Origin of the sequence: uncultured Olsenella sp., assembly GCF_959602185.1 — a bacterium.
GTDB lineage: Bacteria > Actinomycetota > Coriobacteriia > Coriobacteriales > Atopobiaceae > Olsenella_I > Olsenella_I phocaeensis.
Genome location: NZ_CAUGRZ010000003.1, coordinates 57,299 through 112,125 on the forward strand (window position 1 = coordinate 57,299; position 54,827 = coordinate 112,125).

Here is a 54,827-nt window from a genome sequence, read left to right on the forward strand (position 1 = left end):
TGGTGAACTCGTGCTGGACGCCGTCGATCTGGATGGCCTCGACTGCCGCACCCTCGAGGGAGGAGAGCAGCACGCGACGAAGGGAGTTACCGAGGGTGTTGCCGTAGCCACGCTCCAGCGGCTCAGCGCTGACGCGGGCGACGTTCTCGGAAATCTCCTCGACAGACACCTGCGGTCGGATGAATTCTGACATGAATACCTCCTACCGGTGTGGGCTTACTTGGAGTAGAGCTCGACGATGAGCTGGGCGTCGATGTCCAGGTCGATCTGGTCGCGGACGGGAGTCTGCAGGACGGTGCCGCGCAGCTTCTCGATGTCGACCTCGAGCCAGGCGGGAACGGCCATGTGCTCGGAGGAGACGATGGCCTCCTTGATGGGGAGAAGGTCCTTGGCCTTGGGGGCCACGGCGACGACGTCGCCAGCCTTCACCTGGTAGGAGGGGATGTCCACGCGGTGACCGTTCACGGTGATGTGGCCGTGGTCGACGGTCTGGCGGGCCTCCTTGCGGGTGCGGGCGAAGCCGAGGCGGAAGACGACGTTGTCGAGACGGCTCTCGAGCAGGCTCATCAGGTTGTCGCCGGTGACGCCCTCGCCCTTTATGGCCTTCTCGTAGTAGCCGCGGAACTGCTTCTCCAGGACGCCATAGATGAACTTGGCCTTCTGCTTCTCGCGCAGCTGCTCGCCGTACTCGCTCTTCTGGCGACGGGTGCGCCTGGGCTGGCGGTTGGACTTCTTGTTGATGCCCATGACGATGGGGTCGATTTCAAGCTGGCGGCACCGCTTGAGGACAGGGGTCCTATCAATTGCCATTGCTACTGTCCTTCCTTACTACACGCGACGGCGCTTGCACGGACGGCAGCCGTTGTGCGGGATGGGGGTCTTGTCCTGGATGCCCGAAACCTCGAGGCCGGCGGCCTGGAGGGAACGGATTGCGGTCTCGCGGCCGGAGCCGGGACCCTTCACGAACACAGCCACCCTGTGCAGGCCGTGCTCCATGGCCGCCTTCGCGCAGGCCTCGGCCGCGACCTGGGCCGCGAACGGGGTGCTCTTGCGGGAGCCCTTGAAGCCGACGGTGCCACCGGACTGCCAGGCGATGACGTTACCCTGGGGGTCGGTGATCGAGATGATCGTGTTGTTGAACGTGCTCTTGATGTGGGCCTGGCCCACGGCGATGTTCTTGCGCTCGGCGCGGCGGATGTGCTGCGTGCGCTGGTTCTTCTTCTGCGGCATTGTCTCTCCCCTACGCCTTCTTCTTTGCACCGATCTGGCGACGCTTGCCCTTGCGGGTGCGCGCGTTGGTGTGGGTGCGCTGGCCATGGACAGGGAGGCCCTTGCGGTGACGGAGGCCGCGGTAGCAGCCAATCTCCATCAGGCGGGCGGTGTTCTGCCTGACGGCGCGGCGCAGGTCGCCCTCGATGGTGAAGTTCGCGTCGATGTAGTCGCGGATCTTGGTCACCTCGTCCTCGGTGAGATCCTTGACGCGCGTGGAGGGGTCGACGCCGGTCTCGGCGCAGATCTTCTTCGCGCTGGTGGCGCCGATGCCGTACAGATACGTAAGACCGACCTCAGTGCGCTTCTCGCGCGGGAGGTCGACACCGTTGATACGTGCCAACTTCGAGCTCCTCTCTTAGCCCTGACGCTGCTTGTGGCGAGGGTTCTCGCAGATCACGTAAACCTTGCCATGGCGACGGACGATCTTGCACTTGTCGCACATCTTCTTGACCGAAGGACGCACCTTCATAGTCTCTTCCTTCCGGTAGTGCTTGTACGAACTGGTACTGCCGAGGCAAGTCAGGTGGAAGCTGGCCTGCCCTATCTCCTCGCCCAGCCGCAGGCGTGAATATCTGGAGTCTTGGGGTTACTTGTAGCGGTAGGTGATGCGACCCCTGGTGAGGTCGTACGGGGAAATCTCGACCACCACGCGGTCACCGGGAAGGATGCGGATGTAGTTCATCCTGATCTTGCCCGAGATGGTGCAGAGGATGGTCTTGCCGTTTTCGAGCTCCACGTTGAACATGGCGTTGGGAAGTGGCTCCACTACCTTGCCCTCAAGCTCGATGCCGTCCTGTTTGCTCACCGTGCCTACTTTCTCCCTGTGAATCACAGCGACTGATAATCATACGGAATGCAGGGAAATCGGTCAAATTCACACGCCCTTCGCACACGCCAGGACCACAGTCGGCAAAAAGGGGCCGATCGCGGCTGCGACCGGCCCCGAAGGCCTCTCCCACAAGGCGGGTGCGAGGCGTTTGCCTACTCGCCACCCTGCATGCTGCACCAGGGCCCGACCTCGTCCTGGGTCAGGATGACGGGACCGTCCTCGGTAATCGCCACGGTGTTCTCGTAGTGGGCAGCCTGCAGGCCGTCGTCGGTCACCACGGTCCAGCCGTTCGAGAGGGTGTGGTTCTCGTAGGTTCCCAGGGTGATCATGGGCTCGATGGCGATGACCATGCCCGCCTGCAGCCTCACGCCGCGGCCCTTCTTGCCATAGTTGGGCACGTTGGGGTCCTCGTGCATGACGCGACCCACGCCGTGGCCCACGTACTCGCGCACGACCCCGTAGCCGTTCTTCTCGGCCAGGCTCTGCACGGCATAGCCGATGTCACCCAGATGGTTGCCGGGGACCGCCTGCTCGATGCCCGCCTTGAGACAGTCGCGAGTCACCTCGCAGAGGCCCTTGACGGCGTCGGAGGGGGTACCCACGTAGAAGGTCCAGGCGTTGTCTCCCACCCAGCCGCCGAAGGTTGCCCCCGTGTCGACGGAGATGATGTCGCCGTCGTTGAGGAATACCTCGGGCGAGGGGATGCCATGGACGATCTGCTCGTTGACGGAGGCGCAGATGCTCCCGGGGAAGCCGCCATAGCCCTTGAAGGTGGGGATGGCGGAGTGCAGGCGGATGAAGCCCTCGACCGCGCTGTCTATCTCCTTGGTCGAGACGCCGGGCCTGACCATGCTGCCCGCGAGGCGAAGGGCCTGCTTGGAGAGCGAGCCCGCCATCTTCATCTGCTCGATGTCCGCTTCAGACTTGATCTTGATCATAGGCTCAGGAGGGCCTTGACGTCGGCATACACCTCGTCCACAGGCCTGTCTCCATCGACCTCCTTCAGGATTCCGTGGCCGCCGTAGTACTCGATGAGCGGGGCGGTCTGCTGTTGGTAGGTGTCGAGGCGCTTCTTGATCGTCTCTGGCTTGTCGTCGTCACGCTGGTACATCTCGCCACCGCAGCGTGGGCAGACGTCCACGCCGGCGGGCGCGGTGTAGCCGCAGGAGCGGCAGGTGCGCCTCTGGCTCAGGCGCTCCACGATGACCTCGGGCTTGACGTCCACGAGGAGCGCCGCGTCGAGGTCGACTCCCATCTCCTTGAGCTCGGAGTCGAGGACGACGGCTTGCTGGGTGTTGCGGGGGAACCCGTCCAGGATGAAGCCCCTCTTGGCGTCGTCCTCCTGGAGACGTTCCTTGACCAGGTCGACGACGAGCTGGTCCGGCACGAGCTGCCCCGCGTCCATGTAGCCCTTGGCCTCGATGCCAAGCTTGCTCTGGGCCTTGACCGCGGCACGCAGGAGGTCTCCAGTGGAGATGTGCGCCACGCCGTAGTCGGCGACGAGCCTCTGGGCCTGGGTGCCCTTGCCCGCGCCGGGCGCGCCGAGCAGAACGATGTTCATGCGGGTTCCCTTCTTCCTCTGGGTGAGCGATGGAAGCGCGACTTCGCGGCGGGCGCGTTCGCCGCCGCATGACAATCCACAGTTTACCCACCTAGGGGCATGTGGTCTCATGCGATCCAAAAGACCATCCACCGCCACCCGTGCCCGCCGCCGCACATGGAAGAGGGGCGGCCACCGGAGTGACCGCCCCTCTCGCCTGAAGCTGCCCACGAATGGCCTACTTGAAGAAGCCCTCGTAGTTGTGCATCTTGAGCTGCGACTCCAGCTGCGAGATGGTGTCCATCGCCACGCCGACCATGATCAGCACCGAGGTGCCGCCGAAGGCCTGCATGAGGGTGTTGCCCGTCACGGCGAAGAGGATCGACGGCACCACCGCCAGGGCGGCCATGAAGAGGGCGCCAGGAAGCGTGATGTGGTCGAGCACGCTCTTGATGTACGCGGCGGTGGCGCTTCCGGGACGGACGCCCGGGATGAAGCCACCCGCCTTGCGGAGCTGGTCTGCCGTCTCGTCCGGATTGAACACCATGGCGGTGTAGAAGTACGCGAAGAAGACGATCAGCACCACCGAGAGGACCCAGTTGACGACGCCGGAGCTCAGCATGTTGGCGAAGCCCTGGATCCAGCGCACGTTGGGGAAGAACACGGCAAGCTGCGCCGGGAGGTACAGGAGCGCGGAGGCGAAGATGATGGGCACGACGCCTGCGGTGTTCACCTTGATGGGCAGGTAGGTTGCCTGTCCGCCCATGACCCTGCGCCCCACGACGCGCTTGGCGTACTGCACCGGGATGCGGCGCTGGCCGCGCTCGATGTAGACGATCACGGGAATGATCGCGATGATCACCAGCAAGGTGACCACCGTTGCGATGATGCCCGTGGTGGAGGTGCTCACCGAGGCGGTGAGCGAGTGGGGCAGGCCTGCCATGATGTTGGCGAAGATAATCAGGGACATGCCGTTGCCGATGCCCCTCTGGGTGATGACCTCGCCGAGCCACATGATGATGATGGCACCGGTGAGGAGCACGCCCACGATGATCAGGTTCTCGATCATCTCGGGGAAGCCCATGGCCGAGAAGTCGATGCCGTAGCTCTTGAAGAGGAACAGGTAGCCGACGGCATTGATAAGGGCCAGGACGATGGTGAGGTAGCGGGTGTACTGGGTGATCTTGCGCTGTCCGCTCTCGCCTTCCTTAGCGAGCTCCCCAAGGGAGGGAATCACCGCCTGGAACATCTGGAGGATGATCTGGGCGGTGATGTAAGGCATGATGCCGAGGCTGAACACGGAGACGCGCGAGAGCGCGCCTCCGGAGAACAGGTTCAGCACGGCAATGGCACCGCTGCTGGACGCGGCCGCCTGGAAGGCGGCAAGCATGCTGGCAAAGGGCACGCCGGGGGCCGGCAGGTAGGCGCCAAACCTATATAGGAGAAGGATCCCGGCCGTGACCAGGATCTTCTTCCTGAGCTCAGGAATGCGGAACGCGTTTGCGATTCCGTTTAGCACGCCTGCTCAACCTTTCCGCCAGCCGCCTCGATCTTGGACTGAGCAGAGGCGGAAACCTTGTCGACCTTGACGGTGAGCTTCTTGGTGAGCTCTCCGTCGCCGAGGACCTTGACGGGGATGTAGTCGTGCTTGATGACGCCCTTGGCGACGAGGGCCTCGCCGTCGACGGTCTCGCCATCGGCGAAGAGGGCTTCGAGGCGCGCGACGTTGACGGGGGCGTACTCGACGCGGTTGCGGTTGGTGAAGCCGGGGAGCTTGGGCAGGCGCATGGCCAGGGGCTGCTGGCCGCCCTCGAAGCCGGCGCCCTTGCCGCCGCCAGAGCGGGACAGCTGGCCGTTCATGCCGCGGCCAGAGAAGGTGCCGTGCCCGGAGGAGTTGCCGCGGCCGACGCGCTTGCGCGCCTTCTTTGCACCCTCAGCGGGACGAAGATCATTGAGCTGCATTGGATGACTCCTAGTTCTCTTCAACCTCAACAAGGTGCTTGACCTTGAAGATCATTCCACGAACGCTCGGGTTGTCGGGAAGCACCGAGGTGTCGCCGATCTTGCGAAGGCCCATGGCGCGGCAGGTGAGCGTCTGGTCCTTCTTGACGGAGGCGACCGCGCTGCGAACGAGCCTGACGGTGACGGTCTTGTCTGCCATGGTTACTCCTCCTTGCCGGCGAACAGCTCCTTGACCGTGAGGCCGCGACGAGACGCCGCCTCCTCGGGGCTGGAGAGGTTCATGAGGCCGTCGGCTGCGGCCTTGATGATGTTCAGGGCGTTGTCGGTGCCAAGGGACTTGGCGGTGACGTTGGTGATGCCGGCGAGCTCGAAGAGAGGACGCACGGGACCACCGGCGATGACGCCGGTGCCCTCGACAGCAGGCTTGATCAGGACGCGGCCGGCGCCGAAGTGGCCCTCGATCGCGTGGGGGACCGAGCCGCCCTTGGTGACGGGGACCTTGAACATGTTCTTCTTGGCGTTGTCGACGCCCTTCTGGATGGCCAGGGGCACCTCGGTGGAGCGACCCATGCCGAGGCCGACGTTGCCCTTGCCGTCGCCAACGACCACGAGGGCGACGAGGGTCATGCGGTGACCGCCCTTGGTGGTCTTTGAGACACGGTGGATGTAGACTACGCGCTCCTGAAGATCGGAGTCATTCTGGCGCTTACGATCACGTGGCATCTAAATTCCTCCTAGAACTTCAGGCCCGCGGAACGGGCTCCGTCGGCCAGGGCCTTGACGCGGCCGTGGTAGATGTGGCCGCCGCGGTCGAACTTGACCTCGGTGACGCCCTTCTCGGCGGCACGCTCGGCGACGAGCTTGCCCACGAACTCGGCAGCCTCCTTGTTGGAGCCCAGCTTGCCGGTTGCCCTGAACTCCTCGCTCAGGGTAGAGGCGGAGCAGATGGTCCTGCCGTCGACGTCGTCGACGACCTGGGCGTAGATGTTCGCGTTGGTGCGGTGAACGGTCAGGCGCGGACGCTCGGCAGTTCCGAAGATCTTGGAGCGGACGCGGCGCTGGCGGCGCTTGAGGCCCACACGCTTTGCCTGGTTCTTGTTCATTCCTTCTCCTTAGGCACGCCACCACCTGACGGGGTGGTGGTCTTTCTATATCGCCAGCAGGGCCTTACTTGGCAGCCTTGCCGAGCTTCCTGCGGATGTGCTCGCCCTCGTAGTGAATGCCCTTGCCCTTGTAGGGCTCGGGGGGACGCTTGGCGCGAATCTCGGCGGCAACCTGGCCGACCTGCTCCTTGGAGATGCCCTTGACCACGATGTGGGTGTTGTCGGGCACCTCGAAGCTGATGTTCTCGGGAGCGGCGTACACCACGGGGTGGGAGTAGCCGAGCGAGAGGTCGAGGTCCTTGCCCTTGAGCACGGCACGGTAGCCGACGCCGGTGAGCTCGAGCTTCTTCTCGAAGCCGGCGGAGACGCCGACGACCATGTTGTTGATAAGGGTGCGGACCAGGCCCTGCTGGGCGTTGGACTCGGTGGAGTCGTCGTTGCGGGTGACGAGGATCTCCTCGCCCTCCTGCGCGACGGTCACGAGCTCGGAGAAGTGGCGGTCGAGCTCGCCCTTGCTGCCCTTGACCGCAACGTGCGTGCCGTCGATGGTCACGGTAACCCCAGCGGGAACCTCGACAGGCTTCTTACCAATACGAGACATAGTCTCCTCCTATCTATTCCTGTCGCGGGTTACCAGATGTAGGCGATGACCTCGCCGCCGATGCCCATCTTGCGGGCGTCGCGGTCGCACATCATGCCCCCGGAGGTCGAGATGACGGCCGTGCCGAGGCCGCCGCGGACGCGGGGCAGGTCGGCAGCGGTGGAGTAGATGCGAAGGCCCAGCTTGGAGATGCGGCGGATGCCCTGGATGACGCGGGCGCGCTTGGGGCCGTACTTGAGGGTGATGTGCAGGGTCTTCTGGGGGGTGGTGTCCTCCACCTCATAGGACTCGATGTAGCCCTCCTCGCAGATGACGCGGGCGATCTCGGCCAGGACCTTGCTCGAGGGCATGGACACCTCGGACTTGCCGGCGGAGTTCGCGTTGCGGATGCGCGTCAGCATGTCCGCGATGGGATCAGTAACCTTCATTGATTCCTTCTCCTTCGTTAGTGATGAAACTGCGCATGCGGTTCATTTGGGCCCGTGGCCCGCACGCCTGCATGCCAGAGCCCTGGCCTACCAGCTAGCCTTGCGGACGCCAGGAAGCTCGCCCTTGCTCGCCAGCTCGCGGAAGCAGACGCGGCACAGCCCGAACTTGCGATAGACGGAGTGGGGGCGCCCACAGCGCTGGCAACGGTTCTGGGTGCGCGTCGAGAACTTCGGCTCGCGGTTCGCCTTGACGATCATCGAAGTCTTAGCCACAAATCCTCCTTCAGGAAGAGGCCCCGGGACCCTTCCCGGGGCAACTTACAAGCGATTAGTTAGTCCCTCTTGAACGGGAAGTGGAAGGCGTCGAGAAGCGCCTTGCCCTCCTCGTTGGTGGGGGCGGTGGTGACGATGGTGATGTCCATGCCACGGGTGTGGTCGATCTTGTCGTAGTCGATCTCGGGGAAGATCAGCTGCTCGGTGACGCCCATGGAGAAGTTGCCGTGGCCATCGAAGCTCTTGGCGCTGATGCCGCGGAAGTCGCGAATGCGGGGGATGGCGATGGCGATCAGGCGGTCGAGGAACTCGTACATGCGGTCGCCGCGCAGGGTCACCTTGGCGCCGATGGGCATGCCCGCACGCAGGCGGAAGGTGGCGATGGACTTGCGGGCGCGGGTCACCATGGGCTGCTGGCCGGTGATGGCGCGCAGGTCGGCGACGGCGCCGTCGATGGCCTTGCTGTCGGTAGCGGCCTCGCCGACGCCCATGTTGACGACGATCTTCTCGATCTTGGGGATCTGGTTGACGTTCTTGTACTCGAACTGCTTCTGCAGCTGGTCGCGGACCTCGGAGTAGTAGTGCTCCTTGAGGCGGGGAACGTACTTGTCTGCCATGTGCTCTCCTAACTCATGGGGTTTTACGTGCGGGGATGGGCCTCGCACCTCCCGGATGGCACCCGGGAGCCGTCTGCGTCGCAGGCCGTAGGGGCAGAACTCTCCCTAGCAAGAGACGCGAAAGAAGATGATACGAGTTCGCAGGTCCTAATGCCACCGGCGCAGGGGCTGGCGGGGCCCGACAGCGAAATTTCACATTTCGGGAGGCACGGCAACCCGGCAGACGCGCCACTCTCGCCCGCACGACGCCCTCGCCCCCGACCGCATGACCGCCTCGGTCGCCCGCGCGGCGTCCCCCGACCGTCCGACGCCCCTCGGACGCACGATGCCCATCGGCCGTCTGTCGTTCTCTATGCCGTTTCCTGACTGCCATGCCGTTCTCTATGCCGTTCTCTGAAATTTAGGCCCTCTAGACCCCCCAAAATTCATGAGAAGGCATAGAGAACGACGGGGGATGTGGTGAATGGCGTGGCGGATGGGGGCACCTGGTATGAGGCGACGGGCGAGAGGGGCCTGCCACGGAGCTGCACGTCCCCGCGCGTGCGGGACTAGACCAGCTTGCCCGCGCAGTGGTCGGCGATGTGCTGGATCATCTGGGCCTCCCAGCCCACGAAGTCGCGCTTGCGACGAACCAGCTCCCCGTCCACCAGCTCGTCGAAGCTGAGCTTGATCTTGGCGTAGCGGGTGACCTTGGAGGGCTCGTCGCGCGTGAGACAGCCCTCCTCGACGCGGGCGGCACCCAGGCCGAAGATGACCTTGGGGTTGTACAGCACGTGGGCCTTCCGCTCGTCATCCAGGTAGGCACCCACGGCCACGGCCTGGCCTATCTGGTTCGCCGCCAGGCAGGCCGCGTCTTCGAGGGAGGCCAGGGTGTCCACGACATCCTGGGCGATGGCAGCATCCTCGGCCGTGGCGATGGCGCAGCGCTTGGAGAGGACGGCTTCGTCCTTGACGAGTTCCTTGATCATGCTCTTCCCTTCCTGGTGGGACTCCGACCCCTGGCGGGACTCCGGCCCCGCGTCCTTCCCGTCCGCGCCCATGCGAGTCGCGTCGTGCAAGAGAGTATAGGCGAAGGCCGCCGCACGGCTGGCCTCGTGCAGCCCAGCGCGGAGGGCCCCTCTCCCCCGCCCGTCCCGGCTAGAAGTCGTTGCCATCCCAGTCGACCAGGCAGGCGTCCAGTCCCGCCTCGATGTCGTCGCGGTCCATGTGCCGCCCGATGACCACGATGCGGGTCATGCGGTCGCCCAGCTCCTCGTCCCAGTCCCGCAGCATCTCGGAGTTCTGGGCCAGGATGCGCTCGCGCTCCTCGTCGGGCGCCGTGGCCAGGAAGAGGCCGTTCTCGCTCAGGCTCACCTGGTGGCCCGCCTGCTCGAAGAGGTAGCGCATGGCCGGGTCCTGCGCCACCCACACGCTGCCCTTGGCGCGGATGACGCTCTGGGGCCAGCCGCGCACGTAGTCAGAGAGCGCCTCGACGTCGAAGGGACGGCGGCGCTGGTAGAGGAAGGTCTGGATGCCATATTCCAGCACCTCGGGGTCCTCGTGCTCCTCGGGATGCTCCATGGCGTCCACCCAGGCGGCAGAGCGATAGGCCTCCTCGAAGCTGAAGCGACCGGTGTCGAGGAGCTCGGAGAGGGGCAGCTCCCCGTTTGTCGCCTCGACGACCACGGCGTCACGCTGCAGGCTGCGCACCACGGCACGCAGCTCGTCCAGCTGCTCCGGGCTCACCAGGTCGCACTTGTTGAGCACGAGGGTGCTGCAGAACTCGACCTGCTGCACCAGCAGGGCCTCGACGTCGTCCTCGCCGATGCCGTCCGCCACGAGGGCGCGACCGCCATCGAACTCGTCGAGTATGCGGGCGCTATCCACCACGGCGACGATGTTGTCGAGCTCCATGGGAGCCTGGCCGCCGTCCTTGCCCCGGTCGCAGAAGGCGCTGATGGTGTAGGCGATGGGGATGGGCTCGCAGATGCCCGACGCCTCGATGATTACGTAGTCGAACTTGCCCGAGTCGGCGATGGCGCGGAGCTGGCGCGCGAGGTCGTCCGAGAGCGTGCAGCAGATGCAGCCGTTGGTGAGGGGTATGAGGTCATTCGCCTGGCAGAGGCCTCCGTCACGGATGAGGCTGGCGTCCACGTTGACCGAGCCGATGTCGTTGACGATGACGGCGGCGCGGATGCCCTCGCCGTTGGCGAGGATGTGGTTGAGCAGGGTGGTCTTGCCCGCACCCAGGTAGCCGGTGAGGAGGACGATCCCCACCGGCTTGCGGGCGGTGGCGCTGGGGTCGACGGGGCTTGCGACGGTGACGTCGGAGCCGGCGCTGGCGTTTGCTGCTTGCATGTTGCCTGCCTTCCTGCCTGCCGCAGGCGCTGCCGCGGCGGTGGCCTTTCTCCGCGCCATTATGACCAAGTCGGCAGCCCGGGCGGCCACGGGAGGACGATTCCCAGCACGCCACGGGCAAAGGAGCACAGAAGGGCGAGAAGCGCCAGCCCCAGCACGAGACCATCCGCCATGCCAGCAGACCTGAGCAACCCCAGGCAGACACCGCGACGCAGGGGCCAGAGGAGCCTGAGCGGCGTCTTGTTGAGCAGGTCGAGGGCAAGGTGAGAGGCGTATCCCAGCGCCAGGGGGACGGCGAGGGCGGGAAGGGCCAGGCGCAGCGCCGCATAGGTCGCAACCAGCGCCACGAGCGAGTGGGAGAAGCCCCGGTGCCCCGACGCGCGGCCCACGGCGCAGACGGCGACGAGCGTCATGCACCCCGCGAGCTGGTCGGGACCCAGCCGTCCCGCGTGTTCCCGCAGCCATGCGAGCGGATCCTGCCCCGCAGGGAGCGCGCCCGCCGCGGCGAGGGCCAAGGCCAGGGCGAGAAGTGCCACCAGCGCCGCCCAGGCCCGCCTGAGCTCGCGCGATGCCTCGCTGGTGGCGACGTCCGTGTCGGGCAGCATGCCGCCCGCGGCGCCTGCTGCGGCGAGGGAGAGGAACGCCGCGGGAGAGAGACTCATGTCACCCATGGATGCCAGCGAGGCCGACGCGGCTGCCGGGTCGGCGAGCCGCGCCGCGACGAGCCCCGCAGCCACGGCGACCGCCGCGCCAACCGCCATGTGCGTTCGTCCCGTCACGAGGCTCCTCTCGCCCTGATGCCCTGCGTCCCTCTCGCCGCCTTGCCTTCTTGCCAGCCGTGCCGCTGTCCCCCCGCACGTCGACGTCTTGTGTCGCATCCCATTCTGGCCCCAGCCGTCGCGCCGCGCATGCTACATTCTCTCCAGATACGCGCCGTTACTGACGGATGTTCGTGGGTCACCACGGTGGAGCGGCGCGCAAGCCATAGTGCCGACCGTCTGGGCAAGCAGCCTTCGCCGAGGGCCGCTTGCCCTTTGCCTTTGGGCCCGGGGCCATTCGGGGGACGAGGTCCCAGACGGAAGGACGTGCGCATGCAGGAACTCGTGGAGCTGCTTCGGGCAAACCCGTATCCCGGTCGCGGCATCGTGGTGGGCAGGGACTGCGTCTACTACTGGATCATGGGGCGCAGCTCCAACAGCCGAAACCGCGTCTTCTCCCTCACCGAGGACGGAATCCGCACCGAGGCGCATGACCCGGCCCTGCTCGAGGACCCGAGCCTGATCATCTACCACCCCGTGCGCCGGATGGGCGAGAACCTCGTGGTGACCAACGGCGACCAGACCGACACCATCGTGGAGAGGGGCGACTTCCGTACCGGCTGCATGACCCGCGAGTTCGAGCCCGACGCCCCCAACTACACGCCCCGCATCAGCGCCGTCGTGCGTCCCGACGGCAGCTTCGAGATGTCGGTCCTCAAGCGCCAGGCGAGCGACTCCGGCCGCTGCCTGCGCCAGTTCTTCTGCTACGAGGGGGCCGACGAGGGGGTGGGCTACCTCATCAGCACCTACCAGGGGGACGGCAGCCCGCTGCCCAGCTTTTCCGGCGAGCCCGTCGAGGTCGCGCTGCCCGCGACGGCGCGGGAGGTCTGGGACGCGCTGAACGATGACAACAAGGTCTCCCTCTATGCCCGCATCGGCGCGAAGGTGACCCTCTTCAACAAGAACCTCGGCGACTAGCGGCGCCTGTCGCGCTGGCAGCGATAGCGCGCTGGTAGCAATGCCTCGCTGCGACGTGCGCGCGACACTCTCGCCTGGAAGATGACCCATGGAAGGAAGACCATGAACGAGCTCGAGCTCAAGTACGGCTGCAACCCCAACCAGAAGCCCGCCCGCATCTTCATGAAGGATGGCTCGGACCTGCCCGTCACCGTGCTCTGCGGCAAGCCGGGATACATCAATTTCCTGGACGCCCTGAACTCCTGGCAGCTCGTGCGCGAGCTGGCCAAGGCCACGGGCATGCCGGCGGCCGCGTCGTTCAAGCACGTCTCGCCTGCCGGCGCCGCCGTGGGCAAGCCACTGAGCGAGGTAGAGCGGCAGATCTACTTCGTCGAGGACGAGGGGGAGCCCTCCCCCATCGCCTGCGCCTACATCCGCGCGCGCGGCGCCGACCGCATGAGCTCCTACGGCGACTGGGCCGCGCTGAGCGAGACCTGCGACGCCGACGTGGCGCGCTACCTCAAGCGCGAGGTGTCCGACGGCATCATCGCACCCGGCTACACCGAGGAGGCCCTGCAGATCCTGGGCGCCAAGAAGGGCGGACGCTACAACGTGGTGCAGGTCGACCCCAGCTACCGTCCCGCCCCCACCGAGGTCAAGGACGTCTTCGGCATCAGCTTCGAGCAGGGGCACAACGACTTCAGGATCGACCGCGAGGTCCTGGGCAACGTGGTGACCCGGAACCGCAACGTTCCCGAGACGGCGCAGATCGACATGATCGTGAGCCTGATCACGCTGAAGTACACGCAGTCCAACTCGGTCTGCTACGTGAAGGACGGGCAGGCCATCGGCGTGGGCGCGGGCCAGCAGAGCCGCATCCACTGCACCAGGCTCGCGGGCGGCAAGGCCGACACCTGGTACCTGCGCCAGCATCCCAAGGTCCTGGGGCTGCGCTTCGTCGAGGGGATCCGCCGCGCCAACCGCGACAACGCGATCGACGTGTACGTCTCGGACGAGCACGACGACGTGCTAGCCGAGGGCGAATGGCAGAAGTGGTTCGCGGAGAGGCCCGAGGTGCTGACCCGCGAGGAGAGGGCGGCGTGGATAGCCGCCCAGACCGGCGTCACGCTGGGATCGGACGCCTTCTTCCCGTTTGGCGACAACGTCGAGCGCGCGCACAAGAGCGGCGCGAGCTACATCGTGGAGCCGGGCGGGTCGATCCGCGACGACAACGTGATCGAGACCGCCGACAAGTACGGCATCGCGATGTGCTTCACGGGGATGAGGCTGTTCCACCACTAGGAACACAAGGGGCGGAGCCGCATCCTCGTGTGCGCGCTGCTGTGAGGGCCCCGCCCCCGTACGCGCCACGCCTGCCTCTCTCCACGCATCCATCTTGTCTTTCGCTACAGAAATGCCTCAAAATGACGAGAAAAGCGTGGCAAACGACAAGATGGAGCTATCGAGATGACGCGTTCGACGTAGTCGCGGCAGCAGGTGCTGGGCCGTCATCGGATGGCGCAGGCAAGCCATTCTCGCTCGCTGTCGCGTCACCGTCGGCGTCGGCGCCCGTACTCGACAGCTCGAAGCTCACCTCGTCGAGGTCCTTCACGTGCACGCGGAGCAGTGCCTCGAGCTCCGACTTGCGCGCGTCGTCCAGCGGCGCCGACGTCACCACCCGCGCCACCACCTTGCGCGAGAGCGAGCCCGCCCCGGAGTCGTACGAGTCGAGCGCCCCAACGCGGTACGACACGAAGCCGGGGCACACCGCCTCGAGCTCCTGCGTCGTCGTCCGCGCGTCGTAGCTGTCCTGGATGGCAAAGGTCTCCCCGTCGTTCTTCGCCATGGCGTCCTGCACCAGCCGCGCGGTCATCACGGCGCAGGGAATCGCGAAGACCAGCGTCCCCACCAACAGCCTGCGACGAAGCCGACGGCTCCTCTCCCGCGCCTCCTCGTCCTCCTGCACCGTGACCACGCCGTCCCCGTCGACGTCGCGCTTGAGGGGCGTGCGCAGCATGACCAGCACGAACTCGGCCGCGAACGCGATGAACACCACGTTGAGCGAGAACTCGTAGAACGCCCCCGCGAAGTACGCGAGGTCGCCCCGGGCCACGCCGTAGCCCGCCGCGCAGAGCGGCGGCATGAGCGCGGTCGCGACGGCGACGCCCGAGAGCAGGGTCGCCGGCTCCTGGTTGCGCGAGATGCCAATGCCACCGGCGAAGCCTCCCGCGAGCGCGATGAGGACGTCCCACACCGTGGGACTGGAGTTGGTGAGCAGCTCGGAGGTCTCGCGCGAGATGGGCGAGACGACGAAGTAGAGGGTCGAGGTGACCAGGCAGATCGCGACCTGCACCACGAGGCCGAGCAGGACCTCGCGCAGCAGGCGCAGGTCGGCGGTGGCGATGGCATAGGCGAGCGCCATGACGGACCCCATGAGCGGGCAGACCAGCATGGCGCCGACCACGGCCTCGGTGGAGTCGACGTTGAGGCCGACCGACGCGATGAGCATGGCGACGATGAGGATGCAGAGGTGGGTGCCATCTATGCGCGCGCCGGCAAGGATACGGCGGCGGATGGTCTGGTGGCTCGCCCGGCCGTCGCGCACGTTTGCCAGCCGTCGTGCCACGCGCAGCAGGTCCTCCTTGGCCATGCCGTCGCCCCTCCCCTTGCCCCGCCCGTCGCGGACGCCTTGGATTGTAGGCCGAGGAAGGGGCGGCAGGCGAGAGGGGCGCGCCACCGCTGGCCAGTCAGTCCCTCTCCTCCAAGGCGAGCGCGACGTTTCCTCCCAGGAGGAGGACGACGCCCACCCACGTGAGCGCGGACGTCGCGGCGGGTCCCAGCAGCTCGCCGGGAAGGTACAGCCCGCCCATGATCAGGAACAGGCTCAGCATGACGCAGAGGAGCGCCAGCATCTTGCGCGCGGTCTCGCTCATCGGCCGACCCCCGTCCTGCCCGCCTCAAGCAGGCGCACGTACGCCCCGTCCTGGGCGAGGAGCTCCTCGTGGGTGCCCTGCTCGACGATGCGGCCGGATTCGAGCACCACAATCTTGTCGGCGTCGCACACGGTGTTCAGCCCGTGCGCTATGACCAGCGTCGTCTTGTCGCGGCAGAGCTCGCTCATCGCGAGCTGGATGTGGCGCTCGTTGTCTGCGTCCACGCTCGCCGTCGCCTCGTCCAGGATGACTATGGGCGCGTCCTTCAGGATGGCGCGGGCGATGGAGACGCGCTGCGCCTCCCCGCCCCTGACCGTCCAGTCGTCCGTGCGCGCGGACAGCGACCACAGGGCCCGGTACTCCTCGCACGAGGAGGGTTCGTGGTAAGAGACTGCAAACGCACCCCCCTGACGCGGAGTCCTTCGACGTCGTCATCTGCTCCATGAGCTTCCACCACTACCCCACGCCGCAGGACTTCTTCGACAGCGTGTTCCGCGTGCTGCGCCCGGGTGGCAGGCTCGTGCTCAACGACAGCACGGGAAACGCGCTCCTGCTGTGGGTGGTGAACCACATCGAGCTGCCCCTCGCGAACCTCACCCACAAGGGCGACGTGCGCATCTACTCGCGCAAGGAGCTCGAGTCGATGTGCTCGAAGGCCGGCCTCGGCATCGAGACCTTCGTGAACGACAAGGTCTGGCACCTGCACATGGTGGCCCGCAAGCCGAGATAGGAAGTTTGCGAGGGCGCCGGCTCGCCCAAGGGGGCGCCGGCTCGCCCGATCTTGTGGTGCGGGACGCCAGCTCGCCCGATCTTGCAACTGTGGACAGAATTGCCCCCGAACGGCGAGAAATGCGTCCACGTCTGCAAGATCGGGCGCCGGGGCCCGTCGCGGGCCCCGTTGTGGCGCCGAAACCCCGTCGCGGCGCGAGGCCATGGCGCCAATCGCGAAGCGCCGGGGCCTCGTCGTGGGGCCCCGGCGTGGCAACGTCACACGAACAGCACCGCCACGTGATACACCACGAACGCGATGGCGAGCGCCAGCGCGAAGTAGGTCGCCCCGATGATCGCGGTCCACTTCGCGGAGTGGGTCTCGGAGTACGTGGTGGAGAGCGCCATGGCGCACGGGACGTTGAAGGTAACCGCGAACATGTAGGCGAGCGCCTCCGCCGGCTGGATTCCCGCCGCGAGGCCCGACGCGCTGACAGCGCCCGACGCCTTGGCCGCCGACGCGGCGGCATACAGGCTGCCCGCAGAATCGGCCTGACACAGCGCCGAGAGGACGCCCAGCGAAGCCTCCTTGGCGAACATCGATGCCAGGAACGAGACGAAGGTCTTCCATCCCATCCCGAACACGCGGGTCACGGGCTCTATAGCGTGGCCCATGGCATAGAGCGCCGAGCCCGACACGTCTCCCGTAGGCGACCACGACAGGACCCAGAACAGGGTGGACGAGAGGAACACGATCGTGAGCGCGCGCCTGAACACCCCGACGCCGTGCCTGAGCGACGAGACCAGCAGGGCGCCGATCTTGGGGCGGTGATACGGAGGCAGCTCCATGACCAGGCCGGAGCGCTCGCCCTCGGGGTTGAGGCGATGTCCGTAGGCCTTCGATATGACCAGCATCACCAGCATCATGACGACGAAGATGCCCACCATGACGAGGGCCATGCCCCCCGGCCCGAAGAAGACCATGGCGATGGTGGGGATGATGGAGAAGGTCGCGCCGCAGGGAACGGCCCAGGTGAGCATGGTCGCCAAGAGGCGTTGGCCCCAGGAGTCGACCACGCGGGTGCCCGTGACCCCCGCCATGGTGCAGCCCAGGCTCATCATGAAGGGCATGATGACCTTGCCCTGCAGCCCGAGGGCTCCCATCCAGTCGTCGAAGGCGTAGCTCACCCGGGCAACGACGCCCGCCTCCTCCAGGAGGCCGAAGGCGAAGGTCGCCCCGAAGCAGAAACCCGCCATGGCGATGGAGTAGCCGACGGCGGTGATGAGCCCCTGGGACACGTAGGCGGCTATGAACTCGCTGGCGCCGGCGGAGGTGAGCCCGACGTAGGCCGGGAGCTCCAACGAGCTGACGACAGCCATTCCCGCCAGCATGATGGGCGAGGAGACCAGCATGGCACCCACGAGGCCCAGGAGGATGATGCCCGTAGAGGCGAGCTTTCCCCAACGACGCGAGAGGAGCGCCGCATCGAGGCGCGGGAGTCGTCTGACGGAAGCGCCGTCCGAGGACTGCACGCCCTCCAGCATCGCGTCGACCCAGGCGAAGCGCGCCGTGGCGCACGACACGGCACCAGACTCGCTCGCAGAGGCGGCGCGGGCGGCGAGCCACACGGGGCCGAAGCCCAGGGACTCACGCGAGCCAGACGCACGGTCCTCTCCCCCGCTCGCCGTCACGTCCTGGAACGCGCGTACCCACTCGGGAGAATGCCGCCTGTAGAGGTCCTCCATGGCGTCGGGGTCAAGAACCAGGCGGTCCCTGTCCGCGCGGTCGATGGCGTTAATGAGGTCGTCATGGCCTTCCCCGCCGTTGGCCACAAGGGGGACGACGGGAATGCCGAGCCTGCCCTGGAGCAGCGACGCGTCGACCTGCTTCCCCTGGGCGCGGGCCACGTCCATCATGTTGAGCGCAAGCACGCAGGGCAGGGTCGTGCCTACGACGTCCGCCAGCATGTAGAGGCTGCGCGAGAGCTGCGACGCGTCGGCCATGACCACGATGACGTCCGCCGCGGCGGACTCTATGTAGTCCTGGGTCACGCGCTCCTCGTCCGACTGGGCCGAAAGGCTATAGCTGCCAGGAAGGTCGCAGACCTCATAGCTGCGGCCCTTGCGCTCGAAGCTACCAAGCTTCTTCTCTACCGTCTTGCCCGGCCAGTTGCCCACGTGCTGGTGCGATCCCGTCAGGCGATTGAAGAGGGTCGACTTGCCCGAGTTGGGCTGCCCGAGCAGCGCCAGGCGCAGCCTGCGGGCGCTCATGCGGACACCTCCTCGACCTGGATGTCCTCGCAGCCGCTGCGTCCCAGGGCAAGGAGGGTGTCGCGGGAGAAGACCAGGAGGGGCCTGCGCCGGTCGTTCCTGCGAACCTGCAGGACGCTCCCCGGTATGACGCCCACCGACGCGAGCCTGCTCAGCTGCCGCATGTCGCCGCCCAGCCTCGTGACGCGAACCTGCGAGCCCGCGGCAGCCGTTGATAGGTTCATCATCTGCCTCCTCCGTGATCACAATTGTTTGCCTTTGCTAACAATTTAGTTCACAGTAGCTTACTTTTTGCGAGAGGGAAGCTCCGTGCGGACGCGGCGGGCGCACGCCGCTGCCGCCGCCGTCGTCGGCCCGCCTGGGTCGGTGCTTCTCTATGCCGAGGTGTCTGGCCCCGCGCCTCTCCGCCGGCCCAATCTTGTGACTATGGACAGAATTGCCCCCGCAAGACAAGAAAAGTGTCCACGTCTGCAAGATTGGGATCCACGCGTCTGCAAGATTGGAATCCACGCGTTTGCAAGATTGGGCGTCGCGACGGCGGGCAGCTGCGGGCCGGCAGACGCACGTCGGGCTGGCATGGGCGTCGCGACGGCGGGCAGCTGCGGGCCGGCAGACGCACGTCGGGCTGGCATGGGCATAACGGCCGCCATCCGGTAGTCACGGTCTCGCTGACCAACGGCGCGGCAACCGCAGCCTCAGCTACGCCAGTAGCGTCATGGCCACGGTCCCGGCCACCATGAGCGCCAGCCCCAGTGCCGAGCGACGCGTGAGCGGCTCACGCAGCACTAGCCAGGCAAACGCGATCGAAACCAGGATGGACAGCTTGTCTATCTGGACCACCACGCTCACCACACCGGTCTGGATCGCACGGTAGTAGCAGAGCCACGATGCCCCGGTCGCGACGCCCGAAAGCAGCAAGAAGCCCAGTTCGTGCCGGTCGATCGCGCGCAGTTCGACCAGCTTGCCGCGGAAGAGCACGATGCCCCAGGACATCGGCAGCACCACGCAGGTGCGAAGCGCGGTGCCGAGGTTCGACTCCACGCCCTCGATCCCTATGCGGCCCAGAATCGAGGTGAGGGCCGCAAAGACCGCCGCCAGGATGGCATAGGGCAGCCAGCCCAGCGCACGGGATTTCTCTGACGCGGCGGCGTCCGCGCGACTGCCATCCGAGTCTCCCACGCCTTCCATGCGACGCTCGATCATGAGCAGCGTGCCCACCAGGATGACGGCAGTGCAGGCCAGCTTCGCCGCAAGGTGGTCCGTCTCCCCCAAGAGCACGATGGCCAGCAACGTCGCGAGCACGGCGCTGCCCTTGTCGATGGGCACCACGCGGTTGACGTCCCCCAGCGCGAGCGCGCGGAAGTAGCAGAGCCACGACGCCCCGGTGGCCAGACCCGAAAGCCCCAGGAACGCCCATGAGCGGACGGAGAGCGAGCCCATCGTCGACGCCGAGCCCACGACGGCGACCACAAGCCAGGCGAAGGCCAGCACGACCGTGGTACGGACGGCAGTGACGACGTCGGAATCCGTCTTCTGGATGCCGAGCTTTGCCAGAATCGACACCACGCCCGCAAAGAACGCCGAAAGCGCCGCCATGGCGATCCAACCCATGAGAAGCCCCCTCCCCCTCGCGCCGTGACTTGCGGCTCACACCCACCCTAGTGCTTCGACATGGTCGCAACGGGTAGAAACGAAGACGGAAACGCATGTCGATGACGCGGGGGCAAGGCGATGGACGGCAGCCTGACAAGCGATCGGCCCACGGGCGGCGAGTGCGCAAGTAGTGGCCATACAGGCACGGTGCGCACAAGCGACGGTCGGGCAGGCGCAGAACGCGCAAGGTCCGAGCTCGCGGGAGACGTACCCTCTGGCAAGAGTGGCGCCGCATCCATCGTCCGCCAGGTCGAGCTCATACGCCAGCAGATTCGCGACGACCCGCAGAACGCAAGCTACACGAAACGTGGAATCGACCCGCTCTTCGTAGTGGGACCCGAGGCACGCATCGTAATCGTGGGGCAGGCACCGGGCGTTCGCGCGCAGGACAGCGGCATCACCTGGAACGACCGCAGCGGCCAGCGACTGCGCGAGTGGATGGGCGTCGACGACGAGACCTTCTACGAGTCGGGCAAGGTCGCCATCATGAACATGGACTTCTACTTTCCCGGCACGGGGCGCTCGGGGGATCTGCCTCCGCGAGCCGGCTTCGCCCAGAAGTGGCACCCGCGCCTGCTTGGACTCATGCCAAGGGCGCAGCTCATGCTCCTAGTCGGCAGTTACGCGACGCGGAAGTACCTTGGCCTCGGCTCGTCCGTGCGCCTGGGAGACGTGGTGCGCGACTTCGACGGCTGCGTGTCCGGACGCTTTCCGCTGGTGCATCCCTCGCCGCGCAATCAGCTGTGGATGAGCAGGAACCCATGGTTCGAGGCGGAGGTCATCCCCGCTCTGCGCGAGCGCGTGGCGGAGGCGCTGCGGGACTAGCGCTCCAGCCCCGGAGGGACGACGGACAGGGATGGAACAGGACGAAGGCGAGAGGAGCGAAAGTGATCGAGGGGAGCTGCCTCTGCGGAGGCGTGCGCTACGAGGCGGAGGCACGAGGAGCAGGCCAGGAGGGGGCTGCGGCCCTACTCGGACGGATGGTGACACCGCTGCCCACGGGCTACAAGCGACCTACTGCCACTGCTCGTACTGCCGCAAGAACGGAGGCGGGGCCTTCTCCGCCAACCTGGGCGTCGCACGTGACGGCTTCCGCGTCACGCACGGGAAGGCACTGCTGGGATCCTATGATTCGTCGCCCGGCAAGACGCGCTACTTCTGCACGCGCTGCGGGAGCCCGCTCTTCCACACAAAGGCGGCGGACCCCAAGACGGTGACCATAAAGATGGGAAGCATCGACCGCTTCGACGAGTATGCCGGAAAACTGCCGACCCGGCACATCTTCGAGGAGTCAGCCGCAGACGCCCCCTGGCTTGAGGGGGCCTGCGAGCGGCAGTGACCCCGAGCGGGGACGGCGGCGGCCACAGAACCAGGGGCGGTGACACCCCGAGGTCATGTCAGGCCGGCGCGGACAGGCTAGCGCAGCAGGAACTCCTCCAGCACGTCCAGCGCGAGGCCCAGACGCTCCGCCTGGTGCTGCAGGTGGTTGCCGGGTCCCATGCGGAGGTCGACCTCGAAGCCCCACCCGCGCAGCAGCTCGGCGCTCTCTTCCATGCACTCCTGCACGCGTCGGACGGCGGGCGGCCCCCACCTGCGCTCCTTGCTCCCCAGCGAGAGGTAGGCCATTCTCCCCCGCCCCTCGGCCGCCTGCCCGCGCAGCCAGTCGACCCAGCCCTCGTACCAGAGGGAGCCCGAGACGCAGGCGCAGGCGCCAAGTGAGGCGCGGGCCGACACGCCGCCACCGGCATCGCCACCGGCACCAACGCCGACAAGCATCGCGTACAACGCGAAGAGCCCGCCCAGGGAGTATCCGCAAATCGCACGCTTGGTAGGCGAGAGGCTCGCACGCGCCTCGACCCCGGGCACGACCTCTCCCAGCAGCTCGCCCACGGTCGCGGGCCCTCCGCCACCAAAGCCGGCATCGCCCTCGCGCAGCCCCGGCGCAGGCCAGGGCGTGAGCGCGTCATCCCAGTTGGCGATGGGCACGCCCACCAGCGTGACGCGTCGCCCGGCAGCAAGCTCCGCCACCCCATGCGGGAACTCCGGGGCGTCCACCAGGTACACCACGGGCGCATCCGCGCCCAGCGAGCCAACGAAGGTCTCGCATGCCCTCGCGTCGATGGCCATTGCCACGCACCGTCCTCCCCGTCCTACTCCCCACCCGCCGTCCGTACCGCGAGTGACCTCAGCCCCAACGGCAGCACCACGCTGCTGGCGCACGCCAACCCAACCACCACGAGCGTGCTCCCGCCCGACACGAGGCTTGCCGCCAACCCCAACGGCATCGCCAGCGACACGCCCGCGACCAATCCGGCGGAGGGGCGCTGCGTCACGCTGTTGTAGCCACAGCCCAAGAGCACCCCCAGCTGGAACAGGGCCAGCCCCGCATACAGCAGGCAGACGGCGAACGGCCGACTCACCAGCCCCTCCGCAAGGTAGCTCAGTGCCACGGTCACGGAGCTGATGCCAAAGAGCACGGGATAGTGCAGGTAGATCATGCCGTTGCCCGTGATCCCGGCACGGTCGCGCCGCGCCAGCCCGTCGAACTCGACCACGTAGGTCACGAAGAGCGTCGCCACCAGGACAAAGACGAGGACGGACGCGAGCGAGAAGGACGCCGCCCCGAAGTATCCGCCGGCGACGTCCACGATCGTCTCTCCGAAGCTGATGATCACCAGGAGCGAGAGCCGCTCGGTCAGGTGCGGGAAGTTGATGGGCACGACACGCATCCTGGACGAGAGCAACCCCGGCAGCACCCAGCCCAGCACCACGCCGACGAGCAGCACCAGGAGGCCGAGCGGATACTCGAGCAGGGCGGCCACCGCGAGGCAGGCGACGCGCAGGCCAAGGACCAGGAAGAAGAGACGGATGTAGGGACGCTCCCCATCGTTCGCGGACTCACGGTAGCGCAGCGCGTACTGCACGAGGAGAAGCAGCGTCCACGCGCCGACCAAAAGTGAGAACGCGCGGATCGAGGTCACGAGGTCGGCGCTCAGGTTGGCCGAGAGCAGAAGCACCAGCACCATGCTCGCCAGCATGAACCCCACGTCGCGGCGAGAGTTGCTGCCAAAGCGGTTGGTGAAGACGGTCTCGACCATCCAGGAGTTGACCAGGACCACGATCACCGTGGCAAACGATAGGACCGCAGCCAGCCGGGGCAGCCCGGACTCGACCTGACGCAGGAGCGCCGTGGAGCACGAGATGGCGTACACGAACACGAGGTCGAAGAAGAGCTCGCTGAGCTCGACCCGCTTTGCCACGACCTTCTCGCCTGACACCACTGCCCCGCCCTCCCTGCCGCGAACCACGCCTGACGGCTATGCCTTGTGGTCGGCGACGAACTTCTCCATGTAGACCATGTCATACCAACGGTCGAACTTGCGTGCGCACTTGTTGAAGCGCCCCACAAGACGGTACCCCATGCGCTCGTGGAAGCGCACGCTCGCCTGGGTGAGGTATTCGTCCTCGGGTTCCACGTAGGCGATGCAGGCGTAGAGGTTGGTGATGCCGCGCGCGGCGCAGGTGGCCTCGAGGTCCTGGTAGAGCCTGCGGCCCACACCTTTGCCGCGCTGGTCGCGCCTCAGGTAGATGGCCGTCTCGGCGCTGCAGGCGTAGGCCTCGCGCGCATGGAACTCGCCCACGTAGGCATACCCCACGGGCTCGCCGTCCGCCTCGGCCACCAGATAGGGGTAGCGCGCGCCTATGTGCACGATGCGCTGGCGAAACTCGGCCAGGCTGGGCGGATCGAGCTCGAAGGTGATCGCCGTCTCGCTCACGTACGGCGCGTAGATGGCAAGCAGCGCCTCCGCGTCATCTGGCGTCGCACTGCGAATCGTAATGTCCATGCGCCTCTACCCCAGACGATTGCGTGCGCCCGGGCACGTCTGACGCACCAGATGCGCCCGGTACGTCCGACGCACCGGATTAGTGTACACAAACTCAGCATTTTGCCAGGATAAGCTCGATATGGGTGGTTTTTGAAGCTCTTCTACGAGTCCATGTACACTAATTTGCCGTGAGGAGCATGCGAACGCCGCCATGCAACCGGGAGCGAGGCCGTCGCTCGGGGTCTCGCCACCCAGGTCCCGTCACTCTGGCCAGAACAGCTCGTCCAGGCTCCGCCCCAACCTCTTGCAGATGGCGACGCAGAGCCTGATGGTGGGGTTGTAGTCCCCCCGCTCCACCGCGTTGATGGTCTGGCGCGAGACCCCCACGGCATCCGCGAGCTCCTGCTGCGACAGCCCCGCCTCGGCGCGCGCCTGCCTCATGGAAAGGTTGCTCATCCCTCCACGCCCTCCCGATGCCCCTCTTTCCGCAGGCACCAGACGCGAGCCAACGCGACCAGCGACTCAAACGCCCAGCTCGCGTTGATCAAGAGCGAGCCATCGCCGACGTCGGGCTTGCCCCCGCCGGCAAGCTTTGCCATGAAGTCCGGCAGCTCGATCGCCAGGGCGACTGTCCCCAGGACGAGCAGGAGCACGACCCCCGGCAGGTAGTTCCTACGCATCCCAAAGTAGGCGTCGTGCCAGATGGCATAGGTGGCAAACGCGCAGCAGTCCACGCACAGCACCAGCACCATGAGGAAGCCGGGGTCAAGACGGGCATCCCCCCAGAGCTCCACCGCAAACGCCGCAAGGAGGAGGAGCACGGAGTTGAGGATGAAGCCGACCTTGTATGCCTTCCCCATCACCGCGGTCTGGCGCTCGTCATAGCCCCTCTCGCCCCGCTCGTTGACGACGCACAGCATGACCGCGACCATCGAAACCACAAGAAGGATCATTCCCAGGACGAGCATGCGAGCCTCCCTACCTCAGCTGGAGGAAATGTCGTATATATTTGACTCGATTGTACGACAGCAAGCACATTTGTCAAATAAACACGACATCCCCGAGAAGGGCCAAGTGCCCTCCACGGCAGCTCGGCATGGCCCCGTACCCTACGCCGGAAGCTGGAGCCCGTCGTAATGGCAGCGCAGCCTGTGGCCCGGCGAGACCTCGCGCATCTTGGGGAACTCCTTGACGCAGCGCTCCGTGCAGTGCGGGCAGCGGGTGTGGAAGGGGCAGCCCGTTGGCGGGTTCATGGGGCTGGGCAGGTCTCCCTCGATGAGCACGTGGCGGCGCTTGGACTTGGGGTCGGGCACCGGCACGGCCGAGAGCAGCGCCTGCGTGTAGGGGTGGCACGGCCTCGCGTACAGCTCCTCGTTGGGCGCCATCTCCATGATGGTCCCCAGGTACATGACGGCGATGCGGTCAGAGATCATCTCGACCACCGACAGGTCATGCGAGATGAAGAGGTAGGTGAGCTCGTAGCGCTCCTGCAGGTCGCGCAGGAGGTTGAGCACCTGGGCCTGGATGGACACGTCGAGCGCCGAGACGGGCTCGTCAGCGATGATCAGCTTGGGCTGCACCGAGAGGGCGCGGGCGATGCCGATGCGCTGGCGCTGGCCGCCGCTGAACTCATGCGGGTAGCGCTCGCCATGGGCGGGCGAGAGGCCCACCGTGCCAAGGAGCTCGTGCACCCTCTTGAGCCGCTCGCCTGCGGACATCCTGGTGTGCACCAAGAGTGGCTCGCCGATGATGTCCTGCACCTTCATGCGGGGGTTGAGCGAGCCGTAGGGGTCCTGGAAGACCATCTGCATCTTGGCGCGCAGGGGGCGCATCTGGCGCTCGCTCAGCGCCGTCACCTCGTCGCCGTCGAAGAATATCCGCCCCTCGTCGGGCGTGATCAGGTGGTCTATCAGGCGGCTCGTGGTGGACTTGCCGCAACCGGATTCGCCCACGAGCGAGAAGGTCTCGCCCGGCATGACGTCGAACGAGACGTCGTTCACGGCATGGACGTAGCCGGTTGGGCGGCCGAGGAGGCTCTTGCCCACCGGGAAGCGCTTCGAGACGTCCTGCACGGAAAGCAGCGGCTTACTCATGCGTGGGAACCCCCTTCGCGTCTTGTGCCGACACATCACCGGTGGCCCCCGACGCAGCGGCGGTGGCATCGGCCGCGCCGGCGCCGTCAGCCAGACCGCCGATCCCGGCCGCGTACTCCACGCTGGCACCGGCCGCGGCGTATGGGCAGGCGCAGCGATGGCCCTCCCCCACCTGCACGAGCGCGGGCACCTTGGCCTCGCAGGCCGGGCGCGCCATGGGGCAGCGCGGGGCGAAGCGACAGCCCGCGGGCATGGCCGCGAGGTCGGGAACGCTGCCGGGAATGGACGGCAGGCGGTGCACGCGTCGGCCAAGCCGGGGCACGGAGGCGATGAGCCCCTTGGTGTAGGGGTGGCGCGGGCGCTCGAAGAGCTCCTCGACCGGTGCCTCCTCCACGATGCCGCCGGCGTACATCACGATGACGCGGCTGCAGGTCTCGGCCACGACACCCAGGTCGTGGGTGATCAAGAGGATGCCGGTGTTGCGCTCGGCGCGGATGCGCTCCATCAGCGCCAGGATCTGGGCCTGGATGGTCACGTCGAGCGCCGTGGTGGGCTCGTCGGCGATGAGCAGCTTGGGCTCGCAGGACATGGCCATGGCTATCATGACGCGCTGGCACATGCCGCCCGAGAGCTCGTGCGGGTAGTTGCGCAGCGTCACCTCGGGCTCGGGGATGCCCACCAGGCGCAACGCCTCGACCGAGCGCGCGTGGATCTCCTCGCGGCTCAGGTCGTTGTGCAGCCGCAGGGCCTCGGCGAGCTGGTCTCCCACGCGCATGATGGGGTTGAGCGAGCTCATGGGCTCCTGAAAGATCATCGAGAAGTCGTTGCCGCGTGCGTCTCGCATCTCCCGGTCGCTCAGCTCGAGGATGCTGCGGCCGTCCATGACCACCGAACCCGAGGTGCGGCTGGTGTCCTTGCTCAGGAGGCGCATCATGGCCAGCGAGGTGACCGACTTGCCGCAGCCGGACTCCCCCACCAGGCCCACGATCTCTCCGGCGTGGATGGAGAACGACACGCCGCTCACGGCGGTGATCCATGACTTTCGGTCGCGCTTGAACTCGACCTTGAGGTCCCTGACCTCAAGCAGGGCGTCTTGCATCTGCGCCTCCTAGTTGAGCTTGGGATCGAGGGTGTCGCGCAGGCCATCGCCGAAGAGGTTGAACGCGAGCACGGTGAGGAAGATCAGAAGGCCCGGGAACAGCACCAGGTGAGGCGCCGTGGCCAGGTAGTTGCGGCTCTGCGAGAGCATGGCGCCCCACTCGGGCTGGGTTACGCTGGCGCCGAAGCCCAGGAACGACAGGCTCGAGGCCGAGAGGATCGCGCCGCCCACGTTCATGGTGAAGTTGACGATGAGCGCCTGCATGGTGCCGGGCAGGATGTGGATGAACATGATGCGCCTGGACGAGCAGCCCACCGAACGCGCCGCCTCGACGTAGAGCTCGCTCCTCACCTCGAGCACGGCGCCACGGATGATGCGCGCGAACGACGGGACGGTGAACACGGCCACGCCGATCATCACGTTGGTGAGGCCGGGGCCGATTATCGCGACGACGGCGATGGCCAGCAGGATGCCGGGGAAGGCGAACATCACGTCGCAGACGCGCATGATGAAGGCGTCCACGAGCCCGCCGCAGAAGCCCGCGATGAGGCCGAAGACCACGCCGGCGGCGGTGCCGATCACCGATGCCGTGAGGGCGGTCCCAAGCGAGAGCTGCGTGCCTGCGACGAGGCGGCTGAACACGTCGCGCCCGAACTCGTCCGTGCCCCAGACGTGGGCGGCCGTGGGGCCCGAGAGCAGGGCCGAGTAGTCGTACTGGTTGGGGTCGTAGGGCACCACGGAGGGGCCGATGACGGCTATGACCAACATGAGCACGATGAAGACGAACCCCGCCACGGCGGTCTTGCGACGCAGGAACTTCTTGAGGAACTGCCTGGCCGGACTCTGCGCGCGGGGGAGCTCCTCACCGCGGGCGAACTCCGAAGCGCCCGCCCCTGCGGTCGCGGCGGTCGCGTCCCCTTCGCCCGGGGCCCCCTTCAGCTTGGTCTTTTCTGCCATGTCGCACGTCCTCCTAGTCGAAGCGGACGCGGGGGTTGATGACCCCGTACAGCACGTCCGCCAAGAGGTTGATGACCATGTACTCGAGCGAGAAGAACATGATGAGCGCCTGCACCACCTGGTAATCGCGGTAGTTGATCGAGTCGACCAGGAGACGCCCCATCCCCGGGATCGAGAAGACGGTCTCGATGACCACGGAGCCCGCGATGAGGGCGCCGATCTGCAGGGCGGCCACCGTGACCACGTCGATGGAGGAGTTCTTGAAGGCATGGCGCATGATGACCTTGGACTCGGGCAGGCCCTTGGCGCGGGCGGTACGGATGTAGTCCTTGCCCAGGTTCTCGATCATCGAGGAGCGGGTGACGCGCGCCAGGATTGCCATGATGCCGGCACCCATGGCAAGCGACGGCATGATGTAGCCGCGCCAATCGTCCACGCCGCCGGTAGGAAGCCATCCCAGGGCGACGGAGAAGAGCTGCATGAGCTCGAGGCCCAGCCAGAAGCTGGGGATGGAGAGGCCCGAGATGGCCACGACCATGCCCACGAGGTCCAGGGCCTTGCCGCGGTTGATGGCGGACACGACGCCCAGGAAGATGCCGATGAGCGCCGACCAGGTGATCGAGCAGATGGTGAGGTAGATGGTTATGGGGAAGCGCGGGACGAGCAGCGACCAGACGGTCTGGCTGTTCTTGTACGACATCCCCAGGTTTCCGGTGAAGAGGCCACCCATGTAGTCCAGGTACTGCCGGAGCAGGGGCTTGTCCAGGCCGAGCTGCTGGCGGATGAGCTCTATGTCCCCGCCCGTCGCGTTCTTGCCGGCGATCATGCGTGCCGCGTCACCCGGGATCAGGTGGATGAACAGGAACACGACGATCGAGATGACGAAGAACAGGGGGATCATCGAAAGCATGCGCTTCAGGAAGTAGCGCCCCATCTTCCGCCTCCTCATTTGCTCCAAAAGGGCTTGCCGGCCTTCGGGGGCCGGCAAGCCCAATCCGTTTCCTGACGTGTGAGCCGGGACGCGCCCGGCCCCGCGCCCGCGCTAACGCTCGAGCGTCGCGTGGGTGGCGTCGATGCCCATGGGGATCATGCGGACGCCCTTGAGGTACTCCTTGTACGAGAAGAGCGAGTCGTCCGTGGCAAGGAAGAGCCAGGGGCAGTTCTCCCAGGCAATCTTCTGGCACTCGCGATAGTACTTGTCCTGCTCGTCCTGGGTCGGTGCGGCGTTGCCCTTCTCCAGGTTGGCGTCGAACTCGTCGTCCTTCCAGAAGGCGGTGTTGTAGCCCGTGGGGGGCACCATGCCGCTGGAGAGCAGCGAGCGCAGGAAGCCGTCGGCGTCGTTCTGGGACCAGTTGACGTACCACATCTGGAGCTCGGTCTCGTCGGCGGGGAGGGCCGTCTTGTCGGCCACGGTGGCGGGCTCCATGGGCTGGACGTCCACGGTGATGCCAATCTGGGCCATCTGCTGCATGACGAAGGTCATGCCCTTGGTCTCCTGCGTGGAGTTGTCGCCCCAGAGGGTGAGCTTGAAGCCGTCGGGGTAGCCGGCCTCCTTGAGGAGGGACTTGGCCTTGTCGAGGTCCACGTCGTAGGGCGTCTGCGCCTCGTAGGAGTGGAGCTTCTCGGGCAGGACGGAGGTCGCGGGGTTCGCGAAGCCGGAATAGAGGACCTCGGCGTACGCCTTCTGGTCGAAGGCGTAGTTCATGGCCTGGCGCACGCGCACGTCAGAGAGCTCCTTCACGTTGGTGTTGAGCGTGACGTAGCGCATGGTGGTTGACTTCTGCGCCTTGAGGTTGATGTCGCCCGCGCCCTTGATGGTGGCAATCTGGTCGGACGGGGTGGGATACACGAAGTCGGCCTCGCCGGTCTGGAGCATGGCGATGCGCGCGCCCGCCTCGGGCACCTCGCGGAAGGTCACGGAGTCGACCGTGGGCTTCTCTCCCCAATAGCTGGGGTTGGGCACCATGGTGGTGTGGTCGCCGTTGACCCACTCCTTGAGCGTGAAGGCACCGGTGCCGGCAGACTGTGCCAGGTAGTTGTAGTTGGGGTCCACGGCGGCGCTGGGGTTGATGAGGTAGAACTGCGAGATGCTGTTCATGAACGGCGAGTAAGGCGCGGACAGGGTGAAGACCACGGTGTTGGCGTCGGGCGCCTCGACCTTGGCCACGCGGTAGTTCTCGCTCCCGTCGTCCAGGGTCTGCACGAAGGTACGGCGACGACGCCAGCCGTTCTCCTTCTTGACCGCCTCGTTGTAGTTGGTGACGACGACCGAGGAGTCGAAGGGGGTGCCGTCACTGAAGGTGACGCCGCTGCGCAGGCGGAAGGTGTAGGTGAGGGCGTCATCCGAGACGTCCCAGCTCTCGGCCAGCATGGGGACGAAGTTGTAGTCCTCGTCGTGGGCGACCATGGTCTCGTACATGTAGTAGCAGACGTTGCCGGAGTTGCCGTCCGACCAGTTCATGGGGTGCAGGTTCTGGATGGTGCCCTCGATGGCGATCACGAGGTCGTTGTCCGCGGACTTGCCGTCGGTCTTGGTGGCCTTGACAACGAAGCCGTCAGCGTCGACCTCCGCGGCGGCAGTATCGGAGCCGGACTCGACGGGCGTGGTGGCATCGCTCCCCTTCTTGCCGCAGCCGGCAAGGGAAGCGCCCAGCAGGCCGGCGCCGATGGCGCCATAGCCCAGGAACGAACGACGGCTCATTCCCTTCTCCGAAGCGGAAACCTCGTGATTCTGAAGCATGCGACTTCCTCCTTGTGGACGACGCGCCCGGCCCACCCCGACGGGACGGGCCCCTCCTGACCTGTCCCCGTCCGCGGTCGCGAGGCGGGGCCGTGCAAGATGACCGAGGGGGGACGAACCTCTGCGCGCTCTCCGGGAACTTTCGCCTTCTGGGCGACGGACCCATGCGGCACTGCCCCCTCATGACTCATATAGATTCATACTCGGAACCTGCTTCGCTTGGCAACAGTTCGCCCAACGGCAACCCGCCGGAGGGGAGAGGTTTTTGCCAAGCGTGATGATGCGCGCGACGAGGGGAGCACGGTTGTACGAGTTCGACAGGGAGCGCTACGACAGGCGCATGGCATGGTGGCTCCACGACCGATTCGGCATGTTCATACACTGGGGCCTCTACGCCATCCCCGCGCGCGGCGAGTGGGTGCGCAGCACGGAGGAGATGGACGACGCCTCCTACCGGCCCTACTTCGACGAGTTTGACCCTCGCGAGCTCGACGCGCGCGCCTGGGCCCGCGCCGCGCGCGAGGCGGGCATGCGCTACGTGGTCATGACCGCAAAACACCACGACGGCTTCTGCCTCTTCGACACGGCACAGACCGACTACAGCTCCGTGCACGCACCGCTCGGCCGCGACGTCGTGGCCGAGTTCGTCGAGGCCGTGCGCGCCGAGGGCCTGAGGGTGGGGCTGTACTTCTCGCTCATAGACTGGCACCACCCGGACTTCCCGCAGTACGACGACCGCCAGGCACCGCTGCGCAACCATCCCGAATGCGGCAACGAGGGTCGCGACTGGGGGCGCTACCTGCGCTTCATGCACGCCCAGGTGAGGGAGCTCTGCAGCAACTACGGCAGGCTCGACCTGCTGTGGTTCGACTTCTCGTACGACGACATGCGCGGCGAGCGCTGGGGCGCCACCGAGCTCATGCGCATGGTGCGCGAGCTCCAGCCCGACGTGATCGTGAACAACCGCCTCGAGGTGAGCGGCGAGGGCATGGGCTCCCTTGCCGAATGCGCGCCCACCCCCTACCACGGCGACTTCGTGACGCCGGAGCGCATCATCCCGCCCTGGCGGCTCACGGACGCCGAGGGTCGCCCCCTGGCCTGGGAGTCCTGCCTGACCATGAACGACAGCTGGGGCTACACCGCCCGCGACGACAACTGGAAGTCACCGCGCACGCTGGTGCGCTCGCTCGTGGAGTGTGTGTCGAAGGGCGGCAACCTCATACTCAACGTGGGTCCCGACGCGCGCGGACGCATCCCCCGCGCGTCGATGGAGCGTCTGCGCGAGCTGGGCCGCTGGATGGGAGAGAACGGCGCGAGCGTCTATGGCTGCGGCAGCGCCGAAGGAGGTGGCGTCGACCTTGCTCGCTTCGACCAGGGACGCATGACGCGCAGGGGCAACCACTACTACCTGCACCTGCACGAGCCCCACGTGGGCCCCGTGCCGCTTTTGGGCGTGCCCAAGGCGAGCATCCGCAGTGTGAGGATACTCGCGGACGGCAGCGAGGTGCCCCTCTCGTCCAGCTGGACCCACAGCGACTACGCCGACGTCGCGTTTGCGGACCTCGGTGCGGCGACGGAGCTTCCCGACCCGCTGGACACCGTGCTGGAGCTCGTTTTGGACGAGTAGGGCGCGGGATGTCCGCCCACGCAAGGGACGAAGGCGCGTGGGCCGCGTCCACCCAAGGCCTCGCAACCACAAGCCGAACCACAAGCCACCGACACACCCAGGCGAGAGGAGCCTCATGCTCGGCAAGGAACTCCAGGACTACGCGCGCGACCGCTTCGAGGGGCGTCTCGCCCTGCTCGACGACGTCACCCGCGCCCGTGCCACCGCGACCGTGGACGCCAGCGCCGACGAGGACGAGGCCTGCCTCCTGCGCTACCTCTTCGGCACGCTGCCCCTCTCCGACGTCCTCGACGTCGAGCCGGGAGTCCTCGTCTCCTACGTGCGTCACTCCCTCATGCTGCGGCGCGGCCTGGGCTGGACCCGCGAGCTGCCCGAGCCCCTCTTCGTGCACTTCGTGCTCTGTCCCCGCGTCAGCAACGAGCCCCTCACCGACTGCCGCCCCCCGCTCTGGAGTGAGCTGCACGAGCGCGTCACGGGGCTCAACGAGCGTGAGGCCGTGCTCGAGATCAACTACTGGTGTGCCCAGATGGCCACCTACCAGGCGTCGGACGGCCGTACCCTGGGGCCGCTCGCCATGCTGGCAAGCGGGGACGGCCGCTGCGGGGAGGAGTCGACCTTCCTGGTGAGCGCCCTGCGCAGCGTGGGCATCCCCGCGCGCCAGATCTACACCCCCTGGTGGGCGCACTGTGACGACAACCATGCATGGGTCGAGGCCTACGCCGACGGCGGTTGGCACTACCTGGGCGCCTGCGAGCCCGAGGAGGTGCTCGACCGCGGGTGGTTCACCAACGCGGCGGGACGCGCCCTCATGATGGGCACGACGGTCTATTCCGACTATGCCCTCGACCAGCTGGGCGGCGAGGACGCCGGGCGCAACGGCTGCACCCACCTGATCGGCGTGACCCCCTCCTACACGAGGACGGTGCGACTCGCGGTGCACGTCGCGGACGAGGGCGGCAATCCGGTCGAGGGGGCGACCGTCTGCCTCGAGATCCTGAACTCCGCCCAGTGGGCCCCGGCGACCTGCCTGGTCACCGACGCCTCGGGCGAGGCTGGCGTGAGCGTGGGGCTGGGGGGCCTGCGCGTGCGCGTGACGAGCGGCGGGCGCATGGCGTGGCGTACCATCGACACGGCGGAGCTCCACGAGCTCGACTTCATCCTGGGCGAGAGGGGCGCCGGCGACGAGCCCGTTGGGGCGGGCCAGGCCGGGGCGGATCCTACGCCCGGACGCGAGGCCGGCAGCTGGCAGTGGACCTCGCCCGTAGGCAGCGCGGAGGTCTTGACCTGGCATGACGTGGACGTGCGGGCGCCGGAGGACCACCCCGCCCCCTCCTGCCGCCCCACGCCGGAGCAGCTCGAGCGCGGACGTGGGCGCAAGGCGGAGGCGGATGGGTTGCGTCGCGAGCGCGTCGCGGGCTTCCTCGCCGAGGGTGCACGACTCGCCAGCAGGCTCATGGCCCGTGCCAACCAGGAGGACCACGCGCGCATCGAGCGTTTCATGCGCCTCGCCTTCGGCAACGCCGGCGAGGTCGCCCGCTTCCTCTCTAGCACCTCGGCGGGCGACGTGGCGGCTGCGGCCAAGGGCCCGCTCGAGGCGGACCGTTTCGAGCTCCTCTCCACCTTGTCCGACAAGGACTTCCGTGACCTCAGGGCAGACGTGCTCGAGGAGCAGCTCCAGGGCGCCCGCGCCGTCCACGGGCGCACGCTGGGACTGCTGGCGGAGCAGGGCATCGAACCTGACGAGGCACAGCGCGTCTACGAGCGCTACGTGCTCTGCCCGCGCGTGAGCCTCGAACACCTGACGGCCTGGCGCGGCCCCCTGCGCGGCTGGCTCCAAAGCGAGCTTGACTCAGGCGAGCTCGAGGCCATGTGGGACGACCCGCGCGCCGCCTGGGACTGGCTCGAGCGCAACGTGCGCTTCGACGAGAGGCAGGACCTCGCTAAGCTCGCGGGAGGCCCCGTCGGCGCCCTGCGCGGCCGCCACGCCTCCCCCGTCACGCGCGCCGCCCTCTTCGTTGCCCTCTGCCGCTGTCTGGGCCACCCGGCGCGCGTCAACCCCGAGTCGCTCGCGCCCGAGCTCTTCGAGGGCGGTCGCTTCGTGCCTGTGCAGGAGCCCCCTCGCCCCAAGTCCCGCAGGGTGCGCCTACGTGCCGCCAGGGGAACCAAGTCCTGTTTCGTCGACTGGACCCTGGGGAGGCTCCAGGCCTACACCGAGCGAGGGGGACAGGGGTCCGTGGGCTTCCCCTCGCTCGAGCTTTGGGGTGCGAACGCGGACGAGGACGGCCTGGCGCTCGAGCTGCCGCTGGGGACCTGGCGCCTGGTGAGCACCACCCGGCTCCCCAACGGGAGCCAGCAGGCCTCCGAGGCGATCTTTCGTCTTGTGGAAGGCGAGGGGGAGCTCGAGCTGCCGCTGCGTACACGCGTGCCCAAGGCCTCCGACATGCTGCAGGACATTCCCCTGCCCGAGCTCGAGCTGCATGCCGCGGACGGATCTGCCGCCCGCGCAAGCAACGCGCTGCGGCGCAGCGGCACGAACGGGGGCATCATCGCCTTCCTGGAGGAGTCGGAGGAGCCCACCGAGCACCTGCTCAACGAGCTGCGCGAGCAGGCGGACCAGGTGCGGGAGGCGGGGCTGGGCCTGCTCCTCGTGTGCCGGAGCCCGAAGGCCTACGACGACCCCACGCTCATGCGCGCCCTCGACGCGCTGGGGTCCGCGCTGGTGCTCTTCGACGACTTCGACGAGCTGCCCGAACGCCTCGCGCGCCGCATGTACGCCAACCCGGAGAAGCTGCCTCTCATGCTCCTGGTGCAGCCGTGCGACAAGGCCGGTGAGGGCGAGGCGGCAGGCGCAACGGACGGCGACGTCGTCTTCCGCGGGCTCTATGCGGTGGGGGGCTACAACGTGGGCAGTGTGGCCCTTGCCCTGCGCTTGGCGCAGCTAGCCTAGGGACTGGGGACGGATGATGCCACGAGGCGGACAGCGACCGGCAGGCGGAGCACGCGCCCTCTCCGGCCCGTTGCCCACTCCCGCCATGCCCATGCAAGCGGCATCATCGCCGGCCAAGCCGTCGTCGTCCGCGCCTCTCGTCCACTTTGCGTCCGAGTCCTGTCGCACGGCCGCAGAGGAGGTCGCCTCTCGCCTGGGGTCCGAGCTACTGGCTGGCACACCAGAGGATGGGGATTCTGGTCCCAGCCTGCTCATGGACGAGTCAGGCCTCTGGCTCTGCGGGGAGGACATGAGGATGCGAGGAGACTTCGCCCGGCTCATCCCGCGCCTCAGGCCTCACGCCCTGGCGCGGGAGCTGCTGGTCAAGGCGGCGCGGGTCAAGGGCGTCGAGCGCCCGTGCGCCGTCGACGCCACCGCCGGCCTGGGAGAGGACTCTCTCCTCCTGGCTGCAGCCGGGTTCGAGGTCGACCTCTACGAGCGTGACCCGGTGATCTGCGAGCTACTACGGGACGCGCTGCTCCGCGCGGAGTCGCAGGGCGAGCTCGCGCACCTCGTGGCGCGCATGCACCTGCATGAGGACGACAGCATGGTCGCGCTACGGGTCCTCAACGAGGGTGGCGCTCGTCCAGACGTGGTCTTCCTGGACCCCATGTTCCCCGCCCGGCAGAAGAGCGCCCTGGTGAAGAAGAAGTTCCAGCTCATCCATCGGATCGAGGCGCCGGCTTCGGACGAGGACGAGCTGCTTGCGGCGGCCTTGGCGGCGCGTCCCAGAAAGGTCGTCATCAAGCGGCCGCCCAAGGGCCCTTTCCTTGCAGGAAGGAAGCCCAGCCACAGCGTCGTTGGCAAGGCCGTCCGCTACGACGTGATTGTGCCCCCACCCCAAGCCTAGGGGAGGACGGGCACCGGGACCCCGCCACCAGGAGCCCTGCAAGCCCGCTGCGCGGCCTCTCGCTTGTCGGTACTTTTCTCCCGTGGAACCACCGACGATCAGCCACCTCGGGGTGAAGTCGGACCGAACTTCAACGATTGTCGGCACTTCTCGTCTTCCAAACCACCGACAAACGGAGCTTCCGGGCGAGAATGGCGCCGCTGCCTCAGTTTGCTTGTACTTCTCGGCTTCCTGAACACAAGGAAATTGCCCATTTTGGACGAGGACGGCTCTGACGCATCAAATTGCTTGCACTTCTCTAAGTCAGAAATGCAAGCAAATCGACGGTTCGAAGCAAAAACGCCCCGTGACCCGAATTTGCTTGTACTTCTCGGCATCAGCCGGCGGGAAAACACAAGCAAACGAGCGCCTCCGGACGAGAATGACTTCAAAAAGTCCCCCACCCTGGCGGATGGGGGACCCGACGTTCGCACTGGCGGTGACTCGCTCCCTAGAGCTCGACACCAGACTTCTTGGCGAAGCGGACCTTCTTGCCGTCCTCGTTGAAGCGATAGCCGACGCGGGTGGGCTTGTCGGTCTGGGGGTCGACGATCGCGACGTTGGAGACGTCGATGGCCGCCTCCCTCTCCACGATGCCGCCCTGCTGGCCCTGCTGGGTCGGACGCTGGGCCTTCTTGACCATGGCGACGCCACGGACGACGACCTTGCCCTCGGCGGGCATGGCCTTGATGACCTCGCCGCGCTTGCCCTTGTCCTTGCCGGACAGGACCTCGACCTGGTCGCCCTTCTTGATCTTCATCTTTGCCATCTGCCACTCACTCCCTACAGCGTCTCAGGCGCGAGCGAGACGATCTTCATGTACTTGTGGTCGCGCAGCTCGCGTGCGACGGGCCCGAAGATACGGGTGCCCTTGGGCTCGCCGTCCTTGTTGACCAGGACGCAGGCGTTCTGGTCGAACTTGATGTAGCTGCCGTCCTTGCGGCGGGTCTCCTTGACCGTGCGCACGACGACGCAGCGGACGACGTCACCCTTCTTGACGGATCCGCCAGGGGTGGCCTCCTGGACGGCGCACATGATGACGTCTGCAAGGCCGGCGTAACGACGCTTGGAGCCACCAAGTACCTTGATGCACTTCACACGCTTGGCGCCGCTGTTGTCAGCGACGTTGAGCATGGTCTCCATCTGAATCATTGCTTGTTCCTCCGAACGCTCACCCCTGCCAGAGGTGCGGCCTCGCGTGCGCCGCACATGGCTGGGAATGGGTTGTATAGGTCGTTACTTGGCGCGCTCGACGATCTGGGTCACGCGCCAGCGCTTGGTCTTGGACATGGGACGGGTCTCCATGACAGTGACGGTGTCGCCCAGGCCACACTCGTTCTTCTCGTCGTGGGCGTGGAGCTTCTTGTGGATCGTCATCATCTTGCCGTACTTGGGGTGGTGCTTGCGGTACGTGACCTGAACGGTGACGGTCTTGTCGCCGGAGATCGAGATGACCTCACCGGTGCGGACCTTGCGCGCGTTCCTGCTTTCGGTATCTGCCATTTCCTGTTTCTCCTGCGATCTAGTTCTGCGCAGCGGCGTTTTCCGCTGCGATCTGGCGTGCGCGGATCTCGGTCTGGACGCGGGCGATGTCGCGCTTGACCGTGGTGACGCGAGCGGTGTTGTCCAGCTGGCTGGTCGCCATCTGGAAGCGGAGGTTGAAGAGCTCGGCCCTGCCGTCCTCGAGCTTCTGGGCAAGCTCCTCGTCACTGAGCTCACGGATGTCCTTGTACTTCATTTACTTGGCCTCCCCGTCCTGGTCGGCGCGGGCGATGATCTTGGTCTTGATGGGGAGCTTGTGCTGGGCGAGGCGCAGGGCCTCCTTGGCGACGGACTCCTCGACGCCGGCGATCTCGAACATGATGCGGCCGGGCTTGACGACGGCCACCCACTCCTCGGGGTTGCCCTTGCCGGAGCCCATGCGGGTCTCGGCGGGCTTCTTGGTGATGGGCTTGTCGGGGAAGATGGTGATCCAGACCTTGCCGCCACGCTTCATCTGGCGCGTCATGGCGATACGAGCGGCCTCGATCTGTCGGTTGGTGATCCAGTGGGCCTCGAGGGCCTGCAGGCCCCACTCGCCAAAGTAGAGCTTGGTGTTGCCCTTGGCCTGCCCCTTCATGGAGCCACGCTGGACCTTGCGGTGCAGAACGCGCTTGGGTGCGAGCATTAGCGGCCCCTCCTCTCGTTACGCGAACGGCGAGGACGGCTGCTGCCCTCGAGCGCGGGGTTGAGCGCAGGCTGGCCGGGGAGCTGCTCGCCGAGGTAAATCCAGACCTTGACGCCACAGGCGCCCATGGTGGTGCGGGCGGTCGACTCGCCGAAGGCGATCTTGGCGCGCAGGGTGTGCAGGGGCACGCGGCCCTCGCGGTACCACTCGCGGCGGCCCATCTCGGCGCCGTTCAGGCGACCGGAGCACTGGATGCGGATGCCCTTGGCGCCGGCCTTGCGGGCGGACTGGACCGCCTTGCGCATGGCGCGGCGGAAGGCGATGCGGCCCTCGAGCTGCTCGGCAATGGACTGGGCGACCAGCTGGGCGTCGAGCTCGGGACGCTTGATCTCGATGACGTCGACGTTGATGTTGCCCTTGGTCACGCCGGCGATCTTCTCGAGCTCGCCGCGGAGGGCGTCGATCTCGGCGCCCTTCTTGCCGATGACGATGCCGGGGCGGGCGGAGTAGATGATGACCTTCACCTTGTCGCCGGCGCGCTCGATGTCGACGCGGGCGAGGGCGGCAGAGGCAAGACGCTTCTCGAGGAACTTGCGAATCTCGAGGTCGTTGCCAAGGCTCTTGGCGTAGTCCTTCTTATCGGCGTACCAACGGGAACGCCACTCCTCGGTGATGCCGAGGCGGAAGCCGGTAGGCTGAACCTTCTGTCCCATGCTTTCCCTACGCCTCCTTTCCAGGTGCGACGACGACGGTGATGTGGCTCGTGCGCTTGTTGATGCGGGATGCGGAGCCCTTGGCGCGAGGACGGATGCGCTTGAGCGTGGGGCCCTCGTCGACGTAGGCGTACTTGACCACGAGGCCGTCGGCGCGCATGCCGTTGTTGTTCTCGGCGTTGGCGACGGCGGAGCGCAGGACCTTGGCGACCGGCTCGGCGGCGGCGCGGGTGCTGAACTGGAGGGTCTCGAGGGCCTTCTCCACGGACTTGCCGCGCACCTGGTCGACGATCATGCGGACCTTGCGAGGGGCCATGCGGACGTACTTCGCAGTAGCCGAGACCTCGTTTGCAGCGTTGTTCTTAGCCATTGTTCTTCATGCCCCCTGTTAAGCCTTGTGGCCGCGGAAGGTGCGGGTGGGCGAGAACTCGCCCAGCTTGTGACCAACCATGGACTCGGTGATGTACACGGGGACGTGCTTGCGGCCGTCGTGGACGGCGATCGTGTGCCCGACCATCTCGGGGAAGATGGTGGAGGAGCGCGACCAGGTCTTCACGACCTCCTTCTTGCCAGCCTCGTTCATAGCGGTGACACGCGCAAGGAGGCGAGTCTCCACAAACGGGCCCTTCTTGAGACTTCTGCTCATTCTTGGGATCTCCTAATACTCGTGTTCCGACTACTTCGAGCGACGACGACGGATGATGAGGCGGTTCGACGCCTTCTTCGGGTCGCGCGTCTTCTTGCCCTTGGTCGGCTTGCCCCAGGGGGTGACGGAGGGACGTCCGGAGGTGTGGTTCTTGCCCTCGCCGCCGCCGTGCGGGTGGTCGACGGGGTTCATGACCGTGCCGCGGACGGTGGGACGGACGCCACGCCAGCGCTGGCGGCCGGCCTTGCCGATGACGATGTTGCCGTGCTCGGCGTTGCCGACCTCGCCGATGGTGGCGCGGCAGGTGAGGAGCACGCGACGGAGCTCGGAGGAGGGCATGCGGAGGACGGCGTAGCCGTTGTCCTTGCCCATCAGCTGCACGGAGGTGCCGGCGGCGCGGGCCATCGCGGCGCCCTTGCCGGGCTGGAACTCGACGGCGTGGACCAGGGTGCCGACGGGAATCTGCGAGAGGGGCATGCAGTTGCCGGGCTTGATGTCGACGTCCTTCTCGCCGGAGAGGACCACGTCGCCCACGTGAAGGCCCTCGGGAGCCAGGATGTAGGCCTTGGCGCCGTTCACGTAGTGGAGCAGGGCGATGCGAGAGGAGCGGTTGGGGTCGTACTCGATCGTGGCGACCTTGGCCGGCACGTCGTCCATGCGACGCTTGAAGTCAATCCTGCGGTATAGGCGCTTGTTGCCGCCGCCCTGGTGACGGGTGGTGATGCGGCCGTTGTTGTTGCGGCCTGCCTTCTTGGGCAGGGGCTCGAGAAGGGACTTCTCGGGCTTGGTGGCGGTGATCTCCTTGAAGTCAGAGATCGTCTGCCAGCGCCTGCCTGCGCTCGTGGGCTTGAGGTGCTTGACTGCCATTGCTTTCCCTTTCTTTCCGTTGGCCGACCCTCTCGGGAATAAGGGGGCGACACCGGATTACCACGGTACCGCGCGTATCCATTCTGCGCGGCATGACAGCCCGGCCTCCCTGGGGAGGCGCGGGCGGATTACCTACTCCTCGGCAGCGGCCTGCTGGTTGGAGAAGATCTCGATCTGCTCACCATCGGCGATGGTGACGACCGCCTTCTTCCAGGTGCGGGTCTTGCCGGTGACATAGCGGACGCGCTTGTTCTTGGGACGGACCCAAAGCGTGTTCACCTTGAGGACGTGAACGCCGAAGAGCTTCTCGACGGCGGCCCTGATCTCCTCCTTGGGAGCTTTGCGGGCGACCTCGAAGGTGTACTTGTTGTTCGACATCAGGTCGAAGGAACGCTCGGAGACGACCGGGCGGATGATGACCTCGTAGGCAGAGTTCATTACGCGAGCACCTCCTCGAGCTGCTTGGCAACCGCAGTGGACATCACGAGGGCCGCGTTGTCGAGCAGGTTGCGGGTGTTGGCCTCGCAGGAGGCGATGATGGTGACCTTGGGCAGGTTGCGGAAGGCCAGGTAGGTGTTGACGTCATCGTCGGGAACGACGATGGTGACGCGCTTGCCCTCGAGGCCCAGGGCGACGAGGACGGCCTTGGCCTGCTTGGTCTTGGGCTCAAGGGAGAGCTCGTCGATCACGAACAGCTCGGAGTCGGCGAGCTTGCTGGAGAGCGCGGAGCGCATGGCAAGCTTCTTCTCCTTGTTGTTCGCACGCAGGGCGTGGGAGTGGGGGTTGGGCCCGAAGACGACGCCGCCGCCGGTGAACTGCGGGGCGCGGATGGTGCCCTGACGGGCGCGGCCGGTGCCCTTCTGGCGGAAGGGCTTGACGCCACCGCCGGAGACGGCGGAGCGGTTCTTGGTGGAGTGGGTGCCCTGGCGCAGGGACGCCTCGTAGGCCACCACGACCTGGTGCATCACGGGGATGTTCGGCTCGATGCCGAACACGTTGTCGGAGAGCTCGACCGTGCCGGCCGCCTTCCCCTCAACGTTCTTGACTTCAATGCTGGACATTTGTCCTCCTTGTTAGCCTTAGGGCTTTTCTGCGTTCGGCCCTTTAGGCCATGCGGACCTGGACGAGACCGTTCTTGCCGCCCGGGATGGCGCCCTTGACCAGCAGGAGGTTCTGCTCGGCGTCGACGCGGACGAGCTTGAGGTTCTTGACGGTCACGCGCTCGTTGCCCATGTGGCCGGCCATGTGCAGCCCCTTGCGGACGCGCGCGGGGTAGGCGCACTGGCCGATGGAGCCGGGCTTGCGCTGGTTGCGCGAGCCGTGGGCCATGGGGCCACGAGAGAAGTTCCAGCGCTTGATGGTGCCCTGGAAGCCCTTGCCCTTGGAGGTGCCGATGACGTCGACCGCCTTGACGTCGGCGAAGTCAGCGACGGTGACCAGGTCGCCGCAGCTGTGCTCCTCGCCGTTCTCGACGCGGACCTCGCGCAGGTAGCGCATGGGCTCCACGCCATGGGCCTTGAAGTGGCCGGCCATGGGCTTGTTGACGTGCTTGGGCGTGATGTCTCCGAAGCCGATCTGGACGGCATCGTAGCCGTCGGTCGCCTTCGTCTTCACCTGCGAGACGGTGCAGGGGCCTGCCAGGATGACGGTGACGGGGACGACGTTGTCGTCTTCATCCCACACCTGAGTCATCCCGATCTTGCGGCCAAGAATCGTGCTGACCATGCTCTTTCCTTACCCTCGGTGGTCATGGGACCTGTGGGGGCAAGCCCCCTCATGGCGCATCCGGCGCCACTTCCCCAGCGGACCACAGCTGTCGTCTGCCACCTCAGCTGCGGTTTTGTCCTGTGCGCTATGGACAGAACTCCCCCACAAAATCGGCAGCTTGATAAGTTTACATGCCCGGAGCGCCTTTCACAATCTCTTCGCAGAAGTTTTTGGAGCTTCTAGCTGGCGCTTTGTCTACCACTGCCTCGGGCGTATCCATGACAGGGCGAACCTTGGAACTGCGGGTGAGAGATGACGGCCATCTTTCGGGCCGCGGCTCCGTTGGCCAAGGGCGTCCAACGGAGCCGCGCGCAAAGTCTTCGAAGGAAAGCGCAACTATTTAGCAGCCAGCTTCCGACGGGTGCCAACAAGGACAAGCCCGATGAGCGCAAGAGCTGCCACGGACGCACCGATGAGCCTCACCGCCGTCGTCCCCACCCCACCAGTCTTGGGAAGCACGAAGCCAGACGAGGAGTTCGTCACCGTGATGGTGCCAGTCTTGATGCCACCGTTATTGGAGTACGAGACAGTGTAGCCGTTGGGTGCACCAACCTCCTCAATGGTGTAGTAGTAGGGATGACCTGCGGAGTCGTTTGAATCGAGGCCATCCCAGTCGTGAGTCCATTGGTTGTTGGTGTTGAGCGTAATAGGACTTCCTACCGCCTCTTTGTTGGTGAGGGTGTTGTTGGGCTTCGTGTAATCGGCTATCTTCGCCACGGGATTGTTCTCGTCATGCGTATTCTGGACCACCACCTCAGTGTCACTCGTGATGTTATCAATCACAATGGGCGGATCGATGCGGCCGTTTGAATCAACGGTCACGGACCTTGCGAGCGCACCGTTGACGTACACGTCAAGGGTCATGCCATTCCAGACATTCCCCATACCAAGCGTGACAGAAGTGCCCTTCTTGACGGTCTCCTGGAGGTGCGTCTCCGGCTTATAGCCCGGATTCGTCTCGTTGCCCTTACTTACGATGTTGATCGTGCAGCTGTCGCTAGGATCTGCAGTCTGTATCTGCCGATAGAGCTGGACCTGCACGCTCGCACCCTCCGGCGCGCTTACCGGTGCACCACTCACGTTTGCCCACACCTTTTTGGCAGTGACACGTGTGTAGGTGTTGGGGATGTACATGATGCCGCCAACGTTCCTGAAGATCGTCACCTGACTCTGCTGCACGTTAGCACTGGCCGCGCCGGAAGCATTGTACGAGGAGTTGGCGTTATTGCCGTTGTCCATCCAGATGAAGTAGTGGGGCGTGGTGTCGAGCTTGTAACCGGGCAGCGCCTTTGTCTCCGAAAGGCGATAGAGCGTGTTGGTCGTGAGTGGCGGCTGCGCAACCGCGAGGTCCCACCTGATCTTGCCATCCTGATCGACTGTCAGGGTTTCGTCCTTGGTTACCCAGCCCCCATTCTGCCAGTACTCCAGCTTGAACTCAGTGCCTGGTAGAACCTTCTTATAGTTGTCGCTGTCGACCTTGTAGATGCTTATTGCCTTCTTCACGGCCGTGGCAGAGGAGCTGGACTCTTTCAGCACCGTATTCTGCTCGGCCGACCACTTGCCGTTGAGCGACGCTTTGTTGTCGATCTTCGTGTTGCCGCCAAAGGTCTGATCGAGGGTGTACTCATACGTGAGCACGCAGGCGAGGCTGTCGGGGACAGACACCGTTATCTTGCTGGTGGCAACGTCGTACTGCAGGGTATAGCGGCTGCTGTCAATCTCTGCCCCCAGATGGTGCTCTGCCGAGCTGTCGTACGCATAGAGCTTGACCTTCGAGATGTCCAGCACGGGGTTGTAGCTTCCGGCGTTGCTCAGCTGGTCGGTGAGCTCCAGCGTGTCAGAGCTGGGGTCAAGGTCATCCGCCTTGGGATTGATGTCAACGTAGTACCTGATGGTGCCCGAAGGTGCGACCGTTGGGTTGCCGGCAGCATCGGTCTTGACGGGATTGCCGTCCTTGTCCAGCTGCTCGCCCGTCTTGCTGATGTTCTTCACATCGTGCGTGACCTTGGTGTTGGTCGTGGAGTAGTGCCCATTCCAGTCTGCCGAGTTGGTGTAGGTCTTGCTGGCGTTCTTGGGGTCAGCCCATGTCGGGTCGCCGGCGATGGAGACCTTGTAGGTCACCGCTATCAGCGTCCTGGAGTTGAAGTACTTGTAGTTGGGAATCTTTATCTGGAGGTGGGTGGTGCCATCGGCGTTTGTCGACGTCGTGTATGAAAGCTTCTGGTTGCCGTTGAGGTCGCTCTTCTGGTCACCCCATCCGCCGTTATCCGAGTATTCGCCACCACCGTCGGCACTATCCCTGAAGACCGCCTTAATGGAACTCTCGTCGAGCGTCTGGCCGGACGGCAGGTCATCGTTGATGACGATATTCCCCTCATCCGCCTTGGTGGTGTTGAGCAGGAGCCGGTAGGTGAGGATGCCGTTCACGTCGTCATAGTCCACGTTCGCATCCCCGCTGGCGTACGCGTCGGTCCCGCTCGCCGTCTTGTGCCCCGTGTAGACCTGTTTGTCGAACTTCTTCGGCGTCTTGTGCTCGTGCGTGGCCTCGGAGACCTTGCCCTGGCACTCGCCCTTGTTCTTGATGGCCCAAGTCGAACCCTCCGCCGCACCCGACGCGTCGGTATAGGTGACATAGTTGTCAATCTTGAGGTTTTGGGCCTCGATGCTCTGACCGACAGCAGGCGTGACCGTCACCTTGAAGCGCTTGACATGCGTCGTGGTATCGGTGGCGGGGACCTCACTACCATTCGCGTCGTAGTAGGTGACGGATATCTTCAGCTTGTCGGTGTATTCGCGCTCGCTCTCGTAGTAGGAGTTCCAGTAGGTCTTCTGGCCGGCGCCCTTGTACAGGTAGGAGTTGTAGCCGTCCACGTTCAGGGAGAGATGGTCCACCAGACTCGCCTCCAGGTCGGCGGCAAGGGCGTAGTGGCTGTCAGGCCCCAGGTCGCTGCCATCGCCGTCCTGGGCGTTCTCGATGGTGTCCACGTACTCGAACGTCGAGAGGCTCCCCTCGGGAACCGTCACGTTGGTGCTCCACGTGTTGCGGTAGAGGCCGCCGTCCTTCTCAGTCTCGCCCCCAAAGGACTTGCTCACGTCCCAGGTGCGGTGCTGGATGTCCACGATGCCCGTGTCGCTCTGGTTCTTGCCGTCGGGCGGGTACAGGTACGCCGTGTTGCTTGTCTCGCCGTCAGTGGACGGCACGTCCGCCCAGAAGCCGATGTAGTAGCTTGCCGTCTTCTGCGCGTCGGTCAGGTTGGACGGGAAGGTGAAGTCGATGTATGTGCCTCCGGCCCCTCCGCCCTCGGCCGTGTAGTCGCTTTCCTCGCTCCAAACCTTAAATCCGCCCGTCATAGGATACGGAAGGCTGTCGACAACACGCCATCCCGAAATGTCCTTGTGGTTGGGGTTCACCTTGATGCGCCACAGTACCTTGCCAGTATTCTTGTCGTACGTGGTGGCGTATTTTCTGATGTCCTTGGTCCACTCAATGCTGTGCCAGTCCCAAGAGTTGTGTGGGCCGCTCGTGGAGCCCGCGGAGTTGGCGACCTTTCCCGCCTCGCTCGTGGCACCGCCGATGTCGGTCGCATAGGTGATGACGTACTTCTCGCCGGCGCCCAGTGCCGGCAGGTTGGAGACCGTGAACTGTGGGTCACTCCCACCCGTCCACGTCACGTTGTAGTTGTATGGGTTCCAGGAGCCCTGGACCAGCGTGGTCTCCCCACCGTTCGCGTCGACCTTCACGACCTTGAGCGAGCTCTGGTCGTAGGAGTAGGTGACGCCTGACGTGCTGTTGTACTTGTCCCACTTGTCCGTGACGGAGACGGGCTCACCTGTGCCCTTGTTGGTGGTGACGGTGACCGTGTAACTCGCCTTGGTGCGGTCGTTATTGGCGAAGGAGCCCGTCTTCTTGGTGGTGATGTCGTGGGAGTCCTGCACGGGCGTGACGACGGTGATGGGAGTGCTCGCGCCACCAAAGTTGATGGTGCCGGACGACCCGCCGCTCGTATTTGAGACCATCCCGTGGAAGTTGAGGGTGCCCTGGACGGCGCCACCGCCCTGAGCGAAGGCCTGGTCGTACATGATGGTTACCTTGCCGTCGGTGTCGATGGCGTAGTCGCCGACCTCCTTGCCGCCAGAGGTGACGCGGCCGTTCTGGACGGAGTCGGGCTTCAGCCCATTGGGCAGCTGGTAGCTGATCGTTCGGTTCGTCTCGGTCACCACGCCGGCCGGGATGTTGTAGCTCAGCGCCACCCTCACGCTGTCACCGTCACTGAACTGGGTGGCGGGCGTCCAGGTGCCGTTCACGAGCTTCTCGACCCTCGTGTCCCCCGTGATGTACGGGGTGAGGTCCGTGCCGAGACCGTTGCCGGAGTCTCGGCGGGGTGCCTTGGTCACGCGGCTGGGCGCCGATGTCGCGGAATCGGAGTCGCCACCAATCCCGTTGTCTGCAACTGAGGGCGCGACGTCACTTGCAGCCCCCGCCCCTACCACCTGGTCGAGCTGCGCGGTGGGGACAGATGCCTTCTTGACGTCAAGAGAGACGACGTCGTTGAGCCGCACGTGCGCAAGTCCGTCCGCATCTGTCCTGAGCGCGCTGAAGCCAAAGTCGAGGTCCACGAAGGCACCCAGCCTCGCTGCGGTAACAGCAGCCTCCGCATCGGTCGCGTCCCTTCCGACGTTCTTGGTGACACTCGCGGCGTCGAACTCTATCGTCAGAACGCCGTCTTTCACGTTTGCAGAGCCGATGACAACCGCATCCGTCTCGTCCCCCTTCGAGACGGTATCCGCTGCATAGACGGGAATCTTGTCATATGCCGCAGAACTCGTATCAAGCGACACGTTGTCAGGCAGCTTGTACTGGAGCGCGGCACCATCCTTGAGGGCGCCCTCCGGCAACTCGAAAGCAAGGCGCAGCCTGAGGTCGGAGTTCCCGTCCAGCGCATCCGACCCGTCCGTCTTGACCCATGCATCCTCGCCCTCGCCGTGATCCCTGAAGAAGAGCGCGGAGTCCTTTGTGATGGCGGACGAAAGGGTCGTGCCACCCGTCAGAGCCATCGCGGGGTTCATGAGCATGAAGCAGGAAACGGCAACGACAACGGACGCCATCACCCCGACGACCCAGCGCCATGCACGACGCCCACGATTGTCCCTTAGCATGGTCGTCACGTTGTCTAGTAGCGTGCTCATAGTCAGCTCCAACCCATCCAACTGGCTCCACCGCGTGGATTTCTCCGAGACTTCTCCCTCGCTAAGAGGTCTCGGAGCAGCCCACCCAATGCCTCTCGCCAAACGCACCCTCGTAGTACACGAGCAAGTCGAAGTCGTCGTCAAAGTCAGACTTCGTCGTGCCCGAGCTTGCCACCTCGTACGTCCTAACAAGACCATCTACCCCGGTAAAGGTAACCGCATCACCATCGCCGAGACCACCTATTCGCCCAATGCCACCTTGATAGGAGGACCCGCAAACGACCAGCTCTCCATCACGACTGCCGACCTGGCATGGCACGAGACTCGCGTCGCTTCCCACCGCACCCACTGGCACGTCAAGCCCTACAGCCCTCGCAGACAGTCGCCCGATGACATCCATTCCCAGCAACTCCCGGGCGGGCAGCTCGTGGTCCTGATCCTTTCCCGTGACTGTCCCGGATGCGTCACCCCCACCTGGCTTTTCAAGCTCACTCAGGATGCCAGAGCATAGTTCTGCGCTCTTCCGTGCCCCGGCCTGCCTTGCCATGAACGACGCGGCTAGCACGGCTCCTGCCAGGGCCAGCAAAGTGACCCCAACGCGCGTCCAGGGAATGTGGCGGCCACCAGCCCTCCGAACAGGCGCCATATTAGGAACCATCCCCATCACGCCTCTTGTACACACCCACAACGATGCAGGTCAGGCCAACGAGCAGAATCCCCCCGACCAAGGGGAGGTTGAGCGGGTCTCCCGTCTTGGGAAGCCTGCCCGGACCCTTGGGCGTGGTTGGCGTGTGGCTGTTAGTGACCATGAAGGTCGACGTTCTGACGGGCCCATCATCACTGCGTGATACCGTTGCCGAGGAGCTGATGGAGCAGGTGTACCCGCCAAGCGTATCGGTGACCTCGCGAACGGACCAATCGCCCTTGCCCTCCCAGGCGTAGGACCAGTCGTTGCTGGAATTGAGCTCCACGGTGTTATAGAGACGTGTTCCATCGAAGATTTGGACAGTGACTGATGACGGACGCGTTCCGCGGGAGTCTCCCTTCCACAGCTTTATTACCTTATTCTCGAAGTGCTCAACTGACACCTTGTCCACCTTGTCAGCTCTGACGGTGCGCGCGTATGCATAAGTGCCATCCGCTTTCATTGCCGGAACGCTTATCAGGTACGGTTTCGAGATATACGTCGTTCCGTCAACTGTCGTGGTGTCAGCAGTGATGAGATACATGCCCGGCTTCAGGCCGGTCAAGCTGGCACTGCCGGACGCCGCCACCGCACTTGTGCTCTCGAAGCCAGATGCGCCAGCGACAACATAGCCGCTATATGTCTGGGCAATGGCCTCCAGAGTTGCTGCGCTTGTCTCGTCCGTGAGGTCTGCGGGGTCATAACCTGATGCAGAGACTGCCCCTGCCAATGCGGGAACCGCAGAAAGCTTGCCGTCGGCACCCATGGACGCCACGCGATACGCCGTGAACCTCTGTCCTTCCGCCTTGCAATCGCTCAGCGTGATGGTGCATGACGCATCGGTATCGACCACCCCAGCCGCATATGTCCGCGCAGGCAGCAAGAGCCCCACAACACAGGCCAAAAATAGAAGGGCAAGCGCACGAAGCCCACGCACCTCGTGCCTGCGCATGATGTCGTCCTTCAACTTTCTGCCCTTCCTTTCCTATCTGCCCGCCCCGCGCTCCGAGTACCCCGCGCAAGCGACCGGTTCCGTACGAGGCCCACGACCAAGACCACCCCGAGCACCGCTACCGAAAATACCGTGGCGACGAGCAGCGGGCCAATGCGCTCTGCGTCAGCGGTGACGTCCGTGACCGACTCATTGGGCACCCTATGCCCACGTACGAGCAGCCGGTGGGTATTGACCCCATAGGGAGTGCATGTAACGAGCGTGCAGTAGTCCTGTCCGTCGTCAATTGCAAGGTCTTCCAGCTGGTCGGGTAGGACAGTCCTGATCTGGTCCACCTGGTAGGTCAACGTCTGATCCACCACGTGCAACGTGAACAGGTCACCCTCCTCGAGTTGGTCTATATCTGTAAACAAACGCGCCGACGGAAGTCCGCGGTGGCCAGAGATCACGGTGTGCGTGCCCTCCCCACCAACAGGAAGCGAGGAGCCCGGAATGTGTCCTATGGCAACTTGCAGGATGGTGTCATCGATACCGTGATAGATGGGCAGGTTCACCCCTATCCTGGGAATCTTGATATAGCCCATGATTCCCGTACCGGTGACATCTAGGATGCTCCCGTACTCCTCACGCTCCTCGTCGCTTAGGTTGAAGCGTCCCTCTCCATGAGAGAGGGCTTCGTTGTATGCGACGGCAGCATCCCACAGCTCCTTGTTCCGCTCTGGCGAGTTGTCCTTGACGGCCTCCTCGTATGTCGCAATCGCCTGCGTCTGATGCATGTCGTTCCACCAGTCACTGACGCTGGGGTAGAGCAGCAAGCCGATGCCGACCATAAGCGCCATGACCAGAAGCGCCTCTGGAAGTCTCTTCCTCAGTCCCGACACATCGTCTCGCTCACTGCATCTTCTTTCCCTGTTCCGCAATGCACCCCGCCTCGCGGAGTGAGGCCGGACTGGCCCCACTCCGCGAGCGAGAGAAGCTAAAGGTCCTACGCCTCGAAGCCGTTGGTGCGACGGCGGATGGCCAGGCCTGCGCCAGCGGCGACAACCAGCAGGCCGCCGACTACATAGAGCACGGTGGTGCCCATGCCGCCCGTGGAGGGCAGGGTGGAGCCAGACTTGTTGATGACCGTGGTGGTGATGGTGCCGGCAGTCGTGTCGACATTTGCCTTCTGGCCGCTGGTGCCCAGGTCAATCTCGCCCGTAGTCGCCTGACCGTTGATGCTGGTCAGCTTCTTGCCAGAGTCATCCTTGACGGAAGTGACAGTGAACTTAATCGGAGCGATGGTGTTGTAGCCGGTCGGGGTCTTGGTCTCGGTCAGCGTGTACTCGCCGTCGTCGAGGCCAGTGAAGTTGAACTGCGTCCCGCTCTCGGCGGTGGTGACGGCGATGGTCTTAGAGGAGCCGTCCTTCATCGTCTTCGTCAGGGTGAACTCAGCGCCGGCGAGCGGCTTGCCGGGGGTGGAATCGTCGACCTTGTTAACGACGACCTTGTAGGTGAACACGATGACGGTGTCCTCGGGGGTCTTGCCATGGTGCTGCTCGTTGTTGGAGTCGTTGGAGAACTCGATGTTGCTGGAGTTGACGTTGCCCGCGGAGCCGATGTTGGCACCGGTGAGCAGCTCGGAGGTGTACTCGACCGTCACCGCGGAACCGGCATGAGCGTCGGTCTGCTTGAGGTCGGTAAAGACAACGTCGAACCCGGTGGAGGTAACGTTAACGGAGTACTTGCTGGAATCGACAGTGTTGCCGTCGATCTTCACGACGACGTCCTTGGGGTCACCGAGCTGGCTCTTGTTGTACGTATCATGGAACGCGAAGTAGTAAGGCTTCGTGTAGCTGGCGTAGTCGGAGGCCACGGTGCCGGTCAGCTTGAACGGCACGGCATCGCCGATGTCGTAGTCGGCCGTGTTCTGCCAATCGCTGGTGACACCGGTGGTGTCGTTCGTATCCTTGACTTCCTTCTTGGAGGTCGTAGTGGTGTCCTTAGCGGTCACCGCGGTATCGCCCACAACCTGCAGCATGTACTTGGAGTACGTGTCGTTGGTCAGCGACTCAGTGACGTCCTTGATGAAGTAGTAACCGTCGCCGGTCACGGCAATCTCGCCGTTGTTGGAGGCGACCTTCGTCGTGGACAGGTTAGCCGCGATGACCTTGGCCAGCGCCTCGGCGTCGGCGGACTTGTCGGTTATGCCGCTCATGGCCGCCGCAGCGGTCACGGCATCGGTCGCGCTCGTGAACTTGGAGCCGATGGTAGCGTCGTTCTTAAGGGCGGCCAGCAGTGCGTCGCCGTTGACGCCGGAGCCCCACGTGATGTTCTGGAGCTGCTTGCTACCACTATCGTACGTGCCCGTAAACACCTGGTAGGCCTCATAGGAGTGCGTGTCGACCTGACCAGAGGGCTCGCTCACCGTGATGGTGTGCGGAGTTGTCGTATCCGCGAACGCCTTGGCGGGCACCAGGGCCATCACCATGACGAGGGCGGCAAGGGCTACGAGGATGCCCCCCCCTGCAAACTTTTTGCTCAGACTGCTCATGTGAACCTTCCTTCTCTCGTGCCGCTTCCCTGCACTTGCCTACCTTGTACGTGCAACCATGGGGTTGCTGAATCGGGTAGTCGTCCTAAGGATCCTGACCCTTTGCTTCGCTCAACGCCACTCTTTCCTTCAGACTTCCTTGAATATGATACCGATACCATACCGTAATTGTGCAAAGATAGTTGCCCGAATCGCTTTGCAGGACCTAAGTCATTCCATGGTGCCAAACGACGCAGGAGGCCACACGCGAAGAACGAGCTTGCCCGCCACTTGGTCTGAGGATATGCAGCCCACCTGTGACGTGCGCGAATCCACCGACATGCTTCGATGGTCTCCCATGACGAAGTACTTGCCCTCGGGCACCTGATAGGGAAGCGGGATGTCGCATTGGCCCAGGCTCTTGGTACCGGGTCGAAGGTAGCCCTCATCCAGCTCCTGGCCATTGACGCTCACGATGCCATCTTGGTCGATGTTCACCCAATCCCCCTCTCTGGCAATAACTCGTTTTACGAGAACCTTGTTGTTGTAGCTAAATGCCATGAGGTCCCCGACGTGCAGGTCGCCACCCTTGACCGCAAGGACAACATCGCCTTCCGAGAGCGTGGGTGTCATCGAGTCACCAAAGATTCTGAACAGCGGAAACGCAAGCAGCGACCCCAAGACTGACACCGCAAATACCGTAGCAAGGGCCGCAACCGTATTCTTTGCTACCCTGCCCCTTCCACGCTGACGTTGCACGCGCTCGTACTCGTGCTGAACCTGAGCTATGGTCGGAAGCTTCTTGTCAGAGGAAGCGACATGCAGGTGCATGGCCCGCCCGTGACGGGGGGGACGTGTGGGACGCATGCCTGCGCCGCTACCGCCTGCCACATGCTCATCCATCGCTCCGCCTCCCCCCGGCATCACTTGCCTCCACGACACCGCCTCCCGTTTTGACCGCCCCTCCTGGATGAACAGGCATGCCGATATTCCGTTTGTATATATCTATTGCATGCTGCGCATCCTGAAAAACGCCCGCCAACCTCAACGATGCCTCCGCAAGGGATTCCGAGTCTGCCACGACGATGTCATACTCCCTAAGCCTTTGCTCTGATTCGGCAAGCTGGCAGCGCAAGCGTTCGTTTTCTTCCATGGCGCCCTTGAGCAACTGAAGCAGCTGAAGGCGGTCAAGCCTTCTCAAATCCAACTCCTGCAGGTCGTTGGAGCCATCAAGTTCATGCTCGCCCTTCGGTGCCCCACCAAAAATTCCTCTCAGGATGCTGCGCCGCAAAATGGCCCTACGACCATGCGCTGGCCCACTCGTGGGGCGAGTAACCGATGGGCTCTTGTCACTCATGCCTTCGTTGCTCCGAACGTTCGAAACCACCCCGTGAGCAGGCCCCATCTCGAAGCCCCTTCCGAATGGTTTGGCGGTGCTACCACGTGCGATTAAAGTACGCTTGGCGCCATGCCGAATGACATGCCGATTGATGGCGTTGGAAGCTCACCTTCAGTTACTCTCGGATAACCGATAACAGTTTTTTGCCATATTCGGCTGCTGTCTTGTGGAATTATACGCGTCAATTCCGTGAGTGGTACCTATTAATCGACAGATGAACCGCTCCCAGCTTTCGCGACGACCCCATCGCACGCAATTGTTTCTTGCCCACCACCGTCTCGGACGTACCCATAGGAGTCGTAGACGGGTGCCTTGGGAGGCGTGCAAGCGTGGGGCACAGCAATCTTGTTCTTTTCTCGCCTACTGCTGGGTATTTGGCGTCATTCTCACCCGATAAAGAACGCGCCAGCCCCCATGGGATCATCCGCCGCGTCCGGGTGACACCCCAAAGGACATCCGCTGCGTCCGGGTGACACCCGCATCCAGCCGGCACCCCACTGCCAACAGTCGTGCGGCGTTCTTTACTCTACCCCATCTGCGTCATTTCCCGAACCCATACGACTTCGGAACATCCAGGGGCTTTTTCGCGCATCCGTCGTTCTTTACGCCGCGATATCCACTGCGAGTCACCAAAACACTCCAGTAGAGAACGCCTATTGACGTACCGGACGAGTATTTGTTCTTTACTGACCCTGAATGGGCGGATAATGCAACTAATACAGCGTAAAGAACAGCCGAGATCTTTGTATGACCATCACTACCTGCTAATTTTCGCACATATCAGACTGCCGCAAGTCTGGTGCCAGCTCACTTTTTATTTATATCATTCGCTCGTCGCGCTCCGGGGACAATAACTGGTACGACAGGTCCAGCGAAGGGGAGGGGCGGGGGTGCGCTACGTCTGCAGTCACGAAGATGCCATATGGTATTGGTACCGTTACCGCGACAGCGGGCTCGACCGCGCGCCTCGGCTCGCTCGCCCCTCGCTCGACGGCACCTCTTCGGCCCGTTCCGAGCTTCGGCGGCTTGGACTGGAAAGGCATGGTGTCACACCCTGCCCCGCGTTCCTGTTGGGCGAGACGTCATGCAGCGGAGGAGAGTCGGGGGTCACGCGACAGATTCTTGTCTCGCAGACGACAAGCAACCACCCGTCGTCTGCGTTCTATCCACATCGCTGGCACGGACCTCTCCCCGCTGGATTCCTCGTGCAGATTGGAGACGGACTGTTCGTCTGCACACCGGAGCTTGCGTTTTTACAAATGGCGAATGCTTTGGACGACGTGAGCCTCATTCGGCTGGCTTGCGTGCTCTGCGCTAAATACGCGCTCGATGCCAAGGCGCTCACGTCGAGGGAGGCCCAGATTTCTCCCGCCGCCACCGGCCTCTCCTCCGCCTATGAGGGAACGATTGGCTCGCGGCAACCCATGACCTGCGTCACGAGGCTCCGGAAGCTTCTCGATTGCTGCGAATCT

General features: G+C 65.1%; 62 protein-coding genes, 2 pseudogenes and 1 riboswitch (2 of these 65 running past the window's edge). Of the genes and pseudogenes, 9 read left to right on the forward strand and 55 right to left on the reverse strand.

Annotated features, from left to right (window positions below; genetic code table 11):
• The 20 genes from Q5923_RS03070 to Q5923_RS03165 all read right to left on the reverse strand — a co-directional run.
• On the reverse strand, positions 1-193 hold the start of the coding sequence (locus Q5923_RS03070) for a DNA-directed RNA polymerase subunit alpha (RefSeq protein ID WP_009278463.1). The gene continues 749 nt to the left of window position 1, outside the view; 193 of the gene's 942 nt are visible here — the first part of the coding sequence; the start codon lies at positions 191-193; its stop codon lies off the left edge, out of view.
• Between the two features lie 23 nt (positions 194-216).
• Complete coding sequence (rpsD, locus tag Q5923_RS03075) at positions 217-810, reverse strand: 30S ribosomal protein S4 (protein ID WP_062531652.1); 594 nt, start codon at positions 808-810, stop codon at positions 217-219.
• Positions 811-828: 18 nt separating this feature from the next.
• A complete protein-coding gene (gene rpsK / locus Q5923_RS03080) occupies positions 829-1,230 on the reverse strand; it encodes a 30S ribosomal protein S11 (protein WP_009278461.1) in 402 nt (133 codons plus the stop codon).
• A gap of 10 nt (positions 1,231-1,240) precedes the next feature.
• Entirely contained in the window at positions 1,241-1,612 is a 372-nt protein-coding gene (gene rpsM, locus Q5923_RS03085) for a 30S ribosomal protein S13 (protein ID WP_009278460.1), read from the reverse strand.
• A 15-nt stretch (positions 1,613-1,627) separates the two neighbouring features.
• Positions 1,628-1,741 carry a 50S ribosomal protein L36 gene (gene rpmJ / locus Q5923_RS03090; protein ID WP_009278459.1) on the reverse strand — a complete coding sequence of 38 codons (114 nt, stop codon included), beginning with the start codon at positions 1,739-1,741 and terminating at the stop codon, positions 1,628-1,630.
• Positions 1,742-1,858: 117 nt separating this feature from the next.
• A complete protein-coding gene (gene infA, locus Q5923_RS03095; protein ID WP_009278458.1) occupies positions 1,859-2,077 on the reverse strand; it encodes a translation initiation factor IF-1 in 219 nt (72 codons plus the stop codon).
• Positions 2,078-2,253: 176 nt separating this feature from the next.
• Positions 2,254-3,039, reverse strand: a complete 786-nt coding sequence (map, locus tag Q5923_RS03100; protein ID WP_009278457.1) for a type I methionyl aminopeptidase — start codon at positions 3,037-3,039, stop codon at positions 2,254-2,256.
• On the reverse strand, positions 3,036-3,662 hold the full coding sequence (locus Q5923_RS03105) for an adenylate kinase (protein WP_009278456.1): 627 nt from the start codon (positions 3,660-3,662) through the stop codon (positions 3,036-3,038). Before Q5923_RS03105 ends, map begins: the two co-directional genes overlap by 4 nt.
• Positions 3,663-3,879: 217 nt before the next feature.
• On the reverse strand, positions 3,880-5,160 hold the full coding sequence (secY, locus tag Q5923_RS03110) for a preprotein translocase subunit SecY (RefSeq protein WP_009278455.1): 1,281 nt from the start codon (positions 5,158-5,160) through the stop codon (positions 3,880-3,882).
• Positions 5,154-5,603: a 50S ribosomal protein L15 gene (gene rplO, locus Q5923_RS03115; RefSeq protein ID WP_009278454.1), complete on the reverse strand. Its 450-nt coding sequence runs from the start codon at positions 5,601-5,603 to the stop codon at positions 5,154-5,156. The genes secY and rplO overlap by 7 nt, the downstream gene beginning before the upstream one ends.
• A gap of 10 nt (positions 5,604-5,613) precedes the next feature.
• Positions 5,614-5,802 carry a 50S ribosomal protein L30 gene (gene rpmD, locus Q5923_RS03120; protein ID WP_009278453.1) on the reverse strand — a complete coding sequence of 63 codons (189 nt, stop codon included), beginning with the start codon at positions 5,800-5,802 and terminating at the stop codon, positions 5,614-5,616.
• Between the two features lie 2 nt (positions 5,803-5,804).
• Positions 5,805-6,326 (reverse strand): 30S ribosomal protein S5, encoded by a 522-nt coding sequence (gene rpsE / locus Q5923_RS03125; protein WP_009278452.1) that lies wholly within the window; start codon positions 6,324-6,326, stop codon positions 5,805-5,807.
• 11 nt (positions 6,327-6,337) lie between these two features.
• Complete coding sequence (gene rplR, locus Q5923_RS03130; protein WP_009278451.1) at positions 6,338-6,706, reverse strand: 50S ribosomal protein L18; 369 nt, start codon at positions 6,704-6,706, stop codon at positions 6,338-6,340.
• A gap of 64 nt (positions 6,707-6,770) precedes the next feature.
• Positions 6,771-7,307 (reverse strand): 50S ribosomal protein L6, encoded by a 537-nt coding sequence (rplF, locus tag Q5923_RS03135; RefSeq protein ID WP_009278450.1) that lies wholly within the window; start codon positions 7,305-7,307, stop codon positions 6,771-6,773.
• A 29-nt stretch (positions 7,308-7,336) separates the two neighbouring features.
• Positions 7,337-7,735, reverse strand: a complete 399-nt coding sequence (rpsH, locus tag Q5923_RS03140) for a 30S ribosomal protein S8 (RefSeq protein WP_303132090.1) — start codon at positions 7,733-7,735, stop codon at positions 7,337-7,339.
• A gap of 87 nt (positions 7,736-7,822) precedes the next feature.
• On the reverse strand, positions 7,823-8,008 hold the full coding sequence (locus Q5923_RS03145) for a type Z 30S ribosomal protein S14 (RefSeq protein ID WP_009278448.1): 186 nt from the start codon (positions 8,006-8,008) through the stop codon (positions 7,823-7,825).
• A 59-nt stretch (positions 8,009-8,067) separates the two neighbouring features.
• Entirely contained in the window at positions 8,068-8,625 is a 558-nt protein-coding gene (rplE, locus tag Q5923_RS03150; protein ID WP_009278447.1) for a 50S ribosomal protein L5, read from the reverse strand.
• Between the two features lie 548 nt (positions 8,626-9,173).
• Entirely contained in the window at positions 9,174-9,593 is a 420-nt protein-coding gene (locus tag Q5923_RS03155) for a peptide deformylase (RefSeq protein WP_072500434.1), read from the reverse strand.
• A gap of 169 nt (positions 9,594-9,762) precedes the next feature.
• Positions 9,763-10,962, reverse strand: coding sequence for a GTP-binding protein (locus tag Q5923_RS03160; RefSeq protein ID WP_303132095.1), 1,200 nt, complete (start codon positions 10,960-10,962; stop codon positions 9,763-9,765).
• A gap of 59 nt (positions 10,963-11,021) precedes the next feature.
• Positions 11,022-11,741 carry a metal-dependent hydrolase gene (locus Q5923_RS03165; protein ID WP_303132097.1) on the reverse strand — a complete coding sequence of 240 codons (720 nt, stop codon included), beginning with the start codon at positions 11,739-11,741 and terminating at the stop codon, positions 11,022-11,024.
• Positions 11,742-11,887: 146 nt separating this feature from the next.
• Positions 11,888-11,973: riboswitch (ZMP/ZTP riboswitch) on the forward strand.
• Between the two features lie 80 nt (positions 11,974-12,053).
• Here Q5923_RS03165 and Q5923_RS03170 point away from each other — a divergent pair.
• Complete coding sequence (locus Q5923_RS03170) at positions 12,054-12,698, forward strand: IMP cyclohydrolase (RefSeq protein WP_303132099.1); 645 nt, start codon at positions 12,054-12,056, stop codon at positions 12,696-12,698.
• 102 nt (positions 12,699-12,800) lie between these two features.
• The gene (locus tag Q5923_RS03175; RefSeq protein WP_303132101.1) at positions 12,801-13,979 is read left to right on the forward strand and encodes a phosphoribosylaminoimidazolecarboxamide formyltransferase; all 1,179 of its coding nucleotides are present in this window, start codon (positions 12,801-12,803) and stop codon (positions 13,977-13,979) included.
• A 157-nt stretch (positions 13,980-14,136) separates the two neighbouring features.
• Here the strand turns inward: Q5923_RS03175 and Q5923_RS03180 are convergent, their stop codons facing one another.
• The 3 genes and pseudogenes from Q5923_RS03180 to Q5923_RS03190 form a co-directional block, all read right to left on the reverse strand.
• A complete protein-coding gene (locus tag Q5923_RS03180; RefSeq protein ID WP_303132103.1) occupies positions 14,137-15,327 on the reverse strand; it encodes a DUF389 domain-containing protein in 1,191 nt (396 codons plus the stop codon).
• 97 nt (positions 15,328-15,424) lie between these two features.
• Complete coding sequence (locus tag Q5923_RS03185) at positions 15,425-15,610, reverse strand: hypothetical protein (RefSeq protein ID WP_303132105.1); 186 nt, start codon at positions 15,608-15,610, stop codon at positions 15,425-15,427.
• Positions 15,607-15,927, reverse strand: a pseudogene (locus Q5923_RS03190) (ATP-binding cassette domain-containing protein); the annotation flags it as partial. The gene Q5923_RS03185 and the pseudogene Q5923_RS03190, both read right to left, overlap by 4 nt.
• A gap of 65 nt (positions 15,928-15,992) precedes the next feature.
• On the opposite strand from Q5923_RS03190, the pseudogene Q5923_RS03195 reads away from it, so the two are divergent.
• Positions 15,993-16,340 (forward strand): annotated as a pseudogene (locus tag Q5923_RS03195) (methyltransferase domain-containing protein); the annotation flags it as partial.
• Positions 16,341-16,597: 257 nt separating this feature from the next.
• Here Q5923_RS03195 and feoB read toward each other — a convergent pair.
• From feoB to Q5923_RS03210, 3 genes are all read right to left on the reverse strand, one after another.
• A complete protein-coding gene (gene feoB / locus Q5923_RS03200) occupies positions 16,598-18,589 on the reverse strand; it encodes a ferrous iron transport protein B (RefSeq protein WP_303132107.1) in 1,992 nt (663 codons plus the stop codon).
• Positions 18,586-18,813: a ferrous iron transport protein A gene (locus Q5923_RS03205; RefSeq protein WP_303132109.1), complete on the reverse strand. Its 228-nt coding sequence runs from the start codon at positions 18,811-18,813 to the stop codon at positions 18,586-18,588. Before Q5923_RS03205 ends, feoB begins: the two co-directional genes overlap by 4 nt.
• A 475-nt stretch (positions 18,814-19,288) precedes the next feature.
• On the reverse strand, positions 19,289-20,200 hold the full coding sequence (locus Q5923_RS03210) for an EamA family transporter (RefSeq protein ID WP_072499726.1): 912 nt from the start codon (positions 20,198-20,200) through the stop codon (positions 19,289-19,291).
• 189 nt (positions 20,201-20,389) lie between these two features.
• Here Q5923_RS03210 and Q5923_RS03215 point away from each other — a divergent pair, with 189 nt between their 5' ends.
• A complete protein-coding gene (locus Q5923_RS03215) occupies positions 20,390-21,067 on the forward strand; it encodes a uracil-DNA glycosylase family protein (protein ID WP_303132111.1) in 678 nt (225 codons plus the stop codon).
• A gap of 31 nt (positions 21,068-21,098) precedes the next feature.
• Complete coding sequence (locus Q5923_RS03220) at positions 21,099-21,581, forward strand: GFA family protein (RefSeq protein WP_083558226.1); 483 nt, start codon at positions 21,099-21,101, stop codon at positions 21,579-21,581.
• Positions 21,582-21,658: 77 nt separating this feature from the next.
• Here Q5923_RS03220 and Q5923_RS03225 read toward each other — a convergent pair whose 3' ends face one another.
• The 10 genes from Q5923_RS03225 to Q5923_RS03270 all read right to left on the reverse strand — a co-directional run bounded on the left by Q5923_RS03225 (position 21,659) and on the right by Q5923_RS03270 (position 30,958).
• Positions 21,659-22,369, reverse strand: a complete 711-nt coding sequence (locus Q5923_RS03225) for an alpha/beta hydrolase-fold protein (RefSeq protein ID WP_072499725.1) — start codon at positions 22,367-22,369, stop codon at positions 21,659-21,661.
• A 23-nt stretch (positions 22,370-22,392) separates the two neighbouring features.
• The gene (locus Q5923_RS03230; protein WP_303132114.1) at positions 22,393-23,520 is read right to left on the reverse strand and encodes a low temperature requirement protein A; all 1,128 of its coding nucleotides are present in this window, start codon (positions 23,518-23,520) and stop codon (positions 22,393-22,395) included.
• Between the two features lie 39 nt (positions 23,521-23,559).
• Positions 23,560-24,087 (reverse strand): GNAT family N-acetyltransferase, encoded by a 528-nt coding sequence (locus tag Q5923_RS03235; RefSeq protein ID WP_303132116.1) that lies wholly within the window; start codon positions 24,085-24,087, stop codon positions 23,560-23,562.
• A gap of 243 nt (positions 24,088-24,330) precedes the next feature.
• Positions 24,331-24,525, reverse strand: a complete 195-nt coding sequence (locus Q5923_RS03240) for a helix-turn-helix transcriptional regulator (protein ID WP_009278431.1) — start codon at positions 24,523-24,525, stop codon at positions 24,331-24,333.
• Entirely contained in the window at positions 24,522-25,037 is a 516-nt protein-coding gene (locus tag Q5923_RS03245; protein ID WP_072499723.1) for a hypothetical protein, read from the reverse strand. The genes Q5923_RS03240 and Q5923_RS03245 overlap by 4 nt, the downstream gene beginning before the upstream one ends.
• 141 nt (positions 25,038-25,178) lie before the next feature.
• The gene (locus tag Q5923_RS03250; RefSeq protein WP_303132119.1) at positions 25,179-26,162 is read right to left on the reverse strand and encodes an ABC transporter ATP-binding protein; all 984 of its coding nucleotides are present in this window, start codon (positions 26,160-26,162) and stop codon (positions 25,179-25,181) included.
• On the reverse strand, positions 26,155-27,261 hold the full coding sequence (locus Q5923_RS03255) for an ABC transporter ATP-binding protein (protein WP_303132121.1): 1,107 nt from the start codon (positions 27,259-27,261) through the stop codon (positions 26,155-26,157). The genes Q5923_RS03250 and Q5923_RS03255 overlap by 8 nt, the downstream gene beginning before the upstream one ends.
• A 9-nt stretch (positions 27,262-27,270) precedes the next feature.
• Positions 27,271-28,218 (reverse strand): ABC transporter permease, encoded by a 948-nt coding sequence (locus Q5923_RS03260; protein WP_303132123.1) that lies wholly within the window; start codon positions 28,216-28,218, stop codon positions 27,271-27,273.
• Positions 28,219-28,231: 13 nt separating this feature from the next.
• Entirely contained in the window at positions 28,232-29,152 is a 921-nt protein-coding gene (locus Q5923_RS03265) for an ABC transporter permease (protein ID WP_009278426.1), read from the reverse strand.
• A gap of 108 nt (positions 29,153-29,260) precedes the next feature.
• Positions 29,261-30,958 carry an ABC transporter substrate-binding protein gene (locus tag Q5923_RS03270; protein ID WP_303132126.1) on the reverse strand — a complete coding sequence of 566 codons (1,698 nt, stop codon included), beginning with the start codon at positions 30,956-30,958 and terminating at the stop codon, positions 29,261-29,263.
• A 304-nt stretch (positions 30,959-31,262) separates the two neighbouring features.
• Here Q5923_RS03270 and Q5923_RS03275 point away from each other — a divergent pair, with 304 nt between their 5' ends.
• From Q5923_RS03275 to Q5923_RS03285, 3 genes are all read left to right on the forward strand, one after another.
• Positions 31,263-32,585 carry an alpha-L-fucosidase gene (locus tag Q5923_RS03275; RefSeq protein WP_303132128.1) on the forward strand — a complete coding sequence of 441 codons (1,323 nt, stop codon included), beginning with the start codon at positions 31,263-31,265 and terminating at the stop codon, positions 32,583-32,585.
• A gap of 115 nt (positions 32,586-32,700) precedes the next feature.
• Positions 32,701-35,532 (forward strand): transglutaminase domain-containing protein, encoded by a 2,832-nt coding sequence (locus Q5923_RS03280; RefSeq protein ID WP_303132130.1) that lies wholly within the window; start codon positions 32,701-32,703, stop codon positions 35,530-35,532.
• Between the two features lie 289 nt (positions 35,533-35,821).
• On the forward strand, positions 35,822-36,421 hold the full coding sequence (locus Q5923_RS03285; RefSeq protein ID WP_303132132.1) for a class I SAM-dependent methyltransferase: 600 nt from the start codon (positions 35,822-35,824) through the stop codon (positions 36,419-36,421).
• A gap of 490 nt (positions 36,422-36,911) precedes the next feature.
• Here Q5923_RS03285 and rplX read toward each other — a convergent pair whose 3' ends face one another.
• From rplX to Q5923_RS03380, 19 genes are all read right to left on the reverse strand, one after another.
• Positions 36,912-37,229 (reverse strand): 50S ribosomal protein L24, encoded by a 318-nt coding sequence (gene rplX, locus Q5923_RS03290; protein WP_009278421.1) that lies wholly within the window; start codon positions 37,227-37,229, stop codon positions 36,912-36,914.
• Positions 37,230-37,243: 14 nt separating this feature from the next.
• A complete protein-coding gene (gene rplN / locus Q5923_RS03295) occupies positions 37,244-37,612 on the reverse strand; it encodes a 50S ribosomal protein L14 (protein WP_009278420.1) in 369 nt (122 codons plus the stop codon).
• Between the two features lie 84 nt (positions 37,613-37,696).
• Positions 37,697-37,963 (reverse strand): 30S ribosomal protein S17, encoded by a 267-nt coding sequence (gene rpsQ, locus Q5923_RS03300; protein WP_062531629.1) that lies wholly within the window; start codon positions 37,961-37,963, stop codon positions 37,697-37,699.
• 19 nt (positions 37,964-37,982) lie between these two features.
• Positions 37,983-38,198 carry a 50S ribosomal protein L29 gene (gene rpmC, locus Q5923_RS03305; protein ID WP_009278418.1) on the reverse strand — a complete coding sequence of 72 codons (216 nt, stop codon included), beginning with the start codon at positions 38,196-38,198 and terminating at the stop codon, positions 37,983-37,985.
• Positions 38,199-38,627 carry a 50S ribosomal protein L16 gene (gene rplP, locus Q5923_RS03310; RefSeq protein WP_062531628.1) on the reverse strand — a complete coding sequence of 143 codons (429 nt, stop codon included), beginning with the start codon at positions 38,625-38,627 and terminating at the stop codon, positions 38,199-38,201.
• A complete protein-coding gene (gene rpsC / locus Q5923_RS03315) occupies positions 38,627-39,340 on the reverse strand; it encodes a 30S ribosomal protein S3 (protein WP_303132136.1) in 714 nt (237 codons plus the stop codon). Before rpsC ends, rplP begins: the two co-directional genes overlap by 1 nt.
• A gap of 7 nt (positions 39,341-39,347) precedes the next feature.
• A complete protein-coding gene (gene rplV / locus Q5923_RS03320; protein WP_303132138.1) occupies positions 39,348-39,710 on the reverse strand; it encodes a 50S ribosomal protein L22 in 363 nt (120 codons plus the stop codon).
• Positions 39,711-39,728: 18 nt separating this feature from the next.
• Positions 39,729-39,986, reverse strand: coding sequence for a 30S ribosomal protein S19 (gene rpsS, locus Q5923_RS03325; RefSeq protein ID WP_009278414.1), 258 nt, complete (start codon positions 39,984-39,986; stop codon positions 39,729-39,731).
• Positions 39,987-40,016: 30 nt separating this feature from the next.
• A complete protein-coding gene (gene rplB / locus Q5923_RS03330) occupies positions 40,017-40,853 on the reverse strand; it encodes a 50S ribosomal protein L2 (RefSeq protein ID WP_040656716.1) in 837 nt (278 codons plus the stop codon).
• A 132-nt stretch (positions 40,854-40,985) separates the two neighbouring features.
• Positions 40,986-41,291, reverse strand: a complete 306-nt coding sequence (gene rplW / locus Q5923_RS03335; RefSeq protein WP_303132140.1) for a 50S ribosomal protein L23 — start codon at positions 41,289-41,291, stop codon at positions 40,986-40,988.
• Positions 41,291-41,914, reverse strand: coding sequence for a 50S ribosomal protein L4 (gene rplD / locus Q5923_RS03340; protein WP_303132142.1), 624 nt, complete (start codon positions 41,912-41,914; stop codon positions 41,291-41,293). The genes rplW and rplD overlap by 1 nt, the downstream gene beginning before the upstream one ends.
• 43 nt (positions 41,915-41,957) lie before the next feature.
• Complete coding sequence (gene rplC / locus Q5923_RS03345; protein WP_303132144.1) at positions 41,958-42,578, reverse strand: 50S ribosomal protein L3; 621 nt, start codon at positions 42,576-42,578, stop codon at positions 41,958-41,960.
• 378 nt (positions 42,579-42,956) lie between these two features.
• Complete coding sequence (locus Q5923_RS03350) at positions 42,957-47,807, reverse strand: Cna B-type domain-containing protein (RefSeq protein WP_303132145.1); 4,851 nt, start codon at positions 47,805-47,807, stop codon at positions 42,957-42,959.
• Positions 47,808-47,868: 61 nt separating this feature from the next.
• Positions 47,869-48,372, reverse strand: a complete 504-nt coding sequence (locus tag Q5923_RS03355; RefSeq protein ID WP_303132147.1) for a hypothetical protein — start codon at positions 48,370-48,372, stop codon at positions 47,869-47,871.
• Positions 48,373-48,454: 82 nt separating this feature from the next.
• Positions 48,455-49,459 carry a Cna B-type domain-containing protein gene (locus Q5923_RS03360; protein ID WP_303132149.1) on the reverse strand — a complete coding sequence of 335 codons (1,005 nt, stop codon included), beginning with the start codon at positions 49,457-49,459 and terminating at the stop codon, positions 48,455-48,457.
• Positions 49,456-50,325 carry a class C sortase gene (locus Q5923_RS03365; RefSeq protein ID WP_303132150.1) on the reverse strand — a complete coding sequence of 290 codons (870 nt, stop codon included), beginning with the start codon at positions 50,323-50,325 and terminating at the stop codon, positions 49,456-49,458. The genes Q5923_RS03360 and Q5923_RS03365 overlap by 4 nt, the downstream gene beginning before the upstream one ends.
• A gap of 104 nt (positions 50,326-50,429) precedes the next feature.
• Positions 50,430-51,977, reverse strand: a complete 1,548-nt coding sequence (locus Q5923_RS03370; RefSeq protein ID WP_303132151.1) for a SpaA isopeptide-forming pilin-related protein — start codon at positions 51,975-51,977, stop codon at positions 50,430-50,432.
• A gap of 210 nt (positions 51,978-52,187) precedes the next feature.
• Entirely contained in the window at positions 52,188-52,859 is a 672-nt protein-coding gene (gene lepB, locus Q5923_RS03375; RefSeq protein ID WP_200781417.1) for a signal peptidase I, read from the reverse strand.
• Positions 52,852-53,313: a hypothetical protein gene (locus Q5923_RS03380; RefSeq protein ID WP_303132154.1), complete on the reverse strand. Its 462-nt coding sequence runs from the start codon at positions 53,311-53,313 to the stop codon at positions 52,852-52,854. The genes lepB and Q5923_RS03380 overlap by 8 nt, the downstream gene beginning before the upstream one ends.
• Positions 53,314-54,245: 932 nt before the next feature.
• Here Q5923_RS03380 and Q5923_RS03385 point away from each other — a divergent pair.
• Positions 54,246-54,827, forward strand: the 5' portion of a protein-coding gene (locus Q5923_RS03385) for a DUF559 domain-containing protein (RefSeq protein ID WP_303132156.1). The gene runs 495 nt beyond the window's last position; the window shows 582 of its 1,077 coding nt (coding positions 1-582); it begins with the start codon at positions 54,246-54,248; the stop codon falls past the right edge of the window.

Excerpts from the sequence above, each read along its gene's own strand:
- Q5923_RS03220 (WP_083558226.1), top strand. The coding sequence starts at position 21,099 with ATGGAACAGGACGAAGGCGAGAGGAGCGAAAGTGATCGAGGGGAGCTG.
- rpmD (WP_009278453.1), bottom strand. The coding sequence starts at position 5,802 with ATGGCAGACAAGACCGTCACCGTCAGGCTCGTTCGCAGCGCGGTCGCC.
- rplX (WP_009278421.1), bottom strand. The coding sequence starts at position 37,229 with ATGGCAAAGATGAAGATCAAGAAGGGCGACCAGGTCGAGGTCCTGTCC.
- Q5923_RS03155 (WP_072500434.1), bottom strand. The coding sequence starts at position 9,593 with ATGATCAAGGAACTCGTCAAGGACGAAGCCGTCCTCTCCAAGCGCTGC.
- rplD (WP_303132142.1), bottom strand. The coding sequence starts at position 41,914 with ATGTCCAGCATTGAAGTCAAGAACGTTGAGGGGAAGGCGGCCGGCACG.
- Q5923_RS03285 (WP_303132132.1), top strand. The coding sequence starts at position 35,822 with ATGAGGATGCGAGGAGACTTCGCCCGGCTCATCCCGCGCCTCAGGCCT.
- rplN (WP_009278420.1), bottom strand. The coding sequence starts at position 37,612 with ATGATTCAGATGGAGACCATGCTCAACGTCGCTGACAACAGCGGCGCC.
- rplR (WP_009278451.1), bottom strand. The coding sequence starts at position 6,706 with ATGAACAAGAACCAGGCAAAGCGTGTGGGCCTCAAGCGCCGCCAGCGC.
- rplE (WP_009278447.1), bottom strand. The coding sequence starts at position 8,625 with ATGGCAGACAAGTACGTTCCCCGCCTCAAGGAGCACTACTACTCCGAG.
- rpsK (WP_009278461.1), bottom strand. The coding sequence starts at position 1,230 with ATGCCGCAGAAGAAGAACCAGCGCACGCAGCACATCCGCCGCGCCGAG.
- Q5923_RS03160 (WP_303132095.1), bottom strand. The coding sequence starts at position 10,962 with ATGCAAGCAGCAAACGCCAGCGCCGGCTCCGACGTCACCGTCGCAAGC.
- Q5923_RS03210 (WP_072499726.1), bottom strand. The coding sequence starts at position 20,200 with ATGGGTTGGATCGCCATGGCGGCGCTTTCGGCGTTCTTTGCGGGCGTG.
- rpmJ (WP_009278459.1), bottom strand. The coding sequence starts at position 1,741 with ATGAAGGTGCGTCCTTCGGTCAAGAAGATGTGCGACAAGTGCAAGATC.
- Q5923_RS03265 (WP_009278426.1), bottom strand. The coding sequence starts at position 29,152 with ATGGGGCGCTACTTCCTGAAGCGCATGCTTTCGATGATCCCCCTGTTC.
- rplO (WP_009278454.1), bottom strand. The coding sequence starts at position 5,603 with ATGCAGCTCAATGATCTTCGTCCCGCTGAGGGTGCAAAGAAGGCGCGC.
- rplB (WP_040656716.1), bottom strand. The coding sequence starts at position 40,853 with ATGGCAGTCAAGCACCTCAAGCCCACGAGCGCAGGCAGGCGCTGGCAG.
- Q5923_RS03240 (WP_009278431.1), bottom strand. The coding sequence starts at position 24,525 with ATGAGCAACCTTTCCATGAGGCAGGCGCGCGCCGAGGCGGGGCTGTCG.
- rplP (WP_062531628.1), bottom strand. The coding sequence starts at position 38,627 with ATGCTCGCACCCAAGCGCGTTCTGCACCGCAAGGTCCAGCGTGGCTCC.
- Q5923_RS03270 (WP_303132126.1), bottom strand. The coding sequence starts at position 30,958 with ATGCTTCAGAATCACGAGGTTTCCGCTTCGGAGAAGGGAATGAGCCGT.
- Q5923_RS03205 (WP_303132109.1), bottom strand. The coding sequence starts at position 18,813 with ATGAACCTATCAACGGCTGCCGCGGGCTCGCAGGTTCGCGTCACGAGG.
- Q5923_RS03245 (WP_072499723.1), bottom strand. The coding sequence starts at position 25,037 with ATGCTCGTCCTGGGAATGATCCTTCTTGTGGTTTCGATGGTCGCGGTC.
- rplF (WP_009278450.1), bottom strand. The coding sequence starts at position 7,307 with ATGTCTCGTATTGGTAAGAAGCCTGTCGAGGTTCCCGCTGGGGTTACC.
- Q5923_RS03260 (WP_303132123.1), bottom strand. The coding sequence starts at position 28,218 with ATGGCAGAAAAGACCAAGCTGAAGGGGGCCCCGGGCGAAGGGGACGCG.
- rpmC (WP_009278418.1), bottom strand. The coding sequence starts at position 38,198 with ATGAAGTACAAGGACATCCGTGAGCTCAGTGACGAGGAGCTTGCCCAG.
- rpsC (WP_303132136.1), bottom strand. The coding sequence starts at position 39,340 with ATGGGACAGAAGGTTCAGCCTACCGGCTTCCGCCTCGGCATCACCGAG.
- rplC (WP_303132144.1), bottom strand. The coding sequence starts at position 42,578 with ATGGTCAGCACGATTCTTGGCCGCAAGATCGGGATGACTCAGGTGTGG.
- Q5923_RS03350 (WP_303132145.1), bottom strand. The coding sequence starts at position 47,807 with ATGAGCACGCTACTAGACAACGTGACGACCATGCTAAGGGACAATCGT.
- Q5923_RS03175 (WP_303132101.1), top strand. The coding sequence starts at position 12,801 with ATGAACGAGCTCGAGCTCAAGTACGGCTGCAACCCCAACCAGAAGCCC.
- Q5923_RS03370 (WP_303132151.1), bottom strand. The coding sequence starts at position 51,977 with ATGAGCAGTCTGAGCAAAAAGTTTGCAGGGGGGGGCATCCTCGTAGCC.
- rplW (WP_303132140.1), bottom strand. The coding sequence starts at position 41,291 with ATGAACTCTGCCTACGAGGTCATCATCCGCCCGGTCGTCTCCGAGCGT.
- Q5923_RS03170 (WP_303132099.1), top strand. The coding sequence starts at position 12,054 with ATGCAGGAACTCGTGGAGCTGCTTCGGGCAAACCCGTATCCCGGTCGC.
- Q5923_RS03180 (WP_303132103.1), bottom strand. The coding sequence starts at position 15,327 with ATGGCCAAGGAGGACCTGCTGCGCGTGGCACGACGGCTGGCAAACGTG.
- rpsD (WP_062531652.1), bottom strand. The coding sequence starts at position 810 with ATGGCAATTGATAGGACCCCTGTCCTCAAGCGGTGCCGCCAGCTTGAA.
- Q5923_RS03255 (WP_303132121.1), bottom strand. The coding sequence starts at position 27,261 with ATGCAAGACGCCCTGCTTGAGGTCAGGGACCTCAAGGTCGAGTTCAAG.
- lepB (WP_200781417.1), bottom strand. The coding sequence starts at position 52,859 with ATGGATGAGCATGTGGCAGGCGGTAGCGGCGCAGGCATGCGTCCCACA.
- map (WP_009278457.1), bottom strand. The coding sequence starts at position 3,039 with ATGATCAAGATCAAGTCTGAAGCGGACATCGAGCAGATGAAGATGGCG.
- Q5923_RS03280 (WP_303132130.1), top strand. The coding sequence starts at position 32,701 with ATGCTCGGCAAGGAACTCCAGGACTACGCGCGCGACCGCTTCGAGGGG.
- rplV (WP_303132138.1), bottom strand. The coding sequence starts at position 39,710 with ATGGCTAAGAACAACGCTGCAAACGAGGTCTCGGCTACTGCGAAGTAC.
- Q5923_RS03235 (WP_303132116.1), bottom strand. The coding sequence starts at position 24,087 with ATGGACATTACGATTCGCAGTGCGACGCCAGATGACGCGGAGGCGCTG.
- rpsH (WP_303132090.1), bottom strand. The coding sequence starts at position 7,735 with ATGAAGGTTACTGATCCCATCGCGGACATGCTGACGCGCATCCGCAAC.
- Q5923_RS03225 (WP_072499725.1), bottom strand. The coding sequence starts at position 22,369 with ATGGCCATCGACGCGAGGGCATGCGAGACCTTCGTTGGCTCGCTGGGC.
- Q5923_RS03185 (WP_303132105.1), bottom strand. The coding sequence starts at position 15,610 with ATGAGCGAGACCGCGCGCAAGATGCTGGCGCTCCTCTGCGTCATGCTG.
- Q5923_RS03105 (WP_009278456.1), bottom strand. The coding sequence starts at position 3,662 with ATGAACATCGTTCTGCTCGGCGCGCCCGGCGCGGGCAAGGGCACCCAG.
- feoB (WP_303132107.1), bottom strand. The coding sequence starts at position 18,589 with ATGAGCGCCCGCAGGCTGCGCCTGGCGCTGCTCGGGCAGCCCAACTCG.
- Q5923_RS03380 (WP_303132154.1), bottom strand. The coding sequence starts at position 53,313 with ATGAGTGACAAGAGCCCATCGGTTACTCGCCCCACGAGTGGGCCAGCG.
- rpsS (WP_009278414.1), bottom strand. The coding sequence starts at position 39,986 with ATGAGCAGAAGTCTCAAGAAGGGCCCGTTTGTGGAGACTCGCCTCCTT.
- Q5923_RS03250 (WP_303132119.1), bottom strand. The coding sequence starts at position 26,162 with ATGAGTAAGCCGCTGCTTTCCGTGCAGGACGTCTCGAAGCGCTTCCCG.
- rpsE (WP_009278452.1), bottom strand. The coding sequence starts at position 6,326 with ATGCCACGTGATCGTAAGCGCCAGAATGACTCCGATCTTCAGGAGCGC.
- rpsQ (WP_062531629.1), bottom strand. The coding sequence starts at position 37,963 with ATGGCAGATACCGAAAGCAGGAACGCGCGCAAGGTCCGCACCGGTGAG.